The sequence below is a fragment of the Sulfuritalea sp. genome (assembly GCF_017302275.1).
Lineage (GTDB): Bacteria > Pseudomonadota > Gammaproteobacteria > Burkholderiales > Rhodocyclaceae > Sulfuritalea.
Window position 1 is genome coordinate 171,010 of sequence record NZ_JAFLDR010000001.1, and the last position, 57,671, is coordinate 228,680.

At 57.6% G+C, this 57,671-nt stretch carries 46 protein-coding genes (2 of these 46 only partly in view); 27 read left to right on the plus strand and 19 right to left on the minus strand.

Translation table 11 applies throughout. The features are described 5' to 3' along the window. The 6 genes from J0M27_RS00620 to J0M27_RS00645 all read left to right on the plus strand — a co-directional run. Positions 1 to 260, plus strand: partial view of a hypothetical protein gene (locus J0M27_RS00620; protein WP_294986435.1) — the 3' portion only. It extends 331 nt beyond the left edge of the window; the window shows 260 of its 591 coding nt (coding positions 332–591); its start codon lies beyond the left edge, outside the window; its stop codon occupies positions 258 to 260. Next, positions 257 to 760 carry a nucleoside 2-deoxyribosyltransferase gene (locus tag J0M27_RS00625; protein WP_294986437.1) on the plus strand — a complete coding sequence of 168 codons (504 nt, stop codon included), beginning with the start codon at positions 257 to 259 and terminating at the stop codon, positions 758 to 760. The genes J0M27_RS00620 and J0M27_RS00625 overlap by 4 nt, the downstream gene beginning before the upstream one ends. Further along, positions 757 to 1,272, plus strand: coding sequence for a chlororespiratory reduction 6 domain-containing protein (locus J0M27_RS00630; protein WP_294986439.1), 516 nt, complete (start codon positions 757 to 759; stop codon positions 1,270 to 1,272). The genes J0M27_RS00625 and J0M27_RS00630 overlap by 4 nt, the downstream gene beginning before the upstream one ends. Positions 1,273 to 1,374: 102 nt before the next feature. Then, on the plus strand, positions 1,375 to 2,364 hold the full coding sequence (locus J0M27_RS00635) for a UPF0149 family protein (protein ID WP_294986441.1): 990 nt from the start codon (positions 1,375 to 1,377) through the stop codon (positions 2,362 to 2,364). A gap of 234 nt (positions 2,365 to 2,598) precedes the next feature. Continuing rightward, positions 2,599 to 2,880, plus strand: a complete 282-nt coding sequence (locus J0M27_RS00640) for a helix-turn-helix transcriptional regulator (protein ID WP_294986443.1) — start codon at positions 2,599 to 2,601, stop codon at positions 2,878 to 2,880. Continuing rightward, positions 2,880 to 4,211 (plus strand): type II toxin-antitoxin system HipA family toxin, encoded by a 1,332-nt coding sequence (locus J0M27_RS00645; protein WP_294986445.1) that lies wholly within the window; start codon positions 2,880 to 2,882, stop codon positions 4,209 to 4,211. The genes J0M27_RS00640 and J0M27_RS00645 overlap by 1 nt, the downstream gene beginning before the upstream one ends. 61 nt (positions 4,212 to 4,272) lie before the next feature. Here J0M27_RS00645 and J0M27_RS00650 read toward each other — a convergent pair whose 3' ends face one another. The 4 genes from J0M27_RS00650 to mobI form a co-directional block, all read right to left on the minus strand. Then, on the minus strand, positions 4,273 to 4,950 hold the full coding sequence (locus J0M27_RS00650; protein WP_294986447.1) for a hypothetical protein: 678 nt from the start codon (positions 4,948 to 4,950) through the stop codon (positions 4,273 to 4,275). After that, positions 4,947 to 7,910 (minus strand): N-6 DNA methylase, encoded by a 2,964-nt coding sequence (locus J0M27_RS00655; protein WP_294986448.1) that lies wholly within the window; start codon positions 7,908 to 7,910, stop codon positions 4,947 to 4,949. Before J0M27_RS00655 ends, J0M27_RS00650 begins: the two co-directional genes overlap by 4 nt. Continuing rightward, positions 7,907 to 8,383, minus strand: a complete 477-nt coding sequence (locus tag J0M27_RS00660) for a hypothetical protein (protein WP_294986450.1) — start codon at positions 8,381 to 8,383, stop codon at positions 7,907 to 7,909. The genes J0M27_RS00655 and J0M27_RS00660 overlap by 4 nt, the downstream gene beginning before the upstream one ends. 188 nt (positions 8,384 to 8,571) lie before the next feature. Further along, positions 8,572 to 9,030 carry a conjugative transfer protein MobI(A/C) gene (mobI, locus tag J0M27_RS00665; protein ID WP_294986451.1) on the minus strand — a complete coding sequence of 153 codons (459 nt, stop codon included), beginning with the start codon at positions 9,028 to 9,030 and terminating at the stop codon, positions 8,572 to 8,574. 637 nt (positions 9,031 to 9,667) lie between these two features. On the opposite strand from mobI, the gene J0M27_RS00670 reads away from it, so the two are divergent. The 6 genes from J0M27_RS00670 (at position 9,668) to J0M27_RS00695 (ending at position 17,835) form a co-directional block, all read left to right on the plus strand. Next, the gene (locus tag J0M27_RS00670; protein ID WP_294986453.1) at positions 9,668 to 10,642 is read left to right on the plus strand and encodes a ParM/StbA family protein; all 975 of its coding nucleotides are present in this window, start codon (positions 9,668 to 9,670) and stop codon (positions 10,640 to 10,642) included. A gap of 266 nt (positions 10,643 to 10,908) precedes the next feature. After that, entirely contained in the window at positions 10,909 to 12,810 is a 1,902-nt protein-coding gene (locus tag J0M27_RS00675; RefSeq protein ID WP_294986455.1) for a tyrosine-type recombinase/integrase, read from the plus strand. Then, a complete protein-coding gene (locus tag J0M27_RS00680) occupies positions 12,800 to 13,081 on the plus strand; it encodes a WGR domain-containing protein (protein WP_294986457.1) in 282 nt (93 codons plus the stop codon). Before J0M27_RS00675 ends, J0M27_RS00680 begins: the two co-directional genes overlap by 11 nt. Before the next feature lie 434 nt (positions 13,082 to 13,515). Next, positions 13,516 to 14,412: a hypothetical protein gene (locus tag J0M27_RS00685; protein WP_294986459.1), complete on the plus strand. Its 897-nt coding sequence runs from the start codon at positions 13,516 to 13,518 to the stop codon at positions 14,410 to 14,412. A gap of 447 nt (positions 14,413 to 14,859) precedes the next feature. After that, positions 14,860 to 15,717, plus strand: coding sequence for a hypothetical protein (locus J0M27_RS00690; RefSeq protein ID WP_294986461.1), 858 nt, complete (start codon positions 14,860 to 14,862; stop codon positions 15,715 to 15,717). 387 nt (positions 15,718 to 16,104) lie between these two features. Continuing rightward, on the plus strand, positions 16,105 to 17,835 hold the full coding sequence (locus J0M27_RS00695) for a potassium/proton antiporter (protein ID WP_294986463.1): 1,731 nt from the start codon (positions 16,105 to 16,107) through the stop codon (positions 17,833 to 17,835). A 249-nt stretch (positions 17,836 to 18,084) separates the two neighbouring features. On the opposite strand, the gene J0M27_RS00700 is transcribed toward J0M27_RS00695, so the two are convergent. The 10 genes from J0M27_RS00700 to accB all read right to left on the minus strand — a co-directional run bounded on the left by J0M27_RS00700 (position 18,085) and on the right by accB (position 28,454). Next, a complete protein-coding gene (locus tag J0M27_RS00700; protein ID WP_294986465.1) occupies positions 18,085 to 18,867 on the minus strand; it encodes a 3-hydroxybutyrate dehydrogenase in 783 nt (260 codons plus the stop codon). A gap of 27 nt (positions 18,868 to 18,894) precedes the next feature. After that, on the minus strand, positions 18,895 to 19,614 hold the full coding sequence (locus J0M27_RS00705) for a sulfite exporter TauE/SafE family protein (RefSeq protein ID WP_294986467.1): 720 nt from the start codon (positions 19,612 to 19,614) through the stop codon (positions 18,895 to 18,897). Between the two features lie 256 nt (positions 19,615 to 19,870). Then, on the minus strand, positions 19,871 to 20,821 hold the full coding sequence (gene bioB / locus J0M27_RS00710) for a biotin synthase BioB (protein WP_294986573.1): 951 nt from the start codon (positions 20,819 to 20,821) through the stop codon (positions 19,871 to 19,873). A 113-nt stretch (positions 20,822 to 20,934) separates the two neighbouring features. Further along, positions 20,935 to 21,780 (minus strand): IclR family transcriptional regulator, encoded by an 846-nt coding sequence (locus tag J0M27_RS00715; RefSeq protein ID WP_294986469.1) that lies wholly within the window; start codon positions 21,778 to 21,780, stop codon positions 20,935 to 20,937. A 127-nt stretch (positions 21,781 to 21,907) separates the two neighbouring features. Further along, the gene (locus J0M27_RS00720) at positions 21,908 to 22,705 is read right to left on the minus strand and encodes an ABC transporter ATP-binding protein (RefSeq protein ID WP_294986470.1); all 798 of its coding nucleotides are present in this window, start codon (positions 22,703 to 22,705) and stop codon (positions 21,908 to 21,910) included. Between the two features lie 14 nt (positions 22,706 to 22,719). Beyond that, positions 22,720 to 23,610 carry an ABC transporter permease gene (locus tag J0M27_RS00725; protein ID WP_294986472.1) on the minus strand — a complete coding sequence of 297 codons (891 nt, stop codon included), beginning with the start codon at positions 23,608 to 23,610 and terminating at the stop codon, positions 22,720 to 22,722. Positions 23,611 to 23,689: 79 nt separating this feature from the next. Beyond that, positions 23,690 to 24,991 (minus strand): ABC transporter substrate-binding protein, encoded by a 1,302-nt coding sequence (locus tag J0M27_RS00730; RefSeq protein ID WP_294986474.1) that lies wholly within the window; start codon positions 24,989 to 24,991, stop codon positions 23,690 to 23,692. An 88-nt stretch (positions 24,992 to 25,079) separates the two neighbouring features. Further along, positions 25,080 to 26,564, minus strand: a complete 1,485-nt coding sequence (locus J0M27_RS00735) for a pyruvate carboxylase subunit B (protein ID WP_294986475.1) — start codon at positions 26,562 to 26,564, stop codon at positions 25,080 to 25,082. Then, on the minus strand, positions 26,561 to 27,931 hold the full coding sequence (gene accC / locus J0M27_RS00740; RefSeq protein WP_294986477.1) for an acetyl-CoA carboxylase biotin carboxylase subunit: 1,371 nt from the start codon (positions 27,929 to 27,931) through the stop codon (positions 26,561 to 26,563). Before accC ends, J0M27_RS00735 begins: the two co-directional genes overlap by 4 nt. Before the next feature lie 10 nt (positions 27,932 to 27,941). After that, positions 27,942 to 28,454, minus strand: coding sequence for an acetyl-CoA carboxylase biotin carboxyl carrier protein (gene accB, locus J0M27_RS00745; RefSeq protein WP_294986479.1), 513 nt, complete (start codon positions 28,452 to 28,454; stop codon positions 27,942 to 27,944). Positions 28,455 to 28,651: 197 nt separating this feature from the next. Here accB and J0M27_RS00750 point away from each other — a divergent pair, with 197 nt between their 5' ends. The 5 genes from J0M27_RS00750 (at position 28,652) to J0M27_RS00770 (ending at position 35,373) form a co-directional block, all read left to right on the plus strand. Next, a complete protein-coding gene (locus J0M27_RS00750; RefSeq protein WP_294986481.1) occupies positions 28,652 to 29,482 on the plus strand; it encodes a 3-keto-5-aminohexanoate cleavage protein in 831 nt (276 codons plus the stop codon). 35 nt (positions 29,483 to 29,517) lie between these two features. Beyond that, positions 29,518 to 30,909 carry an aldehyde dehydrogenase family protein gene (locus J0M27_RS00755; protein WP_294986483.1) on the plus strand — a complete coding sequence of 464 codons (1,392 nt, stop codon included), beginning with the start codon at positions 29,518 to 29,520 and terminating at the stop codon, positions 30,907 to 30,909. After that, on the plus strand, positions 30,906 to 32,930 hold the full coding sequence (locus J0M27_RS00760; protein WP_294986485.1) for an acetoacetate--CoA ligase: 2,025 nt from the start codon (positions 30,906 to 30,908) through the stop codon (positions 32,928 to 32,930). Before J0M27_RS00755 ends, J0M27_RS00760 begins: the two co-directional genes overlap by 4 nt. 125 nt (positions 32,931 to 33,055) lie before the next feature. Beyond that, positions 33,056 to 33,829: an SDR family oxidoreductase gene (locus J0M27_RS00765; protein ID WP_294986487.1), complete on the plus strand. Its 774-nt coding sequence runs from the start codon at positions 33,056 to 33,058 to the stop codon at positions 33,827 to 33,829. A 383-nt stretch (positions 33,830 to 34,212) separates the two neighbouring features. Beyond that, positions 34,213 to 35,373: an 8-amino-7-oxononanoate synthase gene (locus tag J0M27_RS00770; RefSeq protein WP_294986488.1), complete on the plus strand. Its 1,161-nt coding sequence runs from the start codon at positions 34,213 to 34,215 to the stop codon at positions 35,371 to 35,373. A 980-nt stretch (positions 35,374 to 36,353) separates the two neighbouring features. Here J0M27_RS00770 and J0M27_RS00775 read toward each other — a convergent pair. Together J0M27_RS00775 and J0M27_RS00780 are read right to left on the minus strand one after the other, a co-directional pair. Next, a complete protein-coding gene (locus J0M27_RS00775; protein ID WP_294986490.1) occupies positions 36,354 to 37,217 on the minus strand; it encodes a hypothetical protein in 864 nt (287 codons plus the stop codon). A 1,282-nt stretch (positions 37,218 to 38,499) separates the two neighbouring features. Then, positions 38,500 to 39,354, minus strand: coding sequence for an IclR family transcriptional regulator (locus J0M27_RS00780; protein ID WP_294986491.1), 855 nt, complete (start codon positions 39,352 to 39,354; stop codon positions 38,500 to 38,502). Positions 39,355 to 39,513: 159 nt separating this feature from the next. Here J0M27_RS00780 and J0M27_RS00785 point away from each other — a divergent pair, with 159 nt between their 5' ends. Then, positions 39,514 to 41,115 (plus strand): choline dehydrogenase, encoded by a 1,602-nt coding sequence (locus J0M27_RS00785; protein ID WP_294986493.1) that lies wholly within the window; start codon positions 39,514 to 39,516, stop codon positions 41,113 to 41,115. A 55-nt stretch (positions 41,116 to 41,170) separates the two neighbouring features. Further along, positions 41,171 to 42,493, plus strand: a complete 1,323-nt coding sequence (locus J0M27_RS00790) for an MFS transporter (protein ID WP_294986495.1) — start codon at positions 41,171 to 41,173, stop codon at positions 42,491 to 42,493. Between the two features lie 167 nt (positions 42,494 to 42,660). Here the strand turns inward: J0M27_RS00790 and J0M27_RS00795 are convergent, their stop codons facing one another. Next, the gene (locus tag J0M27_RS00795) at positions 42,661 to 43,452 is read right to left on the minus strand and encodes an IclR family transcriptional regulator (RefSeq protein WP_294986497.1); all 792 of its coding nucleotides are present in this window, start codon (positions 43,450 to 43,452) and stop codon (positions 42,661 to 42,663) included. A gap of 198 nt (positions 43,453 to 43,650) precedes the next feature. Between J0M27_RS00795 and J0M27_RS00800 the strand changes: the two genes are divergently transcribed. The 8 genes from J0M27_RS00800 to J0M27_RS00835 all read left to right on the plus strand — a co-directional run bounded on the left by J0M27_RS00800 (position 43,651) and on the right by J0M27_RS00835 (position 54,865). Next, positions 43,651 to 44,904, plus strand: coding sequence for an MFS transporter (locus J0M27_RS00800; protein WP_294986499.1), 1,254 nt, complete (start codon positions 43,651 to 43,653; stop codon positions 44,902 to 44,904). A gap of 635 nt (positions 44,905 to 45,539) precedes the next feature. Next, positions 45,540 to 46,466, plus strand: coding sequence for a LysR family transcriptional regulator (locus tag J0M27_RS00805; RefSeq protein ID WP_294986500.1), 927 nt, complete (start codon positions 45,540 to 45,542; stop codon positions 46,464 to 46,466). Between the two features lie 238 nt (positions 46,467 to 46,704). Then, positions 46,705 to 48,516, plus strand: coding sequence for a sulfoacetaldehyde acetyltransferase (xsc, locus tag J0M27_RS00810; protein ID WP_294986502.1), 1,812 nt, complete (start codon positions 46,705 to 46,707; stop codon positions 48,514 to 48,516). 72 nt (positions 48,517 to 48,588) lie between these two features. Beyond that, positions 48,589 to 49,584, plus strand: coding sequence for a bifunctional enoyl-CoA hydratase/phosphate acetyltransferase (locus J0M27_RS00815; protein WP_294986575.1), 996 nt, complete (start codon positions 48,589 to 48,591; stop codon positions 49,582 to 49,584). 53 nt (positions 49,585 to 49,637) lie between these two features. Further along, complete coding sequence (locus J0M27_RS00820) at positions 49,638 to 50,162, plus strand: CBS domain-containing protein (RefSeq protein ID WP_294986504.1); 525 nt, start codon at positions 49,638 to 49,640, stop codon at positions 50,160 to 50,162. Positions 50,163 to 50,184: 22 nt separating this feature from the next. Then, complete coding sequence (locus J0M27_RS00825) at positions 50,185 to 53,148, plus strand: molybdopterin oxidoreductase family protein (RefSeq protein ID WP_294986506.1); 2,964 nt, start codon at positions 50,185 to 50,187, stop codon at positions 53,146 to 53,148. Next, complete coding sequence (locus J0M27_RS00830) at positions 53,145 to 53,876, plus strand: 4Fe-4S dicluster domain-containing protein (RefSeq protein WP_294986508.1); 732 nt, start codon at positions 53,145 to 53,147, stop codon at positions 53,874 to 53,876. The genes J0M27_RS00825 and J0M27_RS00830 overlap by 4 nt, the downstream gene beginning before the upstream one ends. 11 nt (positions 53,877 to 53,887) lie before the next feature. Next, positions 53,888 to 54,865 (plus strand): DmsC/YnfH family molybdoenzyme membrane anchor subunit, encoded by a 978-nt coding sequence (locus J0M27_RS00835; RefSeq protein ID WP_294986509.1) that lies wholly within the window; start codon positions 53,888 to 53,890, stop codon positions 54,863 to 54,865. A gap of 445 nt (positions 54,866 to 55,310) precedes the next feature. On the opposite strand, the gene J0M27_RS00840 is transcribed toward J0M27_RS00835, so the two are convergent. Together J0M27_RS00840 and J0M27_RS00845 are read right to left on the minus strand one after the other, a co-directional pair. Further along, complete coding sequence (locus J0M27_RS00840; protein WP_294986511.1) at positions 55,311 to 57,041, minus strand: potassium/proton antiporter; 1,731 nt, start codon at positions 57,039 to 57,041, stop codon at positions 55,311 to 55,313. Positions 57,042 to 57,550: 509 nt separating this feature from the next. Next, positions 57,551 to 57,671, minus strand: the end of a protein-coding gene (locus tag J0M27_RS00845) for a helicase-related protein (protein WP_294986513.1). It continues 4,811 nt past the right edge of the window; only the last 121 of its 4,932 coding nucleotides appear in the window; the start codon falls outside the window, past its right edge; the stop codon is at positions 57,551 to 57,553.

Consider the following 57,671-nt stretch of genomic DNA (forward strand, 5'->3'; position numbering starts at 1 on the left):
CCCAGGTGGCGTGCGCTCCCGGAATGAGTATCTACGAGGTCGCCAAATCCCTTGGGCTTCAATATCGCAGAGCCCACGATCACGCAGCCAGTCTGCTCAGGGATGGCAAAATCCGGGCCGTCGAGACTATCGAACGCGGACACCGGAAGATGAAGCTGTTCCCGACTTACGCTCCGCGGGAAGCCCCCTTGGAAGAGCGCACGACATCGCCTGTCGATTCCTCCCGCAAAGACTCTCCCGACCTCATTGTTGCCGCATGAAGATTTATCTCGCTGGCCCCGACGTTTTCAGACCGGATGTTGCTGACTGGGCAGAATCAGTCCGCGAATTGTGCCTGCGATATGGCTTTGAGCCCCTCCTCCCCGTTGATCACTGTGAAACCGCACCGGAGAAGATTTTTCAGGCAAACATTGCCCTGATCCGAAAGGCGCAGATCGTCGTAGCCAACCTGGATCCATTTCGCGGCCCCGAACCGGATTCAGGCGCCGCCTTTGAACTTGGATATGCCCTGGCATTGGGCAAGAAGATCTGCGGCTATGTGACACGACTCGATACGCTCGCGAAGCGCGTCGAATTGGCCGAGAAGCAGTGCGATCCCCCTCCTCCCTACGGCGACAAGATCTTTGACCTGCAGGGCATGCTGATCGAGAACTTTGGCCTCCCCTGTAATTTGATGCTCGCCATACCCGCCCACATCGTGGAAGGCGGTCTGGAAGCCTGCCTCCAGTCGATTCGGGCGCGGCCCCCTGCTCCGACATGAACCCGCGCTTTCTCCCGGCCGTCAGTGAACCGATCTACCTTGTGATTTCGCGAGAGCAGATCAATGAATGCGACATTTCCGGGCCACTGAGAGTCTTGCGCCAATTGCAGGGCAATCCTGAAAAGGCGGTAGCTGCCTGCGGTCGAATCAGTCTCGTCATCGATGGCTACAACAAGGATCCGCGCGAGCTCTTCGAGATTCCTGAAGTCCGGCGATTCATCAAGGAACTGGACGCGATGTGGCCGTACTGGTTCTTCTTCCTGTCGCAAGCCGACGACTCGATCAAGGTCATCGAAAGCTGCCTGTGCGACAGCATCGAGGTGGTACCTGGCGTGACATCGATCGATTCCGGGCAACTCCAGAATTGCCTGAGTCGACACTTCTCGGCGATGAACAACTACTGCGAGTCACTCAGGCTGCCGGAGAGCAAGATCCAGGAAATATCCGAGGGGATCATCAGCCTGATCGACAACGCTGCGGTCGAACGCATCGAAGGGGATGATTACCAGTAGAAGTTTTCCTCTGGGCGATGTTCATAGCCGATCCCGATGCTGTTCTCAAGGTGTGCAATAGGCACCGCAGCATTTCCATCACAACATTATGCGAAACAAGAAATGACTGAACTCGACCAATACCCACGCCACTCACCGCTCTGTCAATCAGTGACACGAGATGGCAAGACTGTTCAAGTCGAGATATACGACGACGGCGAAGGCGGCTGGCTCCTGGAGGTGGTCGATGATTACGGCAACTCCACCGTATGGGACACCTCGTTTGTGACCGACCAGGAAGCGCTCGACGAGGTATTGAAGACTATCAATGAAGATGGAATAGATTCGCTGATTGGTTCACCGCCTGATGGGCAGCAGATGATGGGGCTGAATCAACCTCTCTCGGAAACAGAATTTGGCGAACTTGACGACTTCCTTGCCAACGAGGCCAACGAGGATACGTCGATGGATGTCTCCACGCTGGAAGGCTTCCTGACCGCCATCGCCATCGGCCCCCGCATGGTGCCGCCCTCGGACTGGCTGCCCTGGGTGTGGGACATGGAGGGTGGAGAAGTCGAGGCCGACTTTGCAAGCGAGGCGCAGGCCAGCCGGATCATGTCGCTCATCCTGCGGCACTACAACAACGTGGTTCATGCCTTCAACACCGATCCGGCCTCATTCGAGCCAATCTTCTGGCGGGGTATTCAATGGGGTGCTGCCGAGTGGAGCGAGGGCTTCATTACCGGCTTCATGTTCAACGAAGATGCGTGGAGTCTGCTATCCATGGGACAACCGACATGGTTCACGCCATTTCTGCGCCTCGGTACCGACGAGGGTATCGACATTACAAAGAGCGCGGGGGATGCCGAGACCTGGATGAACGGGATTGAACCGGTGCTCGTGAGAATCCATGCCTACTGGAAAGAGAAGCGCGGCAGCCAGCCGGCAGGAATATTCAACAACGATTTTTATCATCATCGTGGTCAGAAGGAAATTGCACCGATCGTTCGTGGTGGCCCGAAGATCGGCCGCAACGATCCCTGTCCCTGCGGCAGTGGCAAGAAATTCAAGAAGTGCTGCGGCGCGGATGGCGCTCCTCCATCGTTACATTGAAGCAGGAAATCAGCATGCGCCAGGATACATGACGAACGGATCGAAGCTGCGCTCGACACTTTGAAGAACAAGCTGCCATGGTGAGAGGCCTAGCAATTTTCCGCGAATACTTTCCTCGCAACCATTCACACCGTAACTAATATCATCCAGATATGCCGCATAAAGAATATATTGACAGTATGCCTTATAGAGAATAATATACAAATATTTCTTATCAGAACTGAAGGTGCTTCCATGGGCACACCCATCACTACCACTGGACAACTGGCGCCACTCCTGCAGCGCTTACGCAAGAATCAGGGCTTGTCGCAGGCTGGACTGGGTCAAAAGCTCGGGCTGTCGCAGGAGCGAATATCTCGAATTGAGCGGTTCCCGGAAAAGGTTACCCTTGACCAGCTCCTGACGGTGCTGATGGCGCTCGACGCCGAGCTTCAGGTAGTCCCACGACATACTTCGTCCGGAAAGCCTACGGTCACGAGCACAGCCAGCGGCAAACTGTCCGGGGAGGAATGGTAATGGCTGGCCGCCCGTCGAAGTCCCACGCACTCGACGTCTGGATGAACGGTGAGCGGGTCGGAACCTGGTCGGTGTCGCCGCGCGACGGTCATGCGTTTGGCTACGCGCAAGAGTGGCTCGCCAATCCCCGCCGACGCCCGATCTCACTATCCCTGCCCCTCACCCGCGAAACAGATCCATTCCGCGGCGAGCTGGTCGAGGCCTGGTTCGACAACCTGCTGCCGGACAGCCATGACATCCGGACTCGGATCGCGCGGCGTTATGGGGTGAGCCCCACTCAGGCTTTTCAACTGCTTGAGGCCATCGGCCGGGACTGCGTTGGCGCCGTACAGCTTCTTCCGTCCGGCAGCCCGACGCCGGAGGTACGGTGCATCGAGGCCCGGCCCCTCACCGGGGCCGGAATCGTGGCTCTGCTGGAGCAGACGCTGAGTGCTGCGCCCCTACCCCTGGGCGAACAGGACGAGCTGCGCATCTCGCTCGCCGGCGCCCAGGAGAAGACTGCACTGCTCCTGCAGGACAACCAGTGGCAGCTCCCCCTGGGCGCCACACCGACGACCCACATCCTCAAGCTGCCTCTTGGCCGGGTCGGCGCAGTACAGGCCGACTTCTCCACCTCAGTCGAGAACGAGTGGCTCTGCAGCCGCGTACTCCATGCCTTCGGCTTGCCGGTCGCAAACTGCTGGATGGAGTCTTTCGGGCCGCACAAGGTGCTGGTCGTCGAGCGCTTCGACCGGCATCGGTTTCCCGACTGGTGGGCGAGGCTTCCCCAGGAGGATTTCTGCCAGGTGCTGGGGATTCCGCCCCAGCACAAGTACGAGAGCCATGGCGGGCCCGGTATCGATGCCATCCTCGACAAGTTGCGCGGCAGTCAGGATGCTGAAGCTGACCGGCAGCGCTTTCTCATGACCCAGCTCATCTTCTGGCTGCTGGGGGCGCCGGACGGGCACGCCAAGAACTTCAGCGTCTTCCTCGAACCCGAGGGACGCTTCCGACTGACACCGCTCTATGACGTGATGTCAGCCTGGCCGGTGACCGGCTCCGGGCCGAATCTTTTCAACCGCAAGAAGCTCAAGCTTGCCATGGGCGTGTGGGGCAAGAACAAGCACGACCTCGTTGACGGTATCCAGCGACGGCACTGGAACGACACGGCTAAACGCAATGCCATGGGCTCAAATTTCGAGACGAGCATTGAGAGCGTACTGGCGGCGGTGCCTGCCGTGCTCGAGAAAGTTGCGGCAGAGTTGCCGCCAGGCTTTACGGCAAAGGTAAGTGTGCCGATCCTTGAGGGCATTCAGGCGCAGGCCGCGCGACTTGCCGCGATGGCTGCGTAAACAACCGATACGAGTAAATTTTTTGTTTCCCCATAAAGGTTTCATTTGACAATATCCTGTGTCAAGCAACGGCATTGCCAAGTTCGAGAAAAGCGTGATGCAAGCGGACTGGAGTTGACGGCGGTTCCCGTGCATGCTGACTTGCCCAACTCAGCATCTCTTCACAGATTTCAGCAGGTTCGAGACGCTCTGCTTTACGAGAAACGCGTGTCAGGTATGCGTTAACGCCATCCGCTGCTTCCAAGGTTGTGCCAGAGAGCACATAGCTCACCATGAAACCCAACGCGTGGTTTTGCCCGTATTTTCCTGTGCAAAACCTGTCAACACCTTCCACTACGTACTCGCGGCACAAATGCGTGTCCGAGCCGGCGATGCGCTTGCATTCGATGATCGCATGAGGATCGTGCTCTTGTGTTCTCAAGAACACTTCGATCAGCATCAGTGGAATATCGGTTCGACCATCAGGTATCACAACAGCGCTGCCGGATCTTGACTCGGTCCCAGGCAACACTACTAGCATCTTCCCCCACGGATGTCCTTTCGACTTCAACTCGCTGCGCATACCGTCGCGCAAGCGCTCTGTCATCAGAATCTCACCTGCCTGCACGTTGACATCGTTGAAGCCACAGGCATGCCGCCATCCAGCAAGCAGGGTGAGCAGGATCGCGGCGGCGACCTCCGGTGCCAGTTCGATGAATTCTCTTCCCAACGGCGCAGGGGCTTCATAGTCGATCCTCAAGCGTTGCCCCCTGTGAAGCTTTCCGCTACCACGGCATCGGCATCCTCCAGCGCGGCAATGCCCATCCAGTAGCGCTGCGCCGCCGGCTTGATGATCACCACCTCATTGCGTCCGTGGATGCGCAGTTCGCGCTCGCCACTTAGTGCAGTAGCGAGCTTGACCTTCAGACGCTTGCCGATGCGAGCAAGAATGTCATTCAGCTCGCCCTCCGGCCTCACCACTTCCACGCTCGCTTTACCAGGACCGTCTTCAAGAACAAAACGCACGACCCTGAGCGCAGCGCCCATGGGTAGATCGAAAATTTCGGCGCGCATATGCCGCGTGTTGCGGGCAGAAAGCCAGCCACCAATCACACTCAAGAAGACTTCTGCGTATCGGGCAACGTCCGTGTAAGTGTTGGCGCTGGCTACCGAATTTTCTCTGCCAGCTTGCCATTGCCAACTACCGCGAAATAGGCCATCACGGATGGCCACGCGATCAGCTTCATCGAGGTCGTACAAATCGAATACCGCCTCATCCAGAGTGCGCCAGTCCTCTTCCGTGGCAGCCTGCTGCTGGAGCCTCTTCTCGATCTGCAACAGTCGCTTGCCAGCCTCCGACTTGACGGCCGGCTTCAGGTCTGGAATCGGGAGCAGCGCAACATCGTGCCGGAGCAGTCGTCGCTTCCAGATACCGAACTCTGAGGCGGCCATTAGAAAGAACCAAGATGCAAGCGATGAACTCAGAATCGCAGCAAGAAGATGCGCAGACTCGCGATGAGCAACTGGCATCGAAGCGCCGAAGTACGCGTTCGTGAAGACCAAATCACGATCCGCCACCGCGGCAATGGCGCGAGGCCCGGCACTCAGCGTTTCCTTGACTATGAGGATAGGTGCCCGGTAGATGTCTCTCGACCTCGGCCACTGTGCCTTGGATAATTTGAATGGGGACAGCTCGTTCGGTATCCGGAATGGTTCGATGTCATCCGCTTGCAGCAACTCCAAGCCCTTGAGCTCATGTGCATCACGAGTTTGATTGGCGGGCAAGCCGCGAATCAAACCGACGTTCAATTCGGTATCCAGCGTCGCGAACTGAGCACCCAAGGTGAGATGAGACGACGTCAGCGAATCGAGCAGAGCAACATCGCGCCTGCGTCCTATCGCGGCTGCCTTCAACTTCATTGGTCGCGCTTCGATATCGCGCATCGAAAGTTTGATGATGTCGCAGGGGGACACTTCAAACGAGTGGGTTCTTGCGCCACTGGCAGTCCACGGAATTTGCACAACCGTCACTTGGTCTGAAGGCTGTGGCCGATGCCGTGCAAACAGCACGACAGCCGGCATCGTGGCCGTGGCGAATAGCCAACTGCATAGATTGGATAGGTTAACCAACGTAATCGGAGCAAGAAGCCGCATGACATGCTGCGCGGCCGCCATGCCCGTGCCGCTTCGGCTGAAGAACGGCATAGCGCTGAGAATCACCCCGAAGCGAGTCTTTTCGTGGGAGAACTCGGCCGCGCGCAATACAAAGTCAAGACCTTCACCACGCGGTTGCGCGGGAACGCCAGCGACGCGTGTCTTGCGGCGTGCGTCGGTTCCGATCCGGCCCTTGTAACTCCATGGCGGGTTGCCAACGATGAGATCGAATTGCTTCAGGCCAGTCTGCGTCGTCAACACCGCTTTACCATCGTCGCTGTGTTCAACGGTGCGGGCGTCCCCGATCAGCAGCGTCTTGCCGATGAGTGGTCGGAATTTCAGTGAGTGTGGTGGGTGTGGATCGGGATCGAGTTCGAGCGCAGCCAGGTAGAGGCTGAATGCGGCCACGCGGACGGCAGCCTCGCTTATGTCAACACCGTAGACCTGCTCATACAAGGTCGAACGAATCAGATCCCGAGTCAACGGCTGGCCACCCGCGCGCAAATGCACCAAGCGCCGCAGCGCTTCGACCAGGAACACACCAGAGCCGCAGGTCAAATCCAGCACCGACTCCTTGCCTGTTAACCCATCCATCACTTCATCAAGCACTAGTGACACCACGGACAGGCGCGTGTAGTGCACACCGTTTCTGACGGCCTCGATCGAACGCCGCGCATCAACTCGCGGCTCGGCATGAGCGAATTGTTCATAGATCGAGCTGATGAGCTCGACCGGAATCACATCGAACTGATAAGGGAAAAAGCTCCGCTGCCCGCTCTCGGGATCAACCGCATCCAAGAAGTCGGCAACGCGCGCAAGGTGGCTGGTGGCCGGCGTATTCTTGACAGACGACGGGGGGAACATATCGCCGTTGAAGGTCTGGCTGAGCCAACTAAAGAGCTGCCCGGTCGCCGTGCGATCGCGCAGAATCGGTGGCAGCGTCGTGTGGCCGCACAGTTTCTTCAGCCGAGTGGCGCTGACGATCTCACGATCAATCAGGTACTGGGTGAAGATCACTCGCCCAATCAGGGCCTGCGCAGCATTGCGCACAAGATTGGCTGCGACGAGATCACACTCCAAGAAAGCCAAGTCCGACAGCAGTCGTTGGTCGACGCTGGTCTTGCGATCAACCGCAGTTGCCTGTGCCCAAAATTGTCCGGTCTCAATCGACAGGCGCCCCGCCAGTGCGTCTAACTCGTCAAGGGAAGTCTCGATGTTCTGGAAGGAGCGGATCAAATTTTTCTGAGCATCCCCTTCCTTGAACGGGGCGCCGAAGCCGTTATAAAGATCGATGCGTTCGGGTGAGATCACCCACAGCAGCGGCGCAAAGCCTTCGTTCCAGACTTCCCTGCGCCATTGGCTGACCAGATCATCAGCCGGAGTGGTCTGCTCGAACTTGAAATAGACGGTAAGTGACGACGGACTGCGCCAGAGTGCGTCCGGGGAAAAGTCTCGACAACGGCGCAAGCTCCGTGCGTCCGGGCCCAGATGCAAACCTGCCGCAGGCTGTCCATCCGGGAAATAGCCCGTGGCCGCCAGCACCTGCTGAAGCGTTGCAGCGCTCACGCCCTGCTCCGAATGGCTTCTGGGGGAAACGGCAACACCGTTTGGCTTGAGACAGGCATGGCGGGAAGCATGTGCCGTTGGATTTTGGCAACCAACGGTGCCAACGGAATCATCAACGCGGGTTTGGCCGGCACTTGACCGATGCCCTCGGCACCCACATCGGACAAGGTCGCTTCGGTGGCCGTGACAAACACAGTGGCTCCATCCAGCGAAACCGCGCCACTGGTGGCCAGCAATCGGAAGAGCGCATCAACGCCTGCGCTCAGGGTCGCAATATGAACACCAAACGAACTGACCAGTTCGTTTGTGACAGCTAACCCCACCAGATCGGCATAGGAGAACCGCGCGGCCTTGCCTGTTTTGGAGGACAGATACGGAATTGCTTTTCGCCAGTGGCGCACAGTTTCAACCGACACGCCTGTAAGCGTTCGTGTTTGGTCTTGCGTGAATTGGATGGCGGTGGCTTCAGACATTCTTGTTGTCGACAACGAGAAATATGGCATTATTATGCACATTGTAATAGGTGCCTGCAACATGGAGCGTCGCTGTGCAGCGAAGGCGCCGTGCAGCGCCGGAGAATGCACACCAACAACAAGTCTCCCAATTGCACCACACGAATCGCTGACTTGGCCATCGCCAAAGCAGGCTGATCGGCAGTTACTCAATCCCGGTCCGCCGCACTCCGAGCATGCCTGATGCAGATGATCGCTTTTACCAGGTGGCTTGCTTCGCGCCTGATTTTCGTCAGCTGGGACTCGGTTTCCTCAACCATGTCCGCCTCCCAATCCTGAGCCAAGGCTTTCAGCTTTGACAATGTGTATCCGTAGGCTCCTTTAGGCCTGGTGACATGTGTCCTTATGGATTTCCGGTCGCCATTGGCTTTGGATCCATACCACTTGATTCCGCACCAATCCAGCCTGATTGAGTTTCCCTCCTGCATACACCGGACTTGAAGGGTGCTCTTGTGTTCCCAACCAGTGAGCTTTTGCTCCATGCTGTAGACGAAGGTCCAGTGCCTATCAACGATGCTGTGCGCGCTCGCATGCAGAGCATCAATGCGACGTTCCAGTACGGCAATCGCCTCATCATGGCAGCTTGGTTCAAGAGGTACTTCAGTCATGGCTGTAACGCTCCTTTTACTGTGGTGCAATCTGATGTCATTCCGCTCCTCCAAAGCAGTCCATTGCCCGCGTCAATCACGCGAAACGCCAATAATCAGGAGCGATTGACCCCCTGTTCGCTCATCCCGATTTCTTCTCCATCCAAGACGCATCAAGCCGCCAACGCCTGACCACTACTTTCGAATACCTGATCGCTCCTATTAGTAGCGTCGCCCCATCGATCGCGGAATGATCCTCAGTGGATGGCGTATTCATAGGAGCGATTTGCCGTCCGTTCGCTCCGTTCGCTCTCCCTGATTCATCAGCTCATTCGACCGCCGGTTCTTTCTGAGAGCCAGGCCGCAGCCTTCTTTCGAATGATGAGACACAGCGTCGTTACCGCAAGCAACCGCTCGCGACACTACCAAATATGGAATCAAAAACGAGGGTGAAAAGCGCACGCTTTGTGCGCTTTTTACCCTCGTTTCTTGGGAAGCGCTTGCTATGTTTCCAGTCGGTGTACTAGCGGTCGACAGACATCAATCAACCATCGAAATTTCTTTGATTGTTCTCTGACAGTCGACTGGCGGTGCACTGCGTCGCCACTCATTTGTGGCATTTGAAATTTTTTGGTCTAGCGGTAGACAGGAGGTCGACTTGAACATTCTTGGTATTGACATCGGGTATTCCAATCTGAAGCTCGCGTATGGCGAAAAAGGCGCGACGCCCAAAACACTGCTGCGCCCGGCCGGGGCGGCGCCGGCTGATCGCTTCAGTTCGCGTTTTGACGGGAAAGCCCAGGACGATTTTCTGCATGTGCAGGTGAACGGGGAGCCCTTCATTGCCGGCGTCGCACCCGACCGGGCAGAAATGTGGAGTCGATCGCTTCATGCCGACTACCCATCCAGCGCGTCCTACCAGGCGCTTTTTCACGCAGGCCTCTTGCTCTCCGAGGTTGATCACGTCGATATGCTGGTCACCGGCTTGCCGGTATCCCAGTACCTCGACGAGAAACGACGTCATGCCATCGCGGAGCAGATGAAGGGTAGCCACCAGGTCACGCCGAAGCGCTCCGTCTCGGTTGATGCCGTCAAAGTCATTCCGCAACCCGTTGGGGGATTCCTGGATTTCATTGCCGGCGGTGACGCCAATATTGAGGGTGCTCGTGTGCTCGTCATCGATCCAGGGTTTTTCTCGGTCGACTGGGTGGTCATTGCCGACTCAGACCTCCATCGCCAGTCGTCGGGTACCAGCCTGGAGGCTTCTTCCGTCGTTCTCGAGGAGGCTTCCCGTCTGATCGCCAAGGACTATGGCTCCAACGTCAGTACGGAAAAGCTTGAGAACGCGATTCGTGGCGGCAAGGCCGAGGTTCTTGTACTGGGCAAGCGCGTGGATCTGGGTCCGTACATCGAGCAGGCATCCAGGAAGGTGGCTCCCGTTGTCGTCGAATCGATCCAGAAGTCGCTGCGCAAGGAAAGTGAATCCGTAGACAGGGTTCTCCTGGTAGGTGGCGGCGCGACCTTCTTCAAGGAGGCGCTGGGCGCCGCGTTCGCTCAATTGACCGTCGTAACCACGAAGGATCCGGTCTTCTCGAACGCTCGCGGCTTCTGGCTCATGGGGGCCTCCTTGTGAAATCGATCCGCATCCTTCTTACCGTGACGGAAGGGTGCCCGGAGCTCTATGCGGCTCTATTCAACGTCCCATCGAGACTGAGAGCGGAGCGGGTTCGCGTGCTGGCCACGATTGGTGTCGCCGCCATGAGTGGAGGGCTGGCTTCTCCGGATCACGCCGCTCCCGCAGTCGATGTCAAAGACGATCACGCAGTCAGTGCCGGTAGCGAGTCATCTCTGGGCAAGGTACACGCAATAGCCAAGCGACTGGGGGGCGGCTTGTAGGCGATGGCTGACCTCGACCGAAAACTTGGCCGTCATCACCTGGCGTTTTATCGAGGCTGGTTACAGGGGCTCGCACTCAAGACACTGGCAGACCGCTATCTGGAAACCGGTCTGGACCTGCGCCTAGCCAGGAGCACCCTGACGTGGATTCAGGACACCATTCGGCAAGCCGCGTTGCGACATGGCAGACATGGTGAAGCCAGATTGCTGCGTCTGCCGCTATCCAGATCGCAGCCTGACATTCCCGTCGAGATTCCTGCGCTTGAAGATTTTCAGGCGGACCGGGATCCGAGCGGCTTCTATAACGAAGACGAGCTGATTCGGCTCTTTCTGGAAACCTACCCTCAGGCGGCGGACAAGAAATCGCGGCAGCGGCAGAAACTTATCGGTCGCCAGATTGGGGCCCTGGTGTGGGTTGAGCAGCTCCTCGCTACCGACCCGGTGCCAGGCGATCTGGTCTCCGCCTGGTTCGACGGTGCGGTCGCCGACCGGCTGATACTCGCCGATATCCCCACCATCGACGCATTGATGGGTCGCATCCATCGCAAGGGTTATCGATGGTGGATGACCGTGCCCAGGTTGGGTGAGAAAGGCGCGGCACGTGTCGTGCAATGGCTTCGCGGCTATGAATTGGCGCTCGGTTCATTGCCTGACCATGCCTTATCTCCGCTTCGAAGCCTGTCGGTGCCCGTTCGCCTGGGGCAGCGCCCTCCACAGACGGCCATCGTGCCCATCGAGGCTTTTTCCGTTCCGGAAAACGTCGACGGCACGTCTGGCTCGAACAGGTGGCCGGGACGACCTCGCATCGAAGCTGAAAACGATCTTCAGGCGATACATGCCTGGCTGGCTACCAAGTCGGGGAACAGGAACACGCAGCGGGCCTACCGCAAGGAAGCCGAGCGAATGCTGCTGTGGGCCATCATCGAGCGCGGAAAAGCGCTTTCCGATTTGTCCGTCGATGACTGCACCGGCTATCGGGACTGGTTGTCCCTGCTGGGGCGCAACCACCCCGATCAATGGGCATTCACCATCCAGCAATCCCACTGGATAGCGCCCAGAAATACGCCACGATTCAGCGCTGACTGGCGGCCGTTTGACGGCGCACTGTCAGCCTCCAGCGTGAAGCATGCAATCACCATTCTTGGAAGTCTTTTTGAATGGCTGGTCCGTGTTCAGTATTGCGCGTTCAATCCATGGGATGCGGTCGGCAAGACACTCGTCGTGCAGCGGGAAGCTCCCGACAACATCGAGCTCACGCGGGTCTTCTCGGTGGCCCAGTGGCGGTTCCTCATGGATCATCTGCACGGCATGGCGCAGACCGATCACACCGGGCGCCTTCGGTTCGCCCTGCCCTTCGCCCATGCCACCGGGCTGCGGCTGTCGGAGCTGGTGGACGCGAAGACTGGCAGGCTCTACACCATGCCGCTCCGGGATGGCACGGGGGTTCGGTGGATGCTGAAGGTTCTCGGCAAAGGCGGCAAATGGCGTGCCGTTCCAGTTTCGGATCGGATCATCGCCCTGCTGCGCGAGTTTCTTGAGGGTCGCGGTCTGGATGCAGATCCACTGGCAAACCCTCCTGACACCGCGCTGATCACCAGGGTGGGCAACAACGAAGCAATCTCGTCCAGCGGGCTATACAAGGCCATTCGGGGACTGTTTCAAGATGCGGCTCACACCCTCCATGCATTGGGCAAGGCGAACGACGCCAGAGCCTTCGAACGCGCTTCCGTTCATTGGTTGCGCCATTCCTGTGGAAGCCACCTGGGATCGTCGGGCGTACCTGTCAATCTGATCCAGAAGCTCCTGGGACACGCGAGCGTGACCACGACCAGCATCTACACCGAATCCGATGAGGAACGGCTATGGCTGGAGATAGCGGACAGGGAGGAAAGCCGTGCGAGTTGAATTCACCACCCGCAGCCGCGGATACGTCCTGACGCTGGAGCGCGATCTGTTTGGCGCATTCATCCTGTATCGCCGATGGTTTGGCCTGCACAATCGGCGCGGCGGGATCAAACAGCAGATTTTTCTGGATCAGGACTCGGCCCTTCGCGAATTCCAGCGGATCGAAAGGACCCGGGCGCGGCGCGGGTATGTTCCCGTATCGGATCGGTCGCCCGCTCCGCCGCATTCATCGGCCGTGTTCAGCGGCACAGGTTCTCTGGCGGTCGACTGACTTCATCCTCATTACCGCCACGTCGACTGGAAGTACTCTGACGGTCGACTGATGCAATCTGCACCAAGGAAGATTGTTCTCTGAAAGTGCTCTAGCGGTCGACAGTTCTCAACCCGCATAATTCATGATGCGCTGGCAGTCGACTGTGAGTCGGCAGCATGCCGTCAGTCACACAGCGCAATTCCTGACCGGGTGCGCGCTAACTTGAGAGTTTTACGGATTTCTGCACGCCAAGATGAGATTCCGGGGGTGCGTCAGTCGTCGTGGTCTGGGACCTAACCAGACGTTTGATATTCCATTTGCTTTGCACAGAACCCCTCGGAGTGTCAAGACTGTATTGGCATTCCACTGTCTTGCCAACAGCGGCATTAGTCCCCTATAGTCAATGTCTTTGCACGGGCTGGAGTACGGCTATGAATGCAGGGAAGCAAGCAGTGCTGTTCGAACAGGCGGCGGCCGGCCAGACAATTCCCTTTGGCAAGTACAAGGACCAGCCGGTCGAAATCCTGCTGACTGACCCAGATTACGTGACGTGGCTTCGAGCGACAATGGGCGAGAAGCTGAAGAACCAGTACCCGATGGTGCTCAACTACATCGTCGCGCACTACGGTGAGCCGTCGCGCACCCCTGACCACAATGCACTGCAGAACCGCTTTCTCAAGCGCGAGTTCCAGATGCAATTCGCCCTGGCGGTCACGCCCGGCATGGCGACGTGGGTGCACCTGGAGGGCCTCGACCTCAACATCCTGTTCGAGAACGAGTTTGCCAGGCGCGAAGCCGACGCCGTCAAGTTCGCGCAGAACCAGTACTCAGCCTTCCCCAGCATGGCCAGCAAAATTGAGGCTGCGGTGGACGAGGCGCGTGCTCGAATCCAGAAGAACAAGACGGCATGGCGTGAACGAGGGCGCCTCGCGATATACACGGGGACTCCGCACGACGGTGTTCTCGAAAACCCGGTGGCAGTGAGGGGGCTGCGCTTCGAGGAGATCGGCGCCGATGTCGTCTACCGGGTTGACCATCACTGGTCACTCGTTGCGGAGAGCAAGCATTCGGGCGGCCAGGGCGACGTCGTGGCCGGGTGCGAAGAGGCGGTCGGCATCACGGTTCAAATCAAGCCGGTCCTGGGGGACGACTATCCGGCCGTGCTACGGGCCATGAAGGCGGTCAAGACCAAGTTCCTGCTGGTCCGGGACTACACCGGCATTGGCGCAACCTGGGGTGAGGTCAAGCAAGTATTTGCGCTCGATGCAATTCGCGCGGTACTGCTTGAGGACGTTGAGCGGATTCATGTGCCGGAATCCTTCAATCGGATACAGCTACCTCGCTTTTAGAGCACAAACTGGCCGGCTGGCCAGTTTGTGCTTGATGGTGGTTTTCACCATATCCGCAGCCATCGTCGAACTCAACCATTCCTCGCGCGCATTTCGCGGGACACCTCGAAGAATAAGTACTGGCGCGGTTTCTGGCTAGACACCCTCTAAACCCGAGCCAGCACTAGAAGTCGAGTCTCAGCGTGCGCTGCAATCCTCTCATCTTAGAAGTCGAGTCTCAGCGTGCGCTGCAATCCTCTCATCTTAGGCTGCGGCCGATAGCAACACGCTGTTTTAATTGGCGCCACGGCTACCTGATACACCGACCCCGAAGTTATCGCAGAAAAATCGCATTCTTGATAATGGCAGTTATCATGAATGACATACACGCCAATTTCGGGCAACGCTGTCGTCTCTATTTGCGCGACAGCAACAAGTTCCCTATCGTTTGCGATTCCGCAACAATTCTTGAACCTATCGCCCATGGATGTGAGACCCGACGACGCAATTCAAGCCTATCTGAAGACCGGCGAGCACGATCCGATGTTTTTTGCCTGGCCCGGAAACGGTGTCCTCGACAAGTCACGGATCGGTACTGCAAGCCTTCGAGACGCACTCATTGCCGAGGTATTGCGGCGGACGGAGCACCAGCGAGGACTGGCTATCCCCGATGGCATGGATATCCATCAGTTTTCGCGGCAGAAGTTCGGCGCAATGGTGAAGGGACTCTTCCCGCGGTCCGAGCAGGAGATCGTGCTGTCCGTGCTTGAGCGCTCGGTCGTGTTCCTGACGCAAGAAAATATCGTATCGGTTCTTCGAGAGATGACCTGGCTCGGCACGGCATGGGACCTGGCGAACCTTTATCTGGCAAGCTGCTCGGTGGAACTACTTGCGGAGGATGCCCCCCAGCTTCTCGGGCTCGGTATTGGAACCACCTGCTATGTCTCGACTGACTATTTCCATACCAAGAACCACTTCGAGGACTACGTACTTCACGAGGCCGCGCATGTTTTTCACAACTGCAAGCGCGAAACCCTGGGGCTGCCGTCCTCACGTCGCAGGGAATGGTTGCTCGAGATCGAGTTTCGGAAGCGCGAAACCTTCGCCTATGCCTGCGAGGCTTACAGCCGGATTCTCGAACTGGGTGTTGATCAGAAACATCGACAAAAACTATTGGCGGAATTGGCGCTGAAACCATTACCCGGGGATGACCGCGTCGACGGCGAAGAGTATCTCGACATTCTTGGCGAAGCCGTAGCAGCTCGAAATGGTTGGAAGCGTATTCTCAGCCGCTGTTCGACTGATATTGATGAGTCGGTGCAGTGACAATTGGGTTCGCCGAAGCTGCCGGTGGCCACTGAGTACAACCGGCCATTACCGGCCGGTCAAGGTAGTCATCCAATTTCTAAAAGCGAGGCGCCATCTGCCGCCGCTGAATGTCCGGATTACAGCGAGCAAATTGACGTCGACTGCTTCGACTCGGCAGAAGCGGGCAACGCTGTTAAACACAATTGAAGCGATCAATTGTCCGGTCTACCGGTGGTACGAGGCGTCAATCTTCGTGTCGCAATGACACTTCAGTGCCCAGGTAGATGGATAGTGCGGACCTGACCGAGAGCGGCAGCGCAGATAAGCTACCATTGGTCGAAAGAATTTTCGTCGTTACCACCATGCAATACCGCCAACATTCCCAAGCCCCAAGAGCCTTCTGACGTGGAACAAGTCAATACCCTGCTGCTGCTGTCGGGCGTCTTGTTGTTCCTCGGCGTGCTGGCCAGTACCCTGTCGGCGCGCCTCGGCCTTCCCTTCCTGCTGATCTTTCTTGTCGTCGGCATGCTGGCCGGCGAAGATGGTCCCGGCGGCATCCGCTTCGACGATTTCGGTGCCTCGTTTTTTGTCGGCAATCTGGCGCTGGCGATCATCCTGCTCGATGGCGGCCTGCGCACGCGCATCTCCACCTTTCGCGTCGCGCTTTGGCCGGCGACGGCACTCGCCACCTGGGGCGTGATTGCCACCGCCGCGCTGCTGGGCGCCTTCTGTACCTGGCTGCTCGGCGTGGACTGGCGCTACGGACTCCTGATGGGGTCCATCGTCGGTTCGACCGATGCCGCCGCCGTCTTCAATCTCTTGCGCCACAGCGGCGTGCGTCTCAACGAGCGCGTCGGCGCAACGCTGGAAATCGAATCCGGCGCCAATGATCCGATGGCTATCCTGCTGGTTACGGTGCTGGTAGGCATCATCGCCGGCACCGGCGTGTCCACGCCGGAGGGTGTCCTTCTGCAACTGGTAACGCAGTTCGTGATCGGCGCCGCACTCGGCATCGGCGCTGGGCGCTTGCTTGCCGAGTTGCTGCGGCGCGTGCGCCTGGCCGAGGGGCTTTACGCCTTGTTGATCGTCTCGGGCGGCCTGACGGTATTCGCCGCCACCAACCAACTCGGCGGCAGCGGCTTCCTTGCGATTTATCTTGCCGGTGTGATCGTCGGCAACCAGCGCACGCGCGCCACCTCACACGTGCTGAAGGTGATGGACGGCATGGCCTGGCTGGCGCAGGCCGGCATGTTCCTGCTGCTCGGCCTGCTGGTGACGCCTTCGCATCTGGTCAATTATTTCTGGGAGTCGCTCGCCGTCGCGCTGTTCCTGACCTTCGTCGCGCGACCGCTGGTGGTCGCCGTGACGCTGAAGCCATTCCGCTTTCCCAATCGGGAAATCGCCTATATCTCATGGGTCGGCCTGCGTGGCGCAGTACCCATCGTGCTGGCCGTGTTCCCGGTCATGGCGGGTATTCCGGAGTCGCGCCTGCTGTTCGACGTCACCTTTGCCGTGGTGCTGTTTTCGCTGCTGGTGCAAGGCGCCACAGTGCCGTGGGCCGCGCGCCGACTGAATGTGGAAGTTCCCCATAGCGCCGAACCGCTCGAATCGAAAGAGGTTTGGATCGGACGGGAAACCGTGCTGGCGCTGGTCGCCTTCCGTGTCGAGACGCAGTCACTGGCCATCGGCATGTTGCCGAGCTCGCTCACGGATCTGCGCGGCCGGCCCGTGCGCTGCGCCGCCCTGGTGCGTCGGGGGCGTCCCTTGTTGGCGCCCAGCGCGACAGCACTCAAGGCTGACGATGTCGTCTGGTTGCTGGCCTCGCCCGAACAGGTCGAAAACCTCACAGCGCTATTTGGTCGCCAGGAGCAAAGCGACCACCTCGCGGTGCGCAACTTCTTCGGCGAATTCGTGCTCGACGCCGACTCCTCGGCGGCCGCACTTGCTGCGACCTATGGCATGGAACTCGACGCTGCCGAATCTGAGGGCAGCATTGGCGAACTGTTGGCGAAGCGACTGGGCCGTCGTCCGGTGGTCGGCGACCGCGTCGGGATTGGAAGCATGGAGCTCACGGTGCGTGCGGTAAGCGGCAACCGCGTCGCCTCCGTCGGTCTCAAGATGTCGAAGAGTCACTAAATTGTTAGGTTGCATTGATCGACATCGCGGAGCCCTTGCACGTCCCTTCGCCATAGCGATGGCGGTATGACTGTCTGGGCATTGAGCAATCAGTAACAACCGACCGCTTCCAGGAAGTGAAATCTCACAGGCCGCATTTTGGCAATGAATTGTGGAAGGCGACGGTCGCATCGGTGCCCAATCCGGTCAGTGGAGCAAAATGGAAGCGGCCATTGGTGCCAGACATTCAAATTCGGAAGCGGCCGTTCGTTAAGCCATGTTCCAACCATGGCTGACGTTGATTGATTGGCCAGTCAGTGCGGTAGAAGGGAAGGCTGCTAGAAAGACTGCGACTTCAGCGATGTCCGTACTGGTTGTAAATTCGCCATCAACAGTCGTCCTCAGGATCACCTCGCGAATTACTTCCGATTCACTCATTCCCATTCGCGTTGCGAGTTCTGGGATCTGATTTTCGACAAGCGGCGTGCGTACAAAGCCCGGGCAAATCAGATTGGCTCTTACCCCATGTGCCGCTCCTTCCTTGGCTACAGTCCGGCACAATCCAAGCAGCCCATGTTTGGCAACCACATACGGGCCCTTGCTTACCGAGGCTTCTTTGGAGTGCACCGACCCCATCAGGATGATCGCGCCGCCGCGCTCTTGTCGATACATATGACGCAAGCACTCGCGAGTTGTCAGAAAGCCTCCGTCAAGATGCACGGCGAGGATGCGTTTCCAATTTTCGAAGGACACGTCGGCGATCGTATCGAGATGTTGGAATCCGGCGTTGCTGACCAGAATATCGACTCCACCAAAGGCAGCGACCACAGAATCCACCCCCGCGCGAACCTGCGTCTCGTCGGTGACATCCATCTTCACCGCTACAGCCTGACTGCCTTCAGCACGAAGTTCCGCAGCGACCTCTTCGGCCGACCCCAGATCCAGATCTGCGATCCCGACCCGCGCGCCCTGGCGCGCGAAGGCTCGCGCAATCGAGGCGCCAATACCACTGCCTGCACCGGTTACTACAGCTACCCGATTATCAAGATTCATCGATTTTCCCCAATGGGATGGTACAAGTCAGAGTGCCAGCACCGTTGCCGAAACGATCACAAGGAATATCAGCGTCCACAGCCGCATCACGGAAGCGTTGACACGGCCGAATAGGTGGTTGCCTAGCCACACGCCGCCAAAATAACAAGGGCTAAGCGCTAATGCCCTCAGCGCGTTGGTTCGGTCTAGCATGCCGTTCCAGGTCATCACTATTAGGGCAGCCAGGGAAATAATTGTTACGAACAGCGTCAAATTGGCACGCGTTACTTCAGACCGGTCTGAACTGGCCAGCAAGTAGACGATCACCGGAGGCGCACCGACACTCGTGGCTCCAACCAGCACACCGCTCAAAGCGCCAAGCGCAATTGACGTTCCCACCCGCTGCGTACCTCGATATCGCAGTCCGGCGAGCAGCAACAACGAAAACACCACTACGGTTGCCGCAATAGCGCGCCGCATTAGCTGCGGATCGAGCGTCATCAAGAGGTAACCACCGAGGGGCGCGGTCATACACGCGGCGGCGCCGATCGGTGCGATCGTGCTCCAGTTGGCCGTCCGCACCGCAGTTGGAATCATCTTGAATGCCGCAAACGTTTCTAGCAGCAGGGCGATGACCACGGCAGGAATTGGGCCAAGCAGCAGGGACATTGTCGGTGTCATCACCATGGCGCCGCCGAATCCGGTTGCACCCCGGATCACACCCCCAATCGCTGCAACCGCGATGCTTCCGGCTATCACCGCGGACATTTGCATTCAACCTGTCGCGGCACTCGTGTATCGGGATTCACTTCCAACCTCATAGTGGATCTGGTGGATGAAGACGGTACTGGTTGGTACTGGTCTCTATCGGCGATAGACTTGAAATAGCGATTACCGGACCAAGACTGCAATTTACTCCCCTATTTAACGGACGTGCGCCGGATTATGTCCATGGCAAGCAGGCTAGTACGCCGACGATCAAAGCTGTCGCCTCTTGCCGAGACTCGTCGTTTACCGGTACGATCTAAGCGACTTCACGCGCACGCAGACCCAGTCTGGCCAGTAAGGCTAGATCTTCGGCAGCATTCGGGTTATCTGTGGTCAACAGTTTATCTCCGTAAAAAATCGAGTTGGCGCCCGCCAAAAAGCACATCGCCTGCACCGTATCGCCCATCTCGCGTCTGCCGGCAGAAAGCCTTACCCGCGCCTTCGGCATTGTGATACGCGCCACAGCTATGGTTCGCACGAACTCCAGCGGATCGAGCGGAGCAAGCCCATGCAAAGGCGTACCTTCAACCTGAACAAGATGGTTAATCGGCACCGACTCTGGGTAGGGGTTCAAGTTCGCCAACTGGGCAATCAGGCCCGCACGTTGGAGTCTAGATTCACCCATCCCGACGATTCCACCGCAGCAAACCTTTAGGCCGGCTTCGCGCACCCGACCGAGTGTATCGAGTCGGTCGGAGTATTGACGTGTGGAAATAACATTGCCGTAGAACTCGGGCGCCGTGTCGAGATTGTGATTGTAGTAGTCGAGTCCTGCGTTCTTCAGACGCCTCGCCTGGTCATCCTTTAGCATACCGAGCGTCGCGCAGGTTTCCAGGCCAAGTGCGCTCACCTGGCTGACCATTTCTTCGATCTTTCCCATGTCGCGATCCTTTGGCTCACGCCAAGCTGCCCCCATGCAAAATCGAGTGGCACCACTGTTTTTCGCGGCTCGCGCCGCGTTCAGTACTTCTTCAGTTGATAGCAGCTTTTTCGCGACTAGACCGGTGGCGTGGCGTGCCGACTGTGGACAGTAGCCACAGTCTTCCTCACAACCACCGGACTTGATGGATAGCAGCGTTGCCAATTCGACCTCGGTCGGATCGAAATGGACGCGATGTATCTGCTGCGCGCGAAACATCAACTCGTTCAGCGGAAGTTCAAAGAGTGCGTTGACGTCCCTGATTGGCCAAGTTTCACCAACGGTCATCTTGTCGTTATCGGACAGATTCAACATCGGCGGAGGCGCCGTGGTGACGTCCTTCATTGTCAGATCTGATTGCGACATTAGCGTTTTCCCTTGATTAAGTGCCACAGCTGAATCTATGCACGTTTCGCAGCGCGCGAAGCCTTTTGTGTAAGGCCGGTAACTGCGTCACTGCTAGTATCAGCGACCGGTGACATCGTAGAAGATATGGTGGATGCTGCCTTCCGCAGGCTGTCTATGAATCCCAGACAGGTATCAATGCTTGCGCGGGAGGAAGGTGCATGCATGGCAACGGCGGCGACAATTTCTCCTTTTCGCCCGAGCACTGGGACCGCTATTGCAACCGAATCGTTGAAAAGCTCAGAGTCGTGGGTGCCAACTCCAGTCTTGCGCACCTTTTCGAGATCAAGCTGAAGCTTTCCGAAACTTACAATGGTCTTGGATGTGAAGCGTTCATAGGGTTCGTCACCCAACGTGCGTTTCGCATCTTCGGGGCTCATCTGACTTAGGAACAGCTTGCCGCTTGCGGTGCAGTGAAGAGGTACCCGGGTTCCCGGATCCAGATGCAATCGGAGAGGATGACTGGTTTCCACTCTGTCAATGTAGAGCACCTGGTTTCCCTCAAGTAAGGTCAAGTTGCAGCACTCGCCGCATTCCGCTACGGTGTCTTCCAGTGCTCGATGCCATTGCACTCGTAGAGTATTGCTGCGCCACATGTCGATGCCGAAGGAGAGTAGTCGGGGGCCGGCCACATACCGTTTGCCGGCGGATTCCCGAAGAAGCAGATCGGCTTCCTTCAGCATGGTGACGATTCGAAACACCGTTGGCTTTGGCAGTTTCAGTTCGGACGTGAGTTCGTCGAGCGACATCGGTCCTGGCGCATTGACTATCGCTTCTAGCATCGCGAATGCACGCAAAGCGATGGATGTGTTCGTTTCCGAATTGGTAGGCGTCGGTGTCATTGGTACTCCTAGAAGGTCGGGTTACGAATAAGAGCAACCCGGTCCCTAAAATAAAAGACCAAGTGCCTATAAGTACGCCGGGAACAGTTTCGGGTAGCCGATTGCCTAGTTAGTCGAACGCTACGAATCATGCCTTCGCTTCCACTTCTTCATCTTCCACTTCTTCATTGATGAGCTCGCGCAGGCGGTGCCGCAAAGCGATAAAGCGGGGGTCGTCTTCGTCACGAGGGCGTGGCAGGTCGACCTTCATAATCTCCTTGATGCGTCCAGGGCGACTGGAAAGAACAATGATACGGTCCGAAAGAAGGATTGCTTCTTCGATGCTATGAGTGACCAGCACCATCGTCTTACGCACAGCAGTGTCTGTCTGGGCCAGTAGGCGCCCCATTTCCTGTTGCATGACTGCGCGGTTCTGTGCGTCCAACGCCGCGAAGGGTTCGTCCATTAGCAGAACTTCAGGGTTGACCGATAGCGCCCGCGCGATCGAAACGCGTTGCTTCATTCCGCCCGACAACTGGTGCGGATAACGCTTCTCGAAGCCGACGAGACCGACGAGGCGGATCTGCTCGTCGATTATCGTCCGACGCTTTTCGATATCCACCTGTTTCATCTCTAGGCCGAATGAAATGTTTTGTTCGACGGTGAGCCATGGAAACAGGGCGTAATCCTGGAATACCATGGCCCTCTGCCACGTTGGCCGTCCTACTGCTTCCCCATGCACCTTTATGTTTCCGGCCGTTGGCTGTTCGAATCCCGCCAACATGTTCAGCAGAGTCGTCTTGCCACAACCGCTGTGGCCTACAATCGAACAAAACTCCTTGTCAGCGATGTCTACGCTGATATCGTCGAGGGCCAGTACCGGCGCGTCTTTCGCACCATGCCCTGGATAGATCTTGGTCACGTTCCGAATATTGACTTCGCTCATTTCTGGCTCCTTGTCTAGCGATGCAATGACCGTGACCACGGCAACAGGCGGTGGCTAATTTCACGGATCAACAGGTCCAATACAAGGCCGACTAAGCCAATTGTGATCATTCCGACGATAACGATATCGGTTCGTAGCAACGTACGCGCATCGTTAATCAGAAAGCCGAGACCTGAACTCGCTCCGACGAGCTCAGCGGCGACGAGCGCCATCCACCCCACTCCGAGCCCAATACGTATGCCGGTAACGATCTGCGGCAAAGCAGCGAGAAGGACCACCCGACGCAACACGTCGCCTTCTCCGGCGCCCAAGCAGCGCGCGGCTCGCACCAGATTCAAATCGACGCCCTTTACGCCAGTAATTGTATTGAGCAGAATGGGAAAGAAAATGCCCAGAAATATGATGAACTGGTTCTGTATGTCGCCGATGCCGAACCATAATATCGACAGCGGAATCCACGCTAGGGGAGGAATAGGCCGCAGGATTTCGACAAGGGAATCGAGTTGCTCATTGACCGACTTCCACCATCCCATGGCAACGCCCACGGGAATTGCAACCAACGACCAAGAGAATGCAATGAACTCCCGCCTCAATGAATCCGCGAGGTGGCGAAATAACTCTCCAGATGACACCAGTTCCCAGGCGGCGACCGCTACAACCGTGGGGGCAGGCAAAAGTGCCCTGGTTGTATCGTCAAGGACTAGCTTGCTGACTATTTGCCAGGCGGCGACCAACAATATCGGGAGCGCTAGTCGCCTTAAACGAGCCAACATGACTGCGCCGACTCCGGGTGGCAAAGGTAACGTAACTGTCGGACGCGAGTTTCCCGCGGACTTATGCACGGCATCGACAGATGATGTCCCCGTATTGGCGAAGGCGCGCGTTATGTTGTCAAGCTCTTCCATGTATCCCCCTAAATATTCTATTCTTGTTCTGTGAGACTCTCGCTACGGTCGACCCAAATCGGCCGTAGCGAGCCAGCGATCAGGGTTGGTAAGTCCGTCCGCCGAAGGTCCAGGACGCCGTCAGGTCACCTGCCTCTGGAAATGGCTGCGGATCTTTGGCATTCAGGACGGTTATGTAATCAGGGTAGGGCGGCTGATCAGGTTTTCCGCTCCAGCCAGGCGGCAAGAACGGTGGCTGCTTGGGGATCGCCCAGCCCAGCTTGCCGAAGGTCTTACGCATGAATCGCTCGTCGACAGCAGCTGTGAAGTCGGCAGCGCTGAGCGGTCGCGTGGTCCGCTTGGCTGAATACAGCCATTTGTATATCGGTTCGCAAACCTTCCCGTAGAACTCGCCATGCGGAAAAATGTGAGTAGGCTTGTATAGGATGTTGTAGGCCTTTACTTGCTGCAACAGTATTTCCTTGGAGTAGTTTTTCAGATTCGGATCTTCGGCCATTAGCGTGACCGCCTTTTCCGGATTGAGGCGTATCCATAACGTGGCCTCGGCAAAGGCGTCGGAGAAAGCTTGAACTACATCTGGGACGTTTTCGATAAGTTCATCGCGCAGGTAGAACTGCCCTTCGTACATGTTGTAAGGGAATATGCTGTCTACGATACGGCCGGTCTTGCGCTCATTTACCATCATTGCCGGACCCGGGTCCCATGAAACGACGCCGGTGATACCACGCGGCAAGCTCATCTGTTCGCCGGGTGGCATATTCTTCAGGATCAAATCCTTGCCAATCTCGAGGCCATTCACTTGCGCAGCCATCTGGATATAGAATTCAGCAGATGATCCGGTGACTAGCCCGATAACCGCAGGCGGACTCATTCCTTTGAGATCCTTGATGGACTTGACCGGCGAGTCCTTTGGGACAACCAGCGCATGCATGAGGTTGGGGCTCACCATCGCAATAGCCTTCACCGGAATTTTTCTATCTACTAGCGTCGTAAATGGAAAGTTACCTCCGTTGCCAACCTGATAGCGGCCCGAAATCAATACCTCATTAATTGCCGGGCCAGAAGCAAAAGCAGTCCAATTGGCATCGACGCCACGCTGCTTAAGAAGCCCCATCCGGTCCATCACGATGTTGACCGTGTTCTGCCCCGACCACGGTGCCTGAAACGCAACCTGAATTGGCCACCAGCCCTTATCCTTCAGCCACTTTACCGACTTGTCCGACACCTTTTCGTACGGCGTTGGCCAACCCCAATCAGTTGCCCCCCCGGCCGCTTGTGCGCCCGTCACGCCAAGTAGCATTGCTGCCGCCGCTGTTGCAATGAGTTGGCGGCGCATTGGACTATGAAGTCGGGCGCTTTTCATGCTGTCTCCTTTGTTCATGCTATCTCCTTCGTTGTTGTTGAGAGAACTTGTCGTAGCAACACTACAGGTCTGGTTTCAGCGCTTTCGTTCGTACGGATATTCCCACTCAGGCCGTCAGGGAGATTTCAGTGTCGCAAAATTTGACACGCGCCTGGCGCACGTCGGTGCGCGACTCCAGAAATAGCATCAGCTCCATTAGAGGAGTCGTAGTGAATCGATACGGTACGGGTTTAACCTTTAAAGGATCAAGCAGGCTTCGGTCATAGAAGGCTGCCAGCAGAATATCCTCGTCGGAAACCGAGGCGCCCAACTCCCGACGTAGTCTAGGGAGCGCCGGCTCCAGATCGGCTCCTGCACGAGTCGTCAAGATCTCATTCCTATCGATCCCGGCCTTAGCCAGGAATTCCTCGGAGGGCTGGGCGGCAAGCCGTCCATAGAAGCCCATAGCGTACTTGCGCACCTCGTCTGGAATCGTTTTGTAACGCTCGCCCTGAACGACGTTGAGCACTGACTGCGTGACAATGTACTGCGCGAAGGGGCTCACCAGTATCGGGTACCCGAGGTCCTTGCGCACGCGTGCAGCCTCTTCGAGAATCTCGGGCAAGCGGTGCTCCATGCGCATGGTGGCAAGCTGTGAGCGCAGGTTGGAGATCATTCCGCCCGGCACTTGGTGCTCGTATAGCGCAGCGTCATAGGCCTGGACCTTGCCGCGAGGCCTGCCTTCACGTTCGGCAAGAATGCCGAAATATGCGCTCACGTCGGCTAGCGCGCCTCGATCGATACCCGTGGCGAAACCCAATGCACGCGCGCGATCGTCTATTTCTTCGGTTGCAGGATGGGAGGCTCCGTTCGCCAGAGGCTCTGAGGCGGTATGTCCATAGCGAAAGCCACTTTGTATGGCCACTTCATGGACCTGCGTTGCCAGGCCTGACTGGCAGTGCATGTGCAATTGCAGCGGAATTCCGTCCGCGGCTGCGAGCAGCGCCGGGAAAAGTGTTTTTGCACGCTCCGGCGTCAGCAGTCCGGTTGGATCCTTAACGGATATGAAGTCGGATTGCAGGGCAACCAGTTCGCGCGCGCGCTCCACGTAGTAGTCATCGGTGTGTACGGGCGATAATGTATAGGTCATCATCGCGTTCACCAGCATCCCGGCCTCGTGGGCAGACCGTACTGAAGATTCGATGTTGCGGTTGTCGTTCAGGGCGTCGTACACTGTGAGCACCTTCAGGCCACGGCGCGCCAGCACCTTTGAATTTAGCTCGATGATGTCATCTGGGAACAGTTCGAAGGTATAGAGGCTCTGCCCGCGAGTCAGTCCGTCGCAGGGAGTACGCAAGCGTTCGCACAGCAGGCCGACGCGTTCCCAGGGATTTTCGTGCAGGAAGCGCACCTGTACATCGAATACGGCGCCACCGAGGATGTTGATGTACTCATAGCCGACTGCGTCGATTCGCGTGAGTATCGGCGTCATTGCCGATGTGGTCATGCGAGTCGACCACAGGCACTGATGGGCGTCGCGCAAAGTGACGTCAACCAGGCCGTAGTGTCTGTCACCGTCCCCAACCGAAAGTCCCTGAGAGCTGACGTTCATTTGGCTGACTCCTGAATGAATTGTTCGACGAACCGCGTGTGTACCGAGCCCTGTCTGAATGTGTCGCTGGCAAGTAGGCGCGCGAGGAAGGGTGCCGTAGTCTTTACGCCTTCGACGCGCAATTCGGCTAGCGCGCGCTGCATGCGGGCTAACGCCTCGTCGCGATCGCTACCCCAGCAGATGAGTTTCGCGATCAAGGAATCGTAATTGGGTGGTACTGTATAACCGGCGTACGCGTGTGAATCGACGCGCACCCCCGGCCCTCCCGGGAAGTGCAACTGACTTAGCAGACCGGGGCTGGGTGCAAAGTCACGATCAGGATCTTCGGCGTTGATGCGGCATTCGATCGAGTGGCCGCGCAGGTGTACGTCGGGCTGCTTTATTGCAAGACGTTCCCCTTGGGCGATGCGGATCTGCTCCTTGACGATGTCGATGCCAGTGACGGCTTCAGTCACCGGATGTTCGACCTGGACGCGTGTATTCATCTCCATGAAATAGAAGTTTTTGCCGACCGGATCGACAATGCACTCGATTGTGCCTGCGCTGCGGTAACCCACATGCCGACATAGACTCACCGCAGACTCTCCCATAGCGGCGCGCATGGCTGCAGACAAACCTGGCGAGGGACTTTCCTCGACCAGCTTCTGATTCCGCCGTTGCGAAGAACAGTCACGCTCGCCGAGGTGCAAAACGTTGTCCCCGTCCGACAGAATCTGAATTTCGACATGCCGGATGTTGACGAGATATTTCTCCAGATACATTGAGCCGTCGCCGAAAGCCGCTTTCGCTTCCCGCGACGCATCATCAAAATGTCCGGTAAGAGTGGTCTTGTGTTCGACTATACGCAGTCCGCGTCCGCCCCCGCCCGCGACAGCCTTCAGGATGACTGGATAGCCTATCGTCTCGGCGATTGCTAGTGCGTCGTCGGCCGAAGTGACGATGCCCGAAGAGCCCGGGGTTATCGGCATTCCTGACGCCAACGCCATCGCACGAGCAGATGCCTTGTCTCCCATCGTTGCGATTACATCGCTCGGCGGTCCAATGAATATGACGTCTCGCTGCTCGCAAAGTCTCGCAAAAGACGCGCTTTCGGACAAGAAGCCGTAGCCAGGATGGATTGCATCAGCATTAAATGCTGTTGCGGCTTCTATTACCGTATCTGCTTTGAGATAACTCTCGCTGGAGCGCGCCGCGCCAATGCAGACGGCGTGGTCGGCGAGTTGCACGGCCATTGAATTACGATCGGCTTCGGAGTAGACCTGCACCACCTCGATGCCGAGTTCGCGACAAGCTCGCTGAATGCGCACAGCGATTTCGCCGCGATTGGCGATAAGCACCCGGCGAATTGGGCGTGTTGGATTCTTCATCGGCTAATCCTCAGCGGCCGGCGATGACAAAGAGTTCTTGGCCATGCTCGACCATCTCTGCATCTGCGACCAATATTTCTGTGACTACTCCGTGGCACTCGGCCTTGATGGCGGTCAACAGTTTCATTACTTCGATGATGCAGATCTGGTCACCGGGGGATACCGACTGTCCGACGGTGACAAATGGCGCAGCCCCCGGTTCCGGCGCGTGGTAGACAGTCCCGACCATCGGGGACCTAATCACTGAATGGCCCTTGGTCGGCACCCTTGGTGCGACTTCGACGGGGGTAGGCCCGGAAGACTTGCCTTCATTGCCGGCATGATCATCAATCACCGATGGCTCGGAGAGCGCTGCCGGGATAGATCGGTTCGTTAATACCTTCTCCAGCGGTGAGTGGCTGTCGCGTCGCAGTTCGACTTCGAGATTGCCCGTACGCAGACGAATCTCGCTGAAGTTTGATGATGATTTTATTAGTTCGACGAGATGCAATACGTCCTGAAAATCTATCTTTCCGTTGCTCACTTGGTCTTCCCTTTGCGAAATAGGTAAGCAGATATCGCGAATTCATATTTCATTCAGCGACATTTAAATGGCACATAACGAAATATTCACACAACTCCTTGGCGATTGCAATAGAATTTCGAAATAAAGTTGATCACCTGATGAAAGTTAGGAGCCACTTTGGCAATCGTTGTAATCCATTCATGGAAGGATCGAACATGAGCAAACCCGTCATCATCACTGCGGCAATCACCGGTGCCTTGCCCCGAAAGAAAGACACGCCGGCGGTTCCGGTGACACCGATGGAGCAGATTGAATCGACTCACGAGGCCTACGAAAGTGGCGCCTCTTTGGTGCATATCCACGTTCGTGATAGAGACGAAAATCCCAGTTCCGATCCGGACCTTTTTGCTCAAGTCCAAGAAGGTGTTCGAAAGCATTGCCCGGGAATGATTGTGCAATTCTCGACCGGTGGCCGCGGGCGAGACCAGGCCGCGCGGGCTTCAATGCTTTACCTGCGACCAGATATGGCATCCCTCGCAACGGGTTCGGTCAACTTTCCAAATGGGATTTACGAGAACGCGCCTGAGGTTGTCGAAGGGTTTGCGAAGTCCATGCTTGAGTTTGAGATTAAGCCCGAAATAGAGGTATTCGATCTAGCCATGCTTTACAACGCCGCCAATCTGGCGAAGAAGGGGCTGATCAGGGGGCCTCTTCATGTTCAGTTCGTACTTGGTATCGTCAATGCGCTACCGGCTCGTCGCAGCGTCTTCGACTTCCTGCGTGCAGAACTCGCAGAGGTACTTCCGGATGCGACATGGGTGGCCGCGGGTACCGGACGCCATCAGTGGGAAGTCAATAAATGGTGTCTTGAAGCGGGTGGGCATGTGCGTACAGGACTCGAGGACAACATCAAGTTTTCACCGGATCGACTCGCTGCGAGTAATGCCGAACTAGTTCGCAAGGTGGCGGACGCCTGTGAAGAATATGGTCGCCATCCTGCCACGCCGGCCGAAGCCAGGGCCATCCTGAATCTGCCAGCCGCGTGAGCCCAAATAGTGAAGTCGAGACAAAAGGAGTGTTCGTGGAAGAGATAAGCATGCTGGTGGCAAAAGTGCGCAACGCTCAGCGGGTATATGAAACTTGGTCGCAGGAGCAAGTCGACATTGCAGTCGCCGCCGCCGGGTGGGCGATCATGGAGCCGGCGCGCAACCGGGAACTGGCCGAATTGTCCGTCGCCGATACGGGAATTGGCGATGTCGAGGACAAGTTCCGAAAGAACTATCGCAAGACGCTGGGCCTGCTGCGCGATCTTGCCGGCGCGAAATCGGTCGGCGTGATCGCGGAGAATCCCGCGCTTGGGCTTATCGAGATTGCGCGGCCGGTGGGCGTGGTCTGTGCCATTACGCCATCCACCAACCCCGGTGCGACACCGGCCAACAAGATCATCAACGCGCTGAAGGGGCGCAACGCGGTGATTGTGGCCCCTTCGCCCAAGGGCTGGAGCACGGCGGATCGCCTGATCACATTCATTCATGATCAATTTGACCGCATCGGGGCGCCGCGCGATCTCGTGCAACTGCTGCCGACACCCATAAGCAAACAATCAACTGCCGAACTGATGCGCCAGTGTGATCTGGTGGTCGCCACCGGCTCACAGGCGAACGTACGTGCGGCATACACCTGCGGCACGCCAGCCTTCGGCGTCGGCGCCGGCAACGTGGCCGGCATCGTCGATGAGACCGCTGACCTCGATGCCGCTGCGGAGCGTGTGCTGCGATCGAAGACCTTCGACAATGCCACCAGCTGTTCGTCGGAAAACAGCTTGGTGATCGTCGAGGCCGTGCGCGACAAGATGCTTGCGGCACTGGCAAAGCGCGGTGCGGTATTGCTTAGCGAGACACAGAAGACGGCGCTGCAAAAATTAATGTGGCCGGAGCAGAAGCTTTCGGCGGCGGTGACGGGTAAATCTGCACGAGTGATTGCCGAGAGCGCCGGATTCGCTGAGGTAGCGGCGACCAGTCCGCGCATACTGATGGTCGAAGAAACTGGCGTCGGTCCCGATTTTCCCTTCTCCGGGGAGAAGTTGAGCCCGGTGCTGACGATCTATACCGCGCGTGATTTCGACGACGCGTCGCGCATCGTCGAGCAGATTTACGCTTGGCAGGGGGCCGGACATTCGGTCGGACTACACAGCGCATTGCCGGAGCGGGCACTGCAACTCGGGCTGACACTACCGGTCTCGCGCGTGATTCTCAACCAGGCGCATTGCATCGCCACGGGTGGCAGCTTCGACAACGGACTGCCATTTTCTCTGTCAATGGGTTGCGGCACGTGGGGCGGAAACAATTTCTCGGAAAACATGAACTACCGCCACTATCTGAACATCACGCGTGTCTCGCGGCCGATCCCCGAAAGGGTCCCGAACGAAGAAGACATTTTTGGCGCATTTTTCGCCAAGGTCGGCGCACCGTGAACAAACTGGATCCGAAATCGGGCAGCATGTCGACGGATTCGCTCCCTGCACCGATCTGGTTGCCCTCGGCCGAACGTATCGCCGCTACACGCCTCACGGCCTTCATGAAGACGGTCGACAAACGCTGGCATCGCCGTCTCGCCAGCGCCGACTATTCAAGCCAGCATGCTTGGTCGATCGATCATCCTGACGAGTTCTGGACCTCGGTCTGGGAATTTGGCACGGTCGTCGGCGAAATGGGTACAAAGGTCGTCATCGACCGCGATAAGATGCTTGGGGCGAACTGGTTCCCCGAGGCGCGCCTGAACTTCGCCGAGAACGTGCTCTGCCGCCCGATCAAGGGTGATGTGCTGGTGTTCTGGGGAGAAGACAAGGTAAAGCGTCGGGTCAGCCACGCCGAGCTATACACCGCCGTGGCGCAGACTGCTGCCGCCCTGCGCGCGATGGGGGTGGTCAAAGGTGACCGCGTCGCCGCCTACCTGCCGAACCTACCCGCCACCGTGGTGGCGATGCTGGCCACGGCCTCGATCGGCGCCATCTTCTCCTCCGCCTCGCCGGATTTCGGCGTTCAGGGCATGCTCGATCGCTTCGGCCAGATCGAGCCAAAGGTCCTCTTCGCCTGTGATGGCTATTGGTACAACGGCAAGGTCATCGGCTGCCTAGATAAACTTGGCGAAATCTCTGCACGCCTGCCCTCACTGGAGCGCGTCGTCGTCGTTCCCTATGCCGGAAGCGGCGAGATTGCCGGGATCAGGGATGCCGTCTGGCTTGCGGATTTCCTTTCCCCCTTCGCCGGCCAGCGAAAGATCCACTTCGAACGACTGCCTTTCGCCCATCCGCTGTACATCATGTACTCCTCGGGCACCACCGGGGTGCCAAAGTGCATTCTGCATTGTGCCGGAGGCGTGCTGCTGCAACATTTAAAGGAACACCAGTTGCATGGCGACGTGAGAGCCGGCGACCGGCTGTTCTATTTCACAACCTGCGGCTGGATGATGTGGAACTGGCTGGTGACAGGTTTGGCTTCGGGCGCCACGCTGCTACTCTATGATGGCTCCCCCTTTGTGGGCAGCGGAAACATCCTGTTCGACTACGCCGATGCTGAGCGGATGACCCATTTCGGGACCTCGGCGAAGTTCATCGACGCCATCGCCAAGATCAATCTCAAGCCGTTCCAGACGCATAGGCTGGATTCCCTGCGCGCTGTGTTCTCGACCGGCAGCCCGCTGGTTGCGGAGGGCTTTGATTATGTCTATGCCAACATCAAAGCTGGCATCCAGCTTGCCTCGGTATCTGGTGGTACTGACATCATTTCCTGCTTCGTCAATGGCAACCCAAATGGCCCCGTGCATCGCGGCGAAATACAGTGTGCCGGGCTCGGCATGGCGGTTGACGTCTTTGACGACGACGGAAATCCCGTGCGCGGCAAAAAGGGCGAACTAGTGTGTACCCGAAGCTTTCCGGCGATGCCGATCGGCTTCTGGAAAGACGAGAGTGGCGCGAAGTACCGCGCCGCCTATTTCGAACGCTTCCCGAATTTGCCAAAGACGATCTGGTGTCACGGCGATTTCGCCGAGGTCACGACACACAATGGCTTCATCATCTATGGCCGTTCGGACGCGACGCTAAACCCAGGTGGCGTGCGCATCGGCACTGCCGAAATCTACCGCCAGGTGGAAAAGCTCCACGAAGTGGTTGAATCCATCGTCATCGGCCAAGACTGGCCACCGGGTAATAGCGGCGACGTTAGGATCGTTCTGTTCGTTAAATTGCGTGACAGCTTGTCTCTTAACGAATCACTGGAGCGGCGCATCAAGGCAATGATTCGCGATAACACCACATCACGTCATGTGCCAGCGAAGATCGTACAGGTCATAGACATTCCTCGAACAAAGAACGGCAAGCTCGTCGAGCTGGCTGTTCGCAATGTAGTTAACGGCAATACGGTAAGCAACCTAGAAGCCTTGGCAAACCCAGAGGCACTGGACTACTTTCAAGATCGTGTTGAGTTACAAGCATGAACGGGCTTTTGCGATTCCGCCGCTGGCGAGCACTAATGAGTAATTGAACGATCGATGGCCAAGGTCTGTTTTCCACACGAAATCCAACTGATGTGCATGCCATTAACCGCATAGCTCCATATTTATTGAACAAGAACAAGGACCACGCGATGACCTTAAATTTGGCTGGGAAAACGGTTGTAATAACAGGGGCCGCACATGGTATCGGGGCTCATCTCGCAGGCAAGTTTGCAGAACAAGGCTGCCATGTCATCGTCAGCGATGTCGACTTCGATGCAGCTCAGGAACATGCACGAAATATCGGTACTAGGGCTACAGCAATTCATATGGATGTTCGCAACAGGCAGCAAATAGGATCGGCATTGCAGAAAATTTTCCGTGATCGTGGCGCAGTCGACGTTTTAATCAACAACGCAGGTCTGATGACAATGGGACCCTGCCTAGATACAACTTATGAAGAGTGGGATGACCTGTTTGCTGTCAATTGCACTGGCATCTTCAACTGTGTGAAGGCGTTTGCGCCTTCAATGATTGAACGAAGACATGGAAGCATTATCAATATCGCTTCAGTTTCGGCCGTGAAAGGCGGCGGGGCCATCGGCAATATCTGGTACGGAGCCAGCAAGGCCGCAGTGGTTGCGCTCACCAAAGGACTTTCTCGCGAGTTTGGTCCGAGCGGCATCCGTGTGAATGCGATTGCGCCAGGGGTAGTCGAAACCAATATGGTCAAGAAAGCAATGACGCCGGAAATTTCCCGCAAGGTGCTAGCTCGATTTCCTCTTGGTCGACTTGCGACGGTGGAGGATGTAGCAAACACCGCAATATATCTCGCTTCAGATATGTCAACTTTCGTGACCGGCGAAATGATTGCCGTTGATGGAGGCTTTCTCAAGACATAAACTGCAAGTCGATCCTCCACCTCGATCCCCGTGTATTGGTTCAATTTTCCCAAAGCCGGTTTCTGATCATCAAGCTGCCGGTCACAAATACCTGTAGGAACGCTGTAACGCGTAATCCGCCGGTGAATCATTTTTCAAACTATGGGGCCAAGACCAAGATTGGATGGCCCCGTCGCACATTGCAGAAATCAGGTGGGCTGAGCACTAGGGCTATACGCGTGACAGAACGTGATGGTCGCCTTCTCTGAAAGCCAGACGAATATGGAAATATCCAGTGCAACATTTACCGGAACTTGATACGGCCCAGGTTCGCAACGCCAGCGACATCAGATCCTTTCTACTGTCTTGCAAAGCGTGCTCATAGACCCCGCGGCAGGCTTCCTATGGACAATACCCTCGATACCCTTCTGCAAGTTCGCCTCGACAGCTTCGACGCCGTCCACCGCCGCCGCCGGCTGAGACCCGTGCATTGGCAACACGGCCACCTGCGAGATTCCAAAGGCCGTGTCCTGATCGACGCCTCGTCCAACGACTACCTCGGTCTGTCCCAGCACCCGCTGGTCAAAGCGCGCGCCGCCGAATGGGCCGAGCGCCACGGTGCCGGCGCGCCTGCCTCGCGCCTTATCACCGGCACCCGCGATATCACCCTGGCGGTCGAAGAGAAACTCGCCGCCTTCAAAGGCTGCGAAGCCGCGCTGCTGTTTTCCTGTGGCTTCCAGGCCAACGCCACGGTAATTCCCGCACTCGCAAAAGTCAGTGCTAGCGAGACTGCACTTTTCTCCGACGAACTCAATCACGCCAGCATCATTCATGGTGCGACGATGGCAAAAGCCGCAAATTCGCCGCTCTCGGTTTTCCGTCACAACGATCTGAACCATCTTGAGGAACTTCTGGAAAAGCACAGCGGCCGCAAACTGATTCTCACCGAATCGGTGTTCAGCATGGATGGTGACCGCGCCGACCTGCCAGCCCTGGTTCAGCTGGCCGAGCGCCATGGTGCCGCCCTGTATGTCGACGAAGCCCATGCAAGCGGCGTGCTCGGCCCCGGCGGCCGGGGACTGGCGGCCGATCAGGGCGTCGACCTCGTTATGGGCACATTGGGCAAGGCTTTCGGCGCTTTTGGTGCCTACATCGCCGGCTCGCGGGCGCTGATTGACTACCTGACCAACCGCTGTTCCGGCTTCGTCTACACCACCGCGCTGCCGCCACCAGTACTCGGCGCCGTCGATGCTTCGCTTGAACTGATTCCCGGCATGGATGCCGACCGCCACCGTCTGACCGACAACGCCAAACGCCTGCGCCAGGCTCTTGCCGCCGCGGGCCTCGCCACACTGGGCTCGACGACCCAGATCGTGCCCGCCGTCATTGGCAGCGAAACCGCTGCCTTGGCGGCCGCCGAGCGCCTTGAAGAAGCCGGCATCCTGGCCGTGGCCATCCGCCCACCGACGGTGGCCGAAGGAACCAGTCGGCTGCGCTTCGCGCTCGGCAGCCACCTCAGCGAAAAGGACATGACCCGGCTTCTTGACGCGATAAAGAACCTCTAGCCCGAACTTCGACCGGCGAAAGTGGTTGGGGTAACCAGTCAATTCACTCGCCGAAGGCCAGCTTCTATGCAAATCAAGCACTGCTGAACCCCTCAACGGAGTCTGGGAACCGGCTGAAATCCGGGTCCCAGGTGCTGAAAGGGGTTCGAATCGCAAAATTCATCGTCGTCAAAGGTTAATTGCCGAAGGCAGAGGGATAAATTTCACCGGTCTGTCAGACCGTCGCTGCATAGCCAAAGTTCGGACCGACAAGACCGGTGGCCCTTATTGAATGGCAGCATTCGAGTGGCCGAGGCAAATCAATGGCCGCAATGGAGAAGAGTCACCACCGGCCGGTCATGGCCGGCAGGACCCAGTGACCACCGGCAGCTACTTGGCATCGGGACTCAGCGGCAGCAATTCGGCGGCGAGCTTGCAGAAATCAACGCGTGCTCGGTGCCCATACCTGCCGCTGGCGGAAATCGAGAGCGGTCATTCGCAGGTAACTCGGATTTTCGGAAGCGGCCGCTGGCTATGCTCTATGGATATGTTTAACTGAAGGTCGGCATTCTGGCGCTTTCCCGCCGTTGGCGTATATTTGCTCGGGGGCAGTTGCCGGCCATAACCGGCCGGTCGACGTAGCTATCCAATTTCAATAGTGATGACGTACCCTGGCCCGGTCGAACGGCTGGTATTCGGCGAGCAGGTTCATGTCGGCTCTGCCTCAACCCGGCCAGGAGCTGCCATTCGAGTCCCGAAGCACATCCCCTTCCGAACGGCCGCTCATGTTTGCATAGCTTACATGCATTGTGCATAGTAAGATGCAGATTGTTGCACAGGTTGTATCGAGTGAGCATCTGGCTGCGGCACACAGTGACAGGTGCGGAGAATTCAAGGTACGAATTCTCGGCTGACCTGTTCGGGGCTTCCCTAAGGGCGTTCGCTGACTGGCGCTAGCCAACAAAAAGTTTTTGCAAATAGGCTATGCCTACCACAACGGGCTACACGCGCGGCCCGAAAAACTCTTCATGACGCGACCGGCCGATTCCCGTGGGCGCCAGGGCGGAGCGGGCCGACGCGGTTCCGTGCGTCCTGAACGACACGGGACCCATCCCGCGCGTCAGCGAAGTGATGATTTGGAGCGCGTCGGCGGGTCGCAGATTGCACGGCTGCGTGTCGAGACGCGACACCGTGAAACGCAACGTCCCCGGTTCGTCCCTGTTCGCGAATGCGGACAGGATGTTGCGACGGACTGTGCCTACGCCTTCCGCCCCCGGTGACTGCACGGCTCGGTCTACGTGGATATGTATGCCATCGTACGTTTTTCGGACAACGGCTCTTAGGATTTCATGGTCGGCTACGGCCGCCCGCCATTCCAGGGTCCCGTAATCGAACCTGTTCGATGTAGGCCATCCCGAATCGGCCAAGAACCGTTCCTCGGTCATGGCCGCCGCAGTCGCCGCACTCGCCGCCTCAGGTTCGATCACGTCGGCCCAATCCATCGCATACCGGAGCCAACGTTCTTCGCCGTGCAGATGGTCGAGGACCATTTCCTGGCATTCCTGGGCTAACGCATCGACGTGGTCGGAGCCTGCGGAGTGGCGCGCGTTCTGGAACTCGGTCATGGCCGCGAGGGCGTCTTGCGCGCTGGTTTCGCATCGTGTCGGAGGACGGCCGAGGCCCAGCACGGAGAACCAGCCGGGTTCGGACATCTCGTGCAGCTCCGCAGCCTCGGCGGCCGCGAGCAGAGCGACATCCCTACAGTTCGATCGCGAGCTGGCTCCGATCAATTCCCTGATGTGTGCGTGGTCTCCTAAGATGGTGGAGATAATGAAGCTCTGGTGAAGACTGTGTGCTGCGTGCATAGCGGGTCTCCCGACTAAGGTGCAGGTCAGACACCGTTTCGGTCAGCACGTTCCTCACATGTCGGTCTCGGGCGGTAGAGGGGATACCCGTTCATAAGGCCAGATAATCATTCATGCCGTTGGAGGAAACGAATCACTTCTTGGTAGACATCTTCCGGCAGCTCGCTGCACAATCACGGCAAGCTTTTACGCAATCTTCCATGTCACCTATTGCTTCGCAGTTCTTCGCACAAGCTTCGCAAATGTCGGCACAGATTCCGCAAAGCGCCTTATGAAACGATGAGCCAGACAGCTGAAAGCTGGCGGAAGTTTGGCAGATTTCGGCGCAGTTCATCATCAATCGAAAATGGTCAGCGCCAACGTGTTTGCCTCCGGTATCAAGGCAATGAACCATGGCAGTATGCAGGCATGTTGCGTGGCAGTGACTACATGCATCTATGCAAGGTTGCATTTCCTTGATGTGGTTCGCGTGGCTAGCCATCATTGCTTGGTTCATTTGTCGTACTCCTAAAATCGGCTTGGCGGGGAATGGCATTTCGCGGCGCCTCGCAGGTGAGGAGCTTGGTGGTGCCAGCCAGTGACGAAGATAGGAACTGACGGGTTGCGTGTCTGTTCGGCAGCGCGCATTTGTAGCTTCGGCTAGCATCGCGCTAACCATTCGTTTAGGCGGACCGCCCTGACGGGCCGTCACTTAAATATAACGTTGAGGGTCAGCTTTCACCATTGGTCAATTCCGCAGAGGGCACGTTGCACAAGGTAACGAGTGGCCGCTTCCAGGAAATCGAATTTCGCTGACCGCTTTCCGGCAATCAATGTTGAAACGCGACAGTCGCGTTGGTGCCCATAACGGCCGTCGCGGTTTCCCGATAGCAGCCAGTCAGCGAAACGCAGGCTATGCGAACTAGGATGCTCCGGTGCGGTCATTGACGACCCCACGCTGCCGGCCACGAGGGGACATTGCGGCTGCAAACAATCGAGGGACACGAACGGCGGCTAACTGAATTCGAACCCGCCTCTCGATTCTGATGGTCTTCAGTCGATTCATCGGCCACCCCGGGCGCTCGCGCGTCACCGAATGCGGTTTATCAGGCCAGGACCAATGTCTGCTTCAGAGAAATTCCAACAGACGCGTTTGACATTATCCCCCGATTGCCAACTTTCGCTTCCACAAAGCGGATGGTCGCCACTGGGAACAAGCGATCATTTTCCGCTCAATGTATGTCGATTGCTTGAATTCACGACAAGCTATAGCTTGCACGATTCGCCATTCAGAGGACACGGCTTAGGTCCCATTGGAAAACAGGATCAGCCTTATTTCTTCGGCTGCGCGTTTCATTTCCGGAATCCCTTCCAGCAGTTCATCCAGTGACCTGCGCGCCGTTGGCGCGTGGCAGGCAACCGCAGCCACCAACTTGTTGTCATCTCCACGTACCGGGACGGCGACGGCGACCATGCCGCGCACAAACTCCTCGTTATCAATACCGACGCCGCGTTTGGCAATCCTGGCAAGTTCGGCTTCGAGCTCTTTTGGGGCCACGATGGTGCGAGGGGCGTTCTTGGTCAGTTGCAGATGCGCAAGAACACTCCGTTGGTCCAGAAGTGACATGGAAGCAAGAAACAGCTTGCCGCTTGCAGTGCAATGCATTGGCACCCACGTGCCGGGCTCCAAATGCATTCTCAGTGGCGCTGTGGTCTCGATGCGTTCAACGTAGAGCACGCGCCCTGCATCGGGCACCGTTAGATTGCAAGTTTCACCTAGCTTTCTCACCAGCGTGCGCAGTACCGCACGGCATTCCCGCCGGATATTGGAGCCACGCAACAGTCGGAGTGCAAGTGTGGTCGACTGATTGCCAGTAACAAATCCCCTATCCGCCGGCATGTACAGAACATAGCCCTGCACCTCCATAGCGCGAAGCAGGCGCATCAAGGTGCTTTTGGGCACCCGCATCATGCCGGCCAGTTGCGCCAACGTCAGCGGTTGCGACGCCTCGCTCAAATGCTCCAAGACCGTCAATGGACGCAGCCGCCTGACGTCCTCGCTCCCTTCGTCCAGATCTGCCTCTTGTCTGTCGCTGGATTCCGGCTCCACCCATGCTGCAGCGCGATATTGGTTCGCCGGTAAAGGATTTCGTTTCATTCTTCGCCTCCGATGCAAATAGTTGTTGTGCTTTGTTTCTGCCTCTTGGATAGTCGCGTTCCAGAATATTGGCACAAAACGTTTCATTTATGCAGCTAGTTCTGGCAGATGTGAATATTGAATTTTCGTCTAGGCCGGAAACACCGGGAGGAGGATTTCATGTCGTTGGAGGTTGATTACATCGTGGTTGGGGCCGGTTCGGCTGGTTGCGTCCTTGCCAACCGGTTGTCGGAAGACCCGGGCACCCGAGTGCTGCTACTTGAGGCCGGCGGCAAGGACTGGAATCCTTGGATTCACGTCCCGGTCGGTTACTTCAAAACCATGCACGACCCCAAGCTGGACTGGTGCTACGTCACCGAGCCGGATCCAGGCATTGCCAATCGCCAGCTCCAGTGGCCACGGGGCAAGGTGTTGGGCGGCTCGAGTTCACTCAACGGCTTGCTCTACGTGCGCGGTCAGCGCGAAGACTACGACCGCTGGGTTGAACTGGGAAATCCGGGATGGAGCTACGCTGAAGTCCTTCCCTACTTCAAGAAATCTGAGGATCAGGAGCGCGGGGCCAGCGAGTTCCACGGCGTCGGCGGCCCGCTGAAGGTTTCCGATCTCAGGCTGCGCCGTCCAATTGCGGACCATTTCATTGCCGGCGCCAAGGATATCGGCATTCCCTTCAATGAGGACTACAACGGTGCTTTACAAGAAGGTGTGGGTTACTTTCAACAGACCGCCCACAAGGGCTTCCGTTGGAGCACGGCCCGTGGCTTTTTGCGGCCTGCCCGCAAGCGCCCCAACCTCATCGTCAAGACTAGAGCGCAAACCACCCGCGTGCTGTTCGAGGGCAAGCGCGCGATCGGTGTTGAGTATGTCCAAGGCGGGGAACGCCATCAAGTACGCGCGGCCGCGGAAGTGATTCTGGCTGCCGGCGCCATCGGTTCGCCGCAGTTGCTGCAATGCTCAGGCGTGGGTCCCGCAAAACTCCTTGCCAAGGTGGGGGTTCAAGTGGTGCATGCGCTACCCGGCGTAGGCGAGAACCTGCAGGATCATCTACAGATACGTTTGGTCTTCAAAACTCGCGAGCGGACCCTGAACGACGAGGTCAACAGTTATCTCGGCCAACTGTGGGTCGGCATGCAGTACGCTTTCAACCGCACCGGCCCGCTGACGCTGGCGGCCAGCCAGGTCGCCATCTTCACCCGCTCCGGGCCGAATGTGACGCGCCCGGACATCCAGTTCCACATGCAGCCGCTAAGTGCCGACAAGCCGGGCGAAGGCGCGCACAAGTTCTCGGCCTTCACCTCGTCGGTCTGCCAGTTGCGTCCCTACAGCCGTGGCCGCATTGAGATCAAGTCGGCCGATGCGCAGACCTACCCGGCGATCCATCCCAACTACCTGTCGGATGAACGCGATCATCCAGTGGTCATCGGCGGGATCAAGGTCGCCCGCCGCATTGCGCAGGCACCGTCCATGGCGCCACACATTATTTCGGAGTTCGTACCGGGAGCCCAATTCCAGTCCGACGCCGAATTGCTCGATGCCGCCCGCCGCTACAGCCAGACCATCTACCACCCGACCAGCACTTGCAAGATGGGAATCGATGGCATGGCGGTGGTCGATCCCCGCCTGCGGGTGCATGGCATCACGGGCCTGCGCGTAGTCGACTGCTCGATCATGCCCGAAATCGTTTCAGGTAACACCAACGCGCCAGCAATCATGATCGCGGAGAAGGCAGCCGACATGATTCTGGCAGATCGCTTCATCCGGTAACAGTTATACCAGGGCAAACAAGCCCGCCCCTTAAACAAACGGAGGAGAGACACACATGAGTACATTGCAGCAGCAGGAAAGAACGGCTGTAAGACGGGTGGTCGCGGCCAGCCTCATCGGCGCAACTATTGAGTGGTATGACTTTTTCCTTTACGGCGTCGTGGCGGGCATCGTTTTCAACAAACTCTACTTTCCAGGTTCCGATCCGCTGGTTTCGACCATGCTCGCGTACGGAACGTTTGCGGTCGGCTTTCTCAGTCGTCCGATTGGTGGCGTGATCTTTGGCCACTTTGGCGACAAACTCGGGCGAAAAGCCATGCTGGTGATGACGCTGACGATCATGGGTGTGGCAACCGTTCTCATCGGTTGCATACCGACCTATGAGCAGATCGGCATCTGGGCGCCGATACTATTGCTGACTCTGCGCATCGCCCAAGGCATCGGCCTCGGTGGCGAATGGGGTGGCGCCGTGCTGATGGCATTTGAATATGCACCGAAAGAAAAGCGCGGACTATACGCCAGCATTCCGCAGATCGGTCTGGCGCTGGGACTCTGCGGGGCCTCCGGCATGGTTGCCTTGCTTTCCTATCTGCTCACCGATGCCCAGTTCCTGGCCTGGGGATGGCGCGTTGCCTTCATTTTGTCGATCTTGCTCGTAGCGGTAGGCATGTATATCCGGCTGAACGTGATGGAAACGCCCGAATTTTCGAAAGTCAAGAAAGAGGGGGCAGAAGTCAAACTTCCGATCAAGGAAGTGCTGGTCAAGTACCCAGGCAACGTACTGGCGGGCATGGGCGCTCGCTACATCGACGGCGTGTTCTTCAACATCTTCGGCGTGTTCTCGATAGCTTATCTGACGCAGACCTTGAAAATCGCCCGGACCGATGCCTTGCTGGGCGTCATGATGGCGGCGATGGTGATGGTGATCACCATACCGCTTTTCGGCGCCCTGTCGGACAAGATCGGACGCACGCGGATCTACTTCTGGGGCTCGCTGCTGACTGGCTTGTCTGCCTTCGCGGGCTTCTGGTTAATGAAGACGAGCGGTGGCAGCATGACGACCATCTGGCTCGCAATCATCATTCCCTTCGGCGTGTTCTACGCCTCTGTCTATGGACCTGAGGCGGCGCTGTTTTCCGAGCTGTTCGACGCCAAGGTACGCTATTCCGGCATCTCGTTCGTCTATCAGTTCTCGGGGATATTTGCCAGCGGCATTACGCCGATCATCGCAACCTACCTGCTCAAGGAGGGCGGCGGCGAGCCTTGGCTTATCGCTTCGTATGTCATGTTCGCAGCGGTTATAAGCGCTGTGTCAGCAGCCTGGATCGGAGCGCGAAAGCGCAGGGATACCGAACTACTGGCTGCTCAATCAGCTTGAGTTAGACGCGTTTCGCACTAGTAACCCGTGGCGGAGTTGTGCCATGCCGCCACGGGTTCCAGTTAGCCTGATACCGCATGGCATACCCCACTGCACATCGTGATACAGACCACAGCCGGATGGGCAACTTTGCTGCTTGGGGATGATGTATCGCGCTGATGAATCCTTCAAACGCAGTTGCGAGCCGGAACCTTGCTATCGGTGGCGAACGTCTCCTTCAGGCGTTGAGCGGCTTCATTCATCGCTGGCACATGGGCTAGAAGTTGTTCGAGTGACATGCGCGAGATTGGCGCCTGCACTGCTACCGCAGCACAGGCGCGGTTGCGGTCAAGCATGATCGGCACAGCGACGGCAATGATCCCCTCCAGGTTTTCTTGATTATTGATGCCAATCCTCCTACGCCGCGTTTGCTCCAGTTCCTTGCCCAATGCGGCTCTATTTGTAATTGACTGTCGTGAGATCGTTGCTAGCGGCAAAGTTCGCAACAGTCGTTCTCGTTGGGCCTTTGGTAGCAGGCTCATGAGTAGCTTACCCGACGCTGTAGCGTGCAGTGGTACCCTCGATCCGGCCTGAAGGTGCACGCGCAATGCCCACTTTGTTTCAACCCGGTCGACATAAACGATTTCCGTTCCACTCAGCATCGTTATGTTGCAGGTCTCGCCAATTTGTTCGACGAGGTCCCTAAGAATTGCATTCCGCGCTGCTGTAGCGCCCGAATTGAGCATGACATTGCACGCGAAGCGATTCACACGGCTCGAACACGTGTAGTTGCGGCTACCGGGGCTACGTGTTATCAGCCAACTTTCCTGCATTTGCGTCAGGATGCGGTGAATCGTCTGTTTGGGCAAGTCGATCTGGTCGACAATCTCCGTCAGCGACAGTGGTCGCGAAGATTTGGCAAGAGTTTCGAGTATGCGAAACGTTCGAAGGGCGGCAGAGTTTTCCTGGTTGGCTCCCATGCATCACCTTGCTGTTAAAACGGGACAAATATTATAACAAAATCGGAATTAGACGATTGCATGCATCACTTATCGCTCTAAACGAGACCCATGGTCTTGTTTTGTTTGCTCCAATGAGTCTAGCTGTTGAACCAAGAAAAATGGCCCATGTGCTCGAAGTCGCAGGGGACTCGCTAGAACAAATTGAGGAGATCGACCATGAGGAAGGTGTTTAAGGTCCGCCACCTGATACTCGCGGTGCTGTGCTTGATGTACTTTATTGCTTACGTCGACCGTGTAAATATTTCGGTTGCCGCACCCTTGCTAAGAAAGGAAATGGGGCTTACGGCGACTGAACTCGGATTGATCTTCTCCGCGTTTGCTTATCCCTACGCCGCGATGCAGATCTTTGGCGGTTGGCTGTCCGACAAGTTTGGACCGCGACGCATTCTCGCAATTCTCAGCGTCATCTGGGCCGTGGCTACCATACTCACGGGCTTCGCGTGGGGATTGACTTCCTTGATCGTTTTTCGCGTACTTCTCGGCATCGGGGAAGGTGGTGCCTTCCCGTCGGCAACCCGTGCCATGACGCACTGGTTCCCCCCAGGGGAGCGCGGCTTCGCGCAAGGCATCACGCACAGCTTCGCACGCCTCGGCGGCGCGGTTACCCCGCCGATTGTCTTGGCAATTGTGGCGTATTCCGGCTGGCGCGAATCGTTCTTCATCCTCGGCGCTGTCAGCTTGGCTTGGACGGTGCTTTATGTCTGGTTGTTCCGCAATACGCCCGTCGAACATAAGTGGATCACGCCGGCGGAGCTAAAGGAAATCGGCTTCGACGAGAAGGCAACAAAAGAGGTGGAACAACATAAAACGCCCTGGGCGAGGATGATCCGCTGCATGTGGCTGGTGACCTTCATCGATTTCTGCTACGGCTGGTCCCTGTGGGTATTCCTGACCTGGTTGCCGTCCTACCTCAAGGATGCACGAGGCTTTGATCTGAAGCAAATGGCACTGTTTGCAACGCTACCTCTGATGGCGGGAGTCATTGGCGATACGCTGGGGGGGGTCGTTTCAGACAAGATCTACAAGCACACGGGCAACTTGAAGCTTGCGCGGCGGATCATGCTGGTACTGGGCCTTGGTGGTGCGCTAGTATTTATTATGCCGGCAGTCTATGCGAATGATCCCATGAGTGCCGTAATGCTGCTTTCAGCATCGTTCTTTTGCCTTGAATTGACCAATGCCGTTCTTTGGAGTCTGCCGATCGATATAGCTGGACGTTTCGCCGGTACGGCTGGGGGCATGATGAACACCGGATTTGGCGTGGCGGGAATGATTTCTCCGGTAGTTTTTGGAGTGATGATTGATCGCACAGGAAGTTACGAAATTCCATTTCTGATTTCCGCCGGATTGCTGGGCATAGGAGCGCTCTGCGCCTTATTCGTTGATCCGACGCGGAAAGCTTGCGATTAGTTCTTAGTTGCACTTAGCCCGTAGCCGAAATGAACGCACTTTGCTTACATATTCGGGTGACTCTTGAAGCGACCATAGTTTCCACTACTTGTCGTCCTTCAAAAATAGTTGACTCTTCCTTCAAAGGTGAAAGACGCAAGAACAGGAAAGTAAATGAGACTTAAGTTAATTGAATTGAATTTCGGCTATTGCGGTGGCAGCGCGCTAGCCCACGTTTATGGGCCTGAGCGGGCGAGCATATTTGACAGGCGTCCGTATCTGGCCGTTCATATCTCGTTCACGCTGCACCGCGATCGACCTGATTCCGATCGTACTTCCCAAGATTTACTGGTTCTACCAATAGATGCCGTAACCCCATTCTTGTGTATTGGGTTTCTTTCGGATCCACCCATGCACACGGACCGCGACCTTAGTTGGCCACATCCAAGCGAGTACAGGACAAAGCTCGCGCACGCGATAGCCAAGATGGTAACCGCCGCATTGCAAATTGACGGTGACGACCATTCGGGGGAGGCTCATGCAGACACCATTGCGCTGTAATTCGAAGTGCTTAGTGAGGAGTCTGGAGTTGCGCCGCAGCGCAAGTACCGAGTTGGTGCGCTATCCACAATAAAATCGTACAGACAAAATAAATTATGGCTGACCATAGGCTGCAGGTATTTCACGCCGTTGCCACACATAAGTCGTTTACAAAGGCAGCGGAGGTACTCTCCCTGACCCAGCCTTCCGTCACCTACCAAGTACTTCAATTGGAGTCGCATCTAAATACACGTCTGTTTGACCGTAATAACGGCGGTATTTCATTGACTAAGCAAGGTGCATTGGTTTTTGATTATGCCGAAAGAATCCTTTGTCTATCGTCAGAGCTGGATAATCGAATAAGCGAGCTAAGGGGTGAGATCAGTAACTCATTGGTCATTGGAGCAAGCATGACCATGGCAGAGTTCTTTTTGCCGCGTTTCCTGGTTGAGGTCAAAGTAACCTTTTCGAATATACGGCCTCGGCTGGTCGTCGCGAATTCCGAATCAATACGATCACTGGTCGCGAATCGTGAAATGGATGTGGGGTTTGTAGAGTCCCCATTAGATCAACCCGATTCGGATGCAATTACGTGCTGCGATGACGAGTTAATGGTGATTTGCAGCCCGAACTTCCCTTTAGCAAACGCAATGGAAATTGAGCCGTCTCAGCTACTTGACCAACCTTATGTAGCGCGCGAAGCCAGTTCAGGAACTCGCAAATTTACCAATACCTATTTGCGCAAATCTGGAATAAACCCGAAAGATTTGAACGTCGTGATGGAGGTTGGTAGTCCTGGTTCGCTGAAAGACGTACTGGAAACCGGACTTGGCTATTCAATCGCATCGCACGCGTCCGTGGTCATGGAGCAGCATCTCGGAAAACTCATTGCCATCCCACTAAAACCACGACTTTTCCGCACGTTGTCGATGGTCCTCCCGACGATGAAGTATCGACCACTTCATGTAATGGCATTTATCGACTTCGTCAGGAAGCGGTTCTCCGAGTGTCATCCACGGCGAGACAATATACGGTCACGATGACCTAAGCATCCGCCTTCATTGCGCTTACGCACCCCATTTCTGTCACCACGCTAAAGTTTTTGTGGCTGTCTTATCCATAGCGATGACTCCTTTATCAGTATTAGTGAGACATGATGTCTCGTATTGTAATACTTTTTGTTGACAAGTTGTTTTTTTGTGTTTAGAGTTACACGTGTTCCAGTTATCGGAATGCTATGTTTCGTTTTATAGAATTAATAATCTATTAGGAGATAAGCAGATGAGCAAGCCTGACAATCGCACCGTCCCCGTCGGCCCGACCCGCATGACCCCCTCCGAGGCCTTCGTCGAAACCATGGTCGCCAACGGTGTGACGGACATGTTCGGCATCATGGGCTCGGCCTTCATGGACGCGATGGACATTTTCGCGCCTGCCGGCATTCGCCTGATTCCAGTGGTACACGAACAGGGTGCCGGCCACATGGCCGACGGTTTTGCACGCGTTTCGGGGCGCCATGGCGTCACCATCGGCCAGAATGGCCCCGGCATCAGCAATTGCGTCACGGCGATCGCGGCCGCTTACTGGGCGCATACCCCGGTCGTGATCGTGACGCCGGAAACCGGCACCACGGGCATTGGCCTGGGTGGTTTCCAGGAAGCCAACCAATTGCCGATGTTCCAGGAGTTCACCAAGTATCAGGGCCATGTCACCCATCCCGCGCGCATGGCTGAATACACCGGACGCTGCTTCGACCGTGCCATGAGTGAGATGGGACCGACCCAACTCAACATTCCCCGCGACTATTTCTACGGTGACATCACTTGTGAAATTCCCAAGCCCTCGCGCTTGGATCGCGGCCCGGGCGGCGAAAAGAGCCTCAATGAGGCCGCCGATTTGCTGGCCACGGCGAAGTTCCCGGTGATCATCTCCGGCGGTGGCGTGGTGATGGCCGATGCCGTCGAAGAATGCAAGGCACTGGCCGAGCGCCTGGGTGCACCGGTGGTGAACAGCTATCTGCATAACGACTCCTTCCCGGCCAGCCATCCGCTGTGGTGCGGTCCGCTCGGTTACCAGGGTTCCAAGGCCGCCATGAAGCTGATGGCGCAAGCCGACGTGGTCATTGCGCTAGGTTCGCGTCTCGGCCCCTTCGGCACGCTGCCGCAACACGGCATGGACTACTGGCCCAAGCAGGCGAAGATCATCCAGATCGATGCCGACCACAAGATGCTGGGGCTAGTGAAGAAGATCTCCGTCGGAATCTGCGGCGACGCCAAAGCGGCAGCGATTGCGCTGACGCAGCGTCTGGCTGGCCGTACCCTAGCCTGCGACGCGACCAAGGCAACACGCGCCGAGACAATCCAGACAGAAAAGGCTGCATGGGAAAAAGAGCTCGACGAATGGACCCACGAGCGTGATCCGTACAGCCTCGACATGATCGACGAGAACTCCAAGGAGAAGACCTTCAAGGGCGGTGACTACCTGCATCCGCGCCAAGTATTGCGCGAACTGGAAAAAGCCATGCCCGCCGACGTGATGGTCTCCACCGACATCGGCAATATCAATTCGGTGGCCAACAGCTACCTGCGCTTCGAGAAACCGCGCAGCTTCTTCGCGGCGATGAGCTTCGGCAACTGCGGTTATGCCTTCCCGACCATCATCGGTGCCAAGGTAGCGGCACCGCATCGCCCGGCCGTGTCCTATGCCGGCGACGGCGCCTGGGGCATGAGCCTGATGGAAACCATGACCTGCGTTCGGCACAACATTCCGGTCACGGCCGTGGTCTTCCACAATCGTCAATGGGGCGCCGAGAAGAAGAACCAGGTCGACTTCTACAACCGCCGTTTCGTCGCCGGCGAACTCGACAACCAGAGCTTCGCCGAGATCGCCCGCGCCATGGGTGCCGAAGGCATCACGGTGGACAGACTGGAAGACGTCGGTCCGGCCCTGAAGAAGGCCATCGACATGCAGATGAACGAGGGCAAGACCTGCATCCTAGAGATCATGTGCACCCGCGAGCTGGGCGATCCCTTCCGTCGCGATGCCCTGGCCAAGCCCGTCCGCTTCCTCGAAAAGTACAAGGATTACGTTTGATCCATTTGCGATTCCGGTAATTCGAAAGCAAACCAACGCGGTTGATACGAGGCTATTGATCGCGTTGGTCAGATTGTTGGCGACGGCAGACAGGCGCCGCAGGTTCAGCAGAAAAAATTTACGAGGCAATTAATGGAAAAGCATCCCCATCTTGACAAGATCATTGCCGATGCGCTGGCGTTGGAATCGCCGCGAGTCGCCGTGTGTTATCCGTGCAGTGCGAGTTCGATTGAAGCAGCGATCTCGGCCCAGCAAATGGGCTTGATCCAAGCCATCATGATAGGGCCAAGAAAGCGGATCGAATCGATTGCCGCGAAGAGCGCCATGGACCTGACGGGAGTGGAATTTGTCGAAACTGGAGACGATCCCGTAGCAGCTGCCCAACAATCAGCCGAGCTGTCTCGCTCGGGAAGTGCCAATGTAATAATGAAAGGCAGCCTGCACACTGACGAATTGTTAGGTACCGTCGTCAGCAAGGAAGGCGGCTTACGGACCAGCCGCCGTATGAGTCACGTGTTTGTTTTCGATCTTCCGGATCAGCCACGGCTATTGTTGATGGCCGATTGTGTCATCAACATCAATCCAGGCTTGATCGAAAAACGCGACATTGTGCAAAACGCAGTTGATGTCGCACATGCATTGAATATCGAGCGACCCTACGTCGCCATATTGTCGGCGGTCGAGATGATCAATCCGGCGATTCCCGGAACGATCGACGCGGCGGCCCTGTGCAAGATGGCGGAGCGAGGACAAATTACTGGCGCCGTTGTCGACGGTCCGCTGGGCTATGACATAGCTATTTCCCTCGAAGCGGCGCAGATCAAGGGCATCAATTGGCCTCATGCCGAACGGCCAGACATACTCATTATGCCCAATCTCGAAGCGGGCAATATGTTGTACAAGCAGATGGTATATGTCGCCAAGGCGGAGTGCGCAGGAATCGTCCTTGGCACCAAGGTACCGATAGTTGTTACCAGCCGTGCTGACTCGCCCAAAGCCAGAGTCGCTTCCTGCGCACTGGCGATTATTCAAGCAAACGCCATGGCAAGAAATAAAGTCGCTGACTAGGCAACCGGGTACAACTAAGCCAGCCAATTCCACAGAAGAGAGGAAAGAAACTGATGCCAACTAAAGAAATGGAACTGAAATCCGTGCCGTGCGTTAGCCTGCCCATCCCTGGAGCAGACCCTTGGTATGTGTCCGAAGGTGACGAAGCACTATCCGTGATGATCGATTTTCGTTCGCGCTCGTCCGTGACGGTTCTTGAGAACGACAACATTGACGATGCACTGGAACATCTAAAACACACCGGAGTTCGATGCGCCTTCGTCGTTAACCAGAAGAAACAAGAGGTTGTCGGGATGCTCACTGCCCACGATGTTTTGGGTGAAAAACCGCAACAGCACAGCCATTTCTGCGGGGGTGACCGCAGTGACATTCAAGTCAAGGACATCATGCAGAAGATCGGCGAATGGCGAGTGGCCGACATATGGGAAATAGAGCGGTCGACCGTTGAGGATATCTTGAACATCTTCAACAATACGGGACTTTCCCATCTGCCCGTTGTCGAAACTACGGCAGACGGCCAGCGGCGGTTACGCGGATTATTCTCATTCGCAAAAATCAAGCGGCTACTCGCCAAATAGCAGGGACCGGTCAGGCATTGAGATGAGAAGCAAAACCGACGCAGCGCACCGGCGCTTCAACGTTGCCACGCAAGATCTGCAGGTTCCTCGCTCGAGTTCGGCGATCGCGCCGGATAAAGCAGGTCTTGCCGCCGTGGAAGTCAAGAACACGACCTGCTACATGTGCGCCTGCCGCTGCGGTATTCGCGTGCATCTGCGCGACGGCGTGGTGCGCTACATCGACGGCAATCCGGATCATCCGTTGAACAAGGGCGTGATCTGCGCCAAGGGCTCGTCGGGCATCATGAAGCAGTATTCCCCGGCGCGCCTGCTGAAGCCGCTCAAGCGCAAGGCCGGGTTTGATCGCGGCGCCGGCGAGTTCGAGGAAATCGAGTGGGAGGAAGCTTTCGCCACGCTGGCCGAGCGCCTCGGAAAGATACGCGCCACCGATCCGAAGAAGTTCGCCCTGTTCACCGGCCGCGACCAGATGCAGGCGCTGACCGGCATGTTCGCGCGCCAGTTCGGCACGCCAAACTACGCGGCACACGGCGGCTTCTGCTCGGTGAACATGGCGGCCGGCATGATCTACACGATAGGCGGTTCGTTCTGGGAGTTCGGCGGGCCCGACCTCGACCGCGCCAAGCTCTTTGTCATGATCGGCACTGCCGAGGACCACCATTCGAATCCGCTGAAGATTGCGATTTCGAAGTTCAAACGCGATGGCGGTCGCTTCATTTCGATCAACCCGGTGCGCACCGGCTATTCGGCGATTGCCGACGAATGGGTGCCGATCCGTCCCGGCACCGATGGCGCACTGCTGCTGGCCATCATTCACGAGATCATTGCCACCGGTTTGTACGACCGCGACTTCCTGGTCCAGTACAGCAATGCCGGGCAACTGGTGAATGTGAATGCAGCAACCGACGAGTTCGGCTTCTTCGTGCGCACCGAGGTGCCGACCGAAGAGGCCTGCTACGAGCCGCAGGACAAGCTCTGGTGGGACCGCACGACCAACCGCGCAGTGCTGACACACAAGGCTGGCGCCGACCCCTACCTGCTGGGCGAGTTCAAGCTTGCCGACGGCACGCCGGTCAAGCCGGCCTTCCAGTTGCTGCAGGAGCGCGTCAAGGATTACACCCCCGAATGGGCTAGCCAGATCACCGGCATTCCGGCTGAGAGCATTCGTCGCCTGGCGCACGAAATGGGCGTCACCGCGCGCGACCAGAAGATCGAACTGCCGATCGCCTGGACCGATTCCTGGGGAAATGAGCACGAAACGGTGACTGGCAATCCGGTGGCCTTCCACGCCATGCGCGGCTTGGCGGCGCACAGCAACGGCTTCCAGACCATCCGCGCGATGGCGATCCTGATGTCGCTGCTGGGTACCATCGATCGCCCCGGCGGTTTCCGCCACAAGGCGCCCTTCCCGCGACCGATTCCGCCCTGCGCGCGCACCCCCAACGATCCGCGCGCGGTGCAGCCCAACCGGCCGCTCGACGGCATGGCGCTGGGCTGGCCGTCGGACCCGGATGATCTCTTCGTCAATGATGACGGCAGCCCGGTACGCATCGACAAGGCCTTCTCCTGGGAGTATCCGCTGTCGGTGCATGGCCTGATGCACAACGCCATCACCAATGCCTGGCGCGGCGATCCCTACCGCATCGACACGCTGCTGATTTTCATGGCCAACATGGCGTGGAACTCGACCATGAACACGGCCGAAGTGCGACAGATGCTGAACGACAAGGATGAGAGCGGCGAATTCAAGATTCCCTTCCTTGTCGTCTGCGATGCATTCCATTCCGAGATGACGGCCTTCGCCGACCTGATCCTGCCGGACACCACCTACCTTGAGCGTCACGACGTGATGTCCATGCTCGATCGGCCGATTTCCGAATTTGACGGACCGGTCGATGCCGTGCGCATTCCCGTGGTGCCGGTCTCGGGCGACTGCAAGCCCTTCCAGGAAGTGCTCATCGAACTTGGCACGCGGCTGAAACTGCCGGCCTTCGTGACGAAGGAGGGCGCGCGCAAGTTCCGCGACTATCCGGATTTTGTCGTCAATTGGGAGTCCGAGCCGGGCTCCGGCATCGGCTTCCTCGCCGGCTGGCGCGGCAAGGGCGGCGAGAAGTCCTTGCGCGGCGAGCCGAATCCGAACCAGTGGGAGATGTACCAGAAGAACAACTGCGTCTTCCACTACGAGTTGCCCAAGTCCTACCAGTACATGCGCAACTGGAACAAGGGCTACCTCGAATGGTCGCAGCGCAACCGCATCACGCGCTATGCCGAGCCGATCCTGATCCACATTTATTCGGAAGTACTTCAGCGCTTCCGCACTGCTGCCCAGGGTAAGGGCCTGACACGCAAACCACCGGAACACTTGAAGAAGCGCATCGACACCTATTTCGATCCCTTGCCATTCTTTTACGACACGCTCGAAGCGCAGGTCACCGACAAGCACAAGTATCCGCTCGCCGCAGTCACGCAGCGGCCGATGGCGATGTACCACTCCTGGGATTCGCAGAACGCCTGGCTGCGTCAGATCCACACCCATAACTACCTCTTTGTGAATACCCTTACTGCGCGCCAGCAGGGCATCGAGGACGGCGACTGGATCTGGGTCGAATCGCAATGGGGCAGGGTGCGCTGCATGGCACGCCACTCCGAGGCGGTCGAGCCGGGAACGGTGTGGACCTGGAATGCCATCGGCAAGGCGGCAGGCGCGTGGAACCTGACGCCGGATGCCAATGAGTCGCAGAAGGGCTTCTTGCTCAATCACCTGATTTCCGAGGAGCTGCCGGCCGGCGCGCAGCGCATTTCGAACTCCGACCCGATCACCGGGCAGGCGGCGTGGTACGACGTGCGGGTAAGGATCTACAAAGTCGGCGCTGGCGAGACGGCGCCGGGTTTGCAAAATACATCGCCGCAGTTCAAGCCGATGAAGCCCTATCCGGGAATGAAGATGCGCAGCAGCATTCTGGCCTTTCTCGGGGTCAAGTCGAAATGACGCAACTGGCCCTGGTCATCGACCTCAACGTTTGCGTCGGCTGCCAGGCCTGCGTGACGTCATGCAAGGAGTGGAATACTTCGGGCAGCGCCGGGCCGATGGTCGACCAGAACCCCTATGGCGCGGACCCGACCGGCACCTTCTTCAATCGCGTGCAGACTTTCGAGGTCGGCGAGTTCCCCAACACCGAGACGGTGCATTTCCCCAAGTCCTGCCTGCATTGCGAGGATCCGCCCTGCGTCCCGGTGTGCCCGACCGGGGCCTCCTACAAGCGCAAGGAAGACGGCATCGTCCTCGTCGATTACGACAAGTGCATCGGCTGCAAGTACTGCTCCTGGGCCTGTCCCTATGGCGCACGAGAGTTGGACGAGCAGCAACAGGTGATGAAGAAATGCACCCTGTGTGTCGATCGGATCTATGACATGACAATGGATGCGGACGACCGCAAACCTTCCTGCGTCAAGGCCTGTCCGACCTCGGCGCGACTGTTCGGCGATATCCATGATCCACAGTCTGCCGTGTCGATCGCCATCCGCGAGGGCGGCGGTTATGCGCTGATGCCGGAGTGGGGCACCCATCCGGCCAATCACTATCTGCCGCGACGCAAGACCCGCATTACGATTCACGAGGACGAACTCGAGCGCGCCGACAATCCGCTCAAGGTCGACCGTCAGTTGCCGCGTCCGGCCATGAGCGAGCCGACCCTCGACGACGTCACTACCTGGTAAGCGGATACGACATGCACCCTGCATTCTCTGTCATTTTCCTGACCACGCTGATCGGCGCCGCGCAAGGCTTGTTTCTGGCGTTGTTTACGGCGCAGTCCTATGCCGCTTTCAAGCTGCTGCCACAACCCGACGCCCATGCCTTCTACGGTCAGGGCAGCCTGCTGGCGCTGCTGCTGCTGGTTGCCGGCCTCGTCGCCTCCTTCTTCCATCTCGGGCATCCCGAACGCGCCTGGCGCACCGCGACCAAATGGCGCACCTCGTGGCTTTCGCGCGAAGTCATCGTGCTGCCGGCCTTTATGGGCGTGGTTTTTCTCTATGGTCTGGCGCACTGGCTGGACTGGCATCCGGTGCTGATGACCCTGCCCGGCGGGCTTCCGGTCGATCCCAGTGCCATTCTCGGTGTGGCGGGTACCTTGCTCGCCTTCGCTTTGTTCGTCTGTACGGCAATGATCTACGCCTGCCTGAAGTTTCTCGCCGAATGGCACTCGCCACTGACCGTCGTCAACTACATCCTGCTCGGTGGTGCATCCGGGTTCACGCTGGCCGCTGCCTTTGCCGCCGCGACGGCGCCGGAACTGGTCGGTTTCCTGGCCGGCTGGGCGGCGATCATCACCGTGCTGGGTCTGCTGAGTCGCGGAGCCTCGCTGGTTCGCAATGCGCGCCTGAAGCCGAAATCGACGCTGCAGACTGCGATCGGCATCAAGCACCCGAAGATCGCGCAAAAAACCCAGGGCTTCATGGGCGGCAGCTTCAATACCCGCGAGTTCTTCCACGGCCAGCCGGTGGCGGTGCTGCGCGGGGTGAAGTGGTTTTTCCTGCTGGCGGTGTTTCCGTTGCCGCTTTTGTTGTTGTTGTCGGGAATGCAGGGAGGCATCGGCCTGCTGGTGGCGGCCTTCGTGGTGCAGTATGCAGGCCTGCTGGCCGAGAGGTGGTACTTCTTTGCCCAGGCCAATCATCCGCAAAATTTATATTACCAATCGATCGCTTGAACGCCGGACGGATGCTCCCCCGTCCGGGTTGTCTTTTAGCAACTCAAAATACAGTGGTCAACTCCCCTGCCCTTCCTGCCCTTCACTTGTTTGACATTATTGCCCGAGTGAAAGCAGACACCGGGGATTGACTACGCCGGTCGCTGGATCAGAAGTTGCCGAGCAACTGGAGTGACCGAGTAGATGGCCGATGCATGGTTCCTGCGACCGGCAGCTTGGTGATCAGTAAGCCGCCATAGCAATTGCCGACGTCATCAGGCAGCTTTGGGCACCGATGCGACCGTCGCCTTCCACAATTCATTGCCGAAAAGCGGCCTGTGAGATTTCACTTCCTGGAAGCGGTCGGTTGTTACTGATTGCTCGATGCCCAGACAGTCATACCGCCATCGCTATGGCGAAGGGACGTGCAAGGGCTCCGCGATGTCGATCAATGCAACCTAACAATTTAGTGACTCTTCGACATCTTGAGGCCGACGGAGTCGACACGGTTGCCGCTTATCGCACGCACCGTGAGTTCCATGCTGCCGATCCCGACGCGGTCACCAACCACCGGGCGACGGCCCAGTCGTTTCGCCAACAGATCGCCAATGCTGCGCTCAGATTCGGCAGCGTCGAGCTCCATGCCATAGGTCGCCGCCAGTGCCGCTGCCGAGGAGTCGGCGTCGAGCACGAACTCGCCGAAGAAGTTGCGCACCGCGAGGTGGCCGCTTTGTTCCTGGCGACCAAATAGCGCGGTGAGATTTTCCACCTGTTCGGGCGAGGCCAGCAGCCAGACGATGTCGTCGGCCTTGAGCGCCGTCGCGCTGGGCGCCAACAAGGGACGCCCCCGACGCACCAGGGCGGCGCAGCGCACCGGCCGGCCGCGCAGATCGGTGAGCGAACTCGGCAACATGCCGATGGCCAGCGACTGTGCCTCGACGCGGAAGGCGACCAGCGCCAGCACGGTTTCCCGTCCGATCCAGACTTCCTTCGATTCGAGCGGTTCGGCGCCATGGGGAACTTCCACATCCAGTCGGCGCGCGGCCCACGGCACCGTGGCGCCTTGCACCAGCAGCGAAAACAGCACCACGGCAAAGGTGACGTCGAACAGCAGGCGCGACTCGGGAATGCCCGCCATGACCGGGAACACGGCCAGCACGATGGGGACTGCGCCACGCAGGCCGACCCATGAGATATAGGCGATTTCCCGATTGGGAAAGCGGAATGGCTTCAGCGTCACGGCGACCACCAGCGGTCGCGCGACGAAGGTCAGGAACAGCGCGACGGCGAGCGACTCCCAGAAATAATTGACCAGATGCGAAGGCGTCACCAGCAGGCCGAGCAGCAGGAACATGCCGGCCTGCGCCAGCCAAGCCATGCCGTCCATCACCTTCAGCACGTGCGAGGTGGCGCGCGTGCGCTGGTTGCCGACGATCACACCGGCAAGATAAATCGCAAGGAAGCCGCTGCCGCCCAGTTGGTTGGTGGCGGCGAACACCGTCAGGCCGCCCGAGATGATCAACAAGGCGTAAAGCCCCTCGGCCAGGCGCACGCGCCGCAGCAACTCGGCAAGCAAGCGCCCAGCGCCAATGCCGAGTGCGGCGCCGATCACGAACTGCGTTACCAGTTGCAGAAGGACACCCTCCGGCGTGGACACGCCGGTGCCGGCGATGATGCCTACCAGCACCGTAACCAGCAGGATGGCCATCGGATCATTGGCCCCGGATTCGATTTCCAGCGTTGCGCCGACCCGCTCGTTGAGGCGCACGCCGCTGTGGCGCAAGAGATTGAAGACGGCGGCGGCATCGGTCGAACCGACGATGGACCCCATCAGCAGTCCGTAGCGCCAGTCCACGCCGAGCAGCCAGGTACAGAATGCACCCAGCAGCGCGGCGGTGGCGATCACGCCCCAGGTGGCGAGTGCCGTCGCCGGCCAAAGCGCGACGCGAAAGGTCGAGATGCGCGTGCGCAGGCCGCCATCGAGCAGGATGATCGCCAGCGCCAGATTGCCGACAAAAAACGAGGCACCGAAATCGTCGAAGCGGATTCCCCCCGGACCGTCTTCGCCGGCCAGCATGCCGACGACGAGAAATATCAGCAGGAAGGGAAGTCCGAGGCGCGCCGAAAGTGTGCTGGCCAGCACGCCGAGAAACAGCAGGACGCCCGAAAGCAGCAGCAGGGTATTGACTTGATCCACGTCAGAAGGCTCTTGGGGTTTGGGAATGTAGGCGGTATTGCATGGTGGTAACGACGAAAATACTTTCGACCAATGGTAGCTTATCTGCGCTGCCGCTCTCGGTCAGGTCCGCACTATCCATCTACCTGGGCACTGAAGTGTCATTGCGACACGAAGATTGACGCCTCGTACCGCCGGTAGACCGGACAATTGATCGCTTCAATTGTGTTTAACAGCGTTGGCCGCTTCTGCCGAGTCGAAGCAGTCGACGTCAATTTGCTCGCTGTAATCCGGACATTCAGCGGCGGCAGATGGCGCCTCGCTTTTAGAAATTGGACGATTACCTTGACCGGCTGGTTGTGGCCGGGTGCCGAAATTGAATCTTTCAAGTTCGCTGCCGCGAAGGAGTCATCGAAACTGAGTTATCAGGAAGCCACCGGTGGGGCCTACCGCGGCACCTTGCCAAGCTCGAAGTCTTGCAACATGGCGCACCACGCCCTTGTGGGGCGTGATGCCCCACAAGGGGTGATTCAAACAGTTTCAGAGGGTTCTTCCTCATCCACCGCCGACGTATCGCCCTTCGATAGATCCAGGGATGCGTCGATTTCTTTCTGACGGTAGACCAGCCATGCCAGCCGATCCGCCTTGTCA

What these genes read in the sequence shown, in the direction of transcription:
- J0M27_RS00625 (WP_294986437.1), top strand. Translation starts at nt 257, where the DNA reads ATGAAGATTTATCTCGCTGGCCCCGACGTTTTCAGACCGGATGTTGCT.
- J0M27_RS00630 (WP_294986439.1), top strand. Translation starts at nt 757, where the DNA reads ATGAACCCGCGCTTTCTCCCGGCCGTCAGTGAACCGATCTACCTTGTG.
- J0M27_RS00635 (WP_294986441.1), top strand. Translation starts at nt 1,375, where the DNA reads ATGACTGAACTCGACCAATACCCACGCCACTCACCGCTCTGTCAATCA.
- J0M27_RS00640 (WP_294986443.1), top strand. Translation starts at nt 2,599, where the DNA reads ATGGGCACACCCATCACTACCACTGGACAACTGGCGCCACTCCTGCAG.
- J0M27_RS00645 (WP_294986445.1), top strand. Translation starts at nt 2,880, where the DNA reads ATGGCTGGCCGCCCGTCGAAGTCCCACGCACTCGACGTCTGGATGAAC.
- J0M27_RS00660 (WP_294986450.1), bottom strand. Translation starts at nt 8,383, where the DNA reads ATGTCTGAAGCCACCGCCATCCAATTCACGCAAGACCAAACACGAACG.
- mobI (WP_294986451.1), bottom strand. Translation starts at nt 9,030, where the DNA reads ATGACTGAAGTACCTCTTGAACCAAGCTGCCATGATGAGGCGATTGCC.
- J0M27_RS00675 (WP_294986455.1), top strand. Translation starts at nt 10,909, where the DNA reads ATGGCTGACCTCGACCGAAAACTTGGCCGTCATCACCTGGCGTTTTAT.
- J0M27_RS00700 (WP_294986465.1), bottom strand. Translation starts at nt 18,867, where the DNA reads ATGAATCTTGATAATCGGGTAGCTGTAGTAACCGGTGCAGGCAGTGGT.
- J0M27_RS00705 (WP_294986467.1), bottom strand. Translation starts at nt 19,614, where the DNA reads ATGTCCGCGGTGATAGCCGGAAGCATCGCGGTTGCAGCGATTGGGGGT.
- bioB (WP_294986573.1), bottom strand. Translation starts at nt 20,821, where the DNA reads ATGACCGTTGGTGAAACTTGGCCAATCAGGGACGTCAACGCACTCTTT.
- J0M27_RS00715 (WP_294986469.1), bottom strand. Translation starts at nt 21,780, where the DNA reads ATGACACCGACGCCTACCAATTCGGAAACGAACACATCCATCGCTTTG.
- J0M27_RS00720 (WP_294986470.1), bottom strand. Translation starts at nt 22,705, where the DNA reads ATGAGCGAAGTCAATATTCGGAACGTGACCAAGATCTATCCAGGGCAT.
- J0M27_RS00725 (WP_294986472.1), bottom strand. Translation starts at nt 23,610, where the DNA reads ATGGAAGAGCTTGACAACATAACGCGCGCCTTCGCCAATACGGGGACA.
- J0M27_RS00730 (WP_294986474.1), bottom strand. Translation starts at nt 24,991, where the DNA reads ATGAACAAAGGAGACAGCATGAAAAGCGCCCGACTTCATAGTCCAATG.
- J0M27_RS00735 (WP_294986475.1), bottom strand. Translation starts at nt 26,564, where the DNA reads ATGAACGTCAGCTCTCAGGGACTTTCGGTTGGGGACGGTGACAGACAC.
- accC (WP_294986477.1), bottom strand. Translation starts at nt 27,931, where the DNA reads ATGAAGAATCCAACACGCCCAATTCGCCGGGTGCTTATCGCCAATCGC.
- J0M27_RS00750 (WP_294986481.1), top strand. Translation starts at nt 28,652, where the DNA reads ATGAGCAAACCCGTCATCATCACTGCGGCAATCACCGGTGCCTTGCCC.
- J0M27_RS00770 (WP_294986488.1), top strand. Translation starts at nt 34,213, where the DNA reads ATGGACAATACCCTCGATACCCTTCTGCAAGTTCGCCTCGACAGCTTC.
- J0M27_RS00775 (WP_294986490.1), bottom strand. Translation starts at nt 37,217, where the DNA reads ATGCACGCAGCACACAGTCTTCACCAGAGCTTCATTATCTCCACCATC.
- J0M27_RS00780 (WP_294986491.1), bottom strand. Translation starts at nt 39,354, where the DNA reads ATGAAACGAAATCCTTTACCGGCGAACCAATATCGCGCTGCAGCATGG.
- J0M27_RS00785 (WP_294986493.1), top strand. Translation starts at nt 39,514, where the DNA reads ATGTCGTTGGAGGTTGATTACATCGTGGTTGGGGCCGGTTCGGCTGGT.
- J0M27_RS00790 (WP_294986495.1), top strand. Translation starts at nt 41,171, where the DNA reads ATGAGTACATTGCAGCAGCAGGAAAGAACGGCTGTAAGACGGGTGGTC.
- J0M27_RS00795 (WP_294986497.1), bottom strand. Translation starts at nt 43,452, where the DNA reads ATGGGAGCCAACCAGGAAAACTCTGCCGCCCTTCGAACGTTTCGCATA.
- J0M27_RS00800 (WP_294986499.1), top strand. Translation starts at nt 43,651, where the DNA reads ATGAGGAAGGTGTTTAAGGTCCGCCACCTGATACTCGCGGTGCTGTGC.
- J0M27_RS00805 (WP_294986500.1), top strand. Translation starts at nt 45,540, where the DNA reads ATGGCTGACCATAGGCTGCAGGTATTTCACGCCGTTGCCACACATAAG.
- xsc (WP_294986502.1), top strand. Translation starts at nt 46,705, where the DNA reads ATGAGCAAGCCTGACAATCGCACCGTCCCCGTCGGCCCGACCCGCATG.
- J0M27_RS00820 (WP_294986504.1), top strand. Translation starts at nt 49,638, where the DNA reads ATGCCAACTAAAGAAATGGAACTGAAATCCGTGCCGTGCGTTAGCCTG.
- J0M27_RS00825 (WP_294986506.1), top strand. Translation starts at nt 50,185, where the DNA reads ATGAGAAGCAAAACCGACGCAGCGCACCGGCGCTTCAACGTTGCCACG.
- J0M27_RS00830 (WP_294986508.1), top strand. Translation starts at nt 53,145, where the DNA reads ATGACGCAACTGGCCCTGGTCATCGACCTCAACGTTTGCGTCGGCTGC.
- J0M27_RS00835 (WP_294986509.1), top strand. Translation starts at nt 53,888, where the DNA reads ATGCACCCTGCATTCTCTGTCATTTTCCTGACCACGCTGATCGGCGCC.